The sequence below is a fragment of the Streptomyces sp. NPDC031365 genome, from assembly GCF_055569765.1.
This window is the reverse complement of the sequence record NZ_JBVIIM010000003.1, coordinates 320,715-361,522: the sequence shown is the minus strand read 5'-3', so window position 1 is coordinate 361,522 and position 40,808 is coordinate 320,715. Positions and strand designations below refer to the sequence as shown.

The following is a 40,808-nucleotide window of genomic DNA, read 5'->3' as shown; positions in this document are numbered from 1 at the left end:
TCCGGCCCCAAAAAGGAAGGCCGCCCCCCCCGCCCCCCCCCCCCTCCCCCCTCCTCCCCCCCCCCCCCCCCCCCCCCCCCCCCCCCCCCCCCCACGTGGGGCGTCAGCCGAACTGCTGCTCCAGGTCCTTGAGTTTGCGCTCCAGGGAGTCAAGGCGCGGCAGCGCCTGGGTGTTGTCCTCGGCGGTGAGGTCGACCGTCACCGGGTCAGCGCCGGTGCGTACCGGCTGGAGGGAGGGACGCGCGCGGACGGGCAGGGCCTCCGTCGCCGATATGGCAGGCTCCGCGGAGACCATGTCGGGCTCGCGTTCCACGGTCGCCGTCTCCAGCTCGCGCCCGCCGCCCCGGCCCACGACACCGCGGTGGCCACGGCTGATCGCCCTCAGACGGGCCCGCTCCACCCGCTGCTGGTCCCGTCGGCGCCGCTTCGTCTCGTCCTTGCGGAGCTTGTCCTCGCGGACCTCCTCGACCGCCTCGTCGAGGCTGCGCACGTTCTCCAGCAGCATCAGCGACCAGGCGCCGTAGGTCTCCCGGGGAGCGCGCAGCCAGCGCACGATACGGATCTGGGGGAGTGGACGCGGGACCAGGCCCTGTTCACGCAGGGCGGCCCGGCGGGTCTGCTTCAGCGCGCGGTCGAACAGCACGGCCGCCGACAGGGACATGCCCGCGAAGAAGTGCGGTGCGCCCGCGTGGCCGAGGCCCCGGGGAGCGTGGACCCAGTTGAACCAGGCCGCGGCGAAGGCGAACGTCCATACGAGTATCCGCGAGCCGAGGGCCGCGTCACCGTGGCTGGCCTCGCGCACGGCGAGCACCGAGCAGAACATCGCCGCGCCGTCCAGACCGAACGGGACGAGGTACTGCCAGCCGTCGGACAGGCCGAGATTCTGCTCACCGAAGCCGACCAGGCCGTGGAAGGAGAGTGCGGCGGCCACCGCCGCGCAGCAGAACAACAGGACATAGGAGACGGTGCCGTAGAGGGCCTCCTTGCGCCGACGGCGCTCCTCGCTGCGCTCCCACGAGTCGTCCGCGCTCGTGTCCTTGACCGAGGAGCGCTTCCCGCGCGCCAGCACCGCCACCGCCGCCAGCATGCCCAGGAGCAGCACGGCGCCCGGAAGCAGCCAGTTCAGCGATATGTCGGTCAGTCTCATCTAGGGGTCCCTTGCATTGGGATAGGGCGTAACGCCCGCCATAGTGGCCCAATCCCAGCAGCCCTCAGGGGTATTCACGGCAAGAGGCCGCCAAGGAGGTGCGAGGGGGGTACCCAGGGCAGCGTTCTGCTCGAACTGACGCATGAGGGGCGGGAGTTGAGTGCGAATAACACTACCCGTACGGGTGGTTCCACGGAAAGTTCCCGTGACGGGTGAGGGAATCGTGAATCACCTGTGACCTCTGCGGAGTGACGACCGGACGATCTTACGGTCCAGGCGGGGCAGGCGTCGTGTGGTGCGGTGTCAACTCGCCTGCGAAGCAACGACGGTGGTCCGCTCGGCGGTCCGCTCCTTGGCGCATGCGCGGGGGCAGGTGGCGCAGATGTCCGCGGGGCGCACGGTGTAGAACATGCAGCAGCTGACCCGGTCCCGGGTGGGGCGCTCCGGCTCCCCGTCGGGTCCGGCCGGCCGGCGGAAGGCCGCCGCGCCGACGTACGGCCGGGTCGCGCCCGGCAGTAGCCGCTCCAGCTCGCGCAGCCCTCGCTCCTCCTCGTCGAGCAGCTGGGCGACGTACCACAGGCTCTCGACGATCTCGTCGGTCGCCATGCCCCACAGGGCGCGGCCGCGCCGCCGCATCCGCGGGCCGAAGCCGGCCAGGACGGGCTCGAGGTGCTGGGCGACCGCCGCGCGCACCTCCGCCCGCAACGCGGCCTCGTCGGGCACCACCCGGGCGCCCGGCAGGCCGGCGGCGGGGTCGTCGGGCAGACAGGCGAATCCGTCCGGGCGCACGGCCATGCGGCCGACGGCGAGACCGGCGGCCGTACGGTCGAACGAGACATGCGTCACGGGGTAGCGCGGCACCCGACGGTGCAGGAACCATGGCACGGTGATCAGCAGGCAGGCCGGCCAGGCGTAGCGGTGCAGTCCGAAGCTGGCGATCACGTCGGGGCGGGCCTGCCGGCCGTAGTCCCGCAGTATCTGGGTGTCGTCCCAGGTCAGGAATGCCTCCAGGCCGGAACCGCCCTCCGCGAGCTCCGACGCGGTGATCCAGCCGCCGCCCCGGGGTGCCTCCTCGCCGGCGCCGAGTTCGGTGACGGCCAGCGCGGGGAAGGCCTCCGCCAGGCGGGCGTACGCGTCCGCGACGGCCGAACCGGGCACAGGCATGGGACCACCCATTCACGTCTCGTGGAGCCGACCAGTAAAGGTAAGCCTCACCTTACCCAAGATCTCCGGGATGTGAACTGACGTCCGGTGCGCCTATGGTGCTTGACGCAGAGGTGACAACCCGCCGTAATGACCGCAAGTACCGACACGTCCACAGGGAGGACCTTGTGAAGCAGGGCATGCAGGGCTCCGTGGGGGCGGAGAGGATGGCGGAGACGGGGGCCGGGGAGGCGCCGGCCGCCGGACGGGCCGGTGCGGGCCGCTACCGGGTGCCCGCACAGCCCGTGGCGCAGGACGCGGACCGGGGGCGCGACGGTGGGCGGGGCCGGCTTCGCGGCCGGGCGGGCGGTACCGAGGGCGGCGCCGAGCGCGGCGCCGCGCGGGGCGAGCACACGCACAGCGAGCCGGTCCTTCCCCGGCCCCGGTCCGTCATCCAGCGGTCCTCCGTGCGCGGACAGATCCTCGCCGCGCTGCGCACCGCGCTGGTGACGGGTGACCTGCGCCCCGGCGAGGTGTATTCCGCGCCCGTGCTGGCCGAGCGGTTCGGCGTCTCCGCGACTCCCGTGCGGGAGGCCATGCAGCAGCTCACACTGGAGGGCGCGGTCGAGGTCGTGCCCAATCGGGGGTTCCGGGTCGTCGAGCGGGGAGTGCGGGAACTGGCCGAGCTCGCCGAGGTGCGGGCGCTGATCGAGGGCCCGGTGATGCTGCGGCTGGCCCGGACCGTGGCCGCCGAGCGGTGGGCCGAGCTGCGGCCGCTCGCGGAGGCGACGGTGCGTGCGGCTTCCTCCGGGTGCCGGGCCACGTACGCGGAGTCCGATCGTGCCTTTCACTGTGCGGTGCTGGGGCTTGCCGGGAACGAGCAGCTGGTGCGGATCGCCGAGGACCTTCATCGGCGGGCTCAGTGGCCGCTGGTCGGGAGCGCTCCCGGTGTCCGGGGGCGGGCGGAACTGGTTGCCGATGCCCATGAGCACACGGCGCTGCTGGACGCGTTGATCGCGGGGGATCTTGAAGTGGTGCGGTCGCTGGTGGGGGAGCACTTCGCCGGGGCGGTCTGAGGGAAGCGCGTTCGCATGTGCTCCGGGGGCGGCTCGGGGTGGGGGAGCGGGTGCGCGGCGGTCGTCGCCGTCGTCGGGTCGTCCCGCCCCGCCGCCGCTTCCCGTCCCTGGGGGCGGTGCCCCCAGACCCCCCCTGCGGCCCAGACCCCCCTGCGGCCCAGACCCCCCTGCGGCCCAGACCCCCCTGCGGCCCCTGAACGGGCCTCGTCCTCACACGCCGGACGGGAGGGGGGCTGGGCGGACCCTGTTACGCCGTGGCCGCTCCCGGGGTGGGTGGGGCGAGTTGGTGGGACAGCCAGGTGGGGACGCCGCCCAGGAGGCGGAAGAGACGGCGGGCCTCCTCACGGAGGTGGGAGGCCTCCGGCTCGGTCTCCGTGTCGGCGAGGGAGACCAGGGCCGGGGCCGTGCCGACCAGGTAGCCCAACTCCTCGCGGATGCGGAGTGATTCGGCGAAGCCGTGCCGGGCCTCTGCCAACTCGCCGTCCCGCAGGGCGAGTCCGGCGAGGTGGCGCCATGTGCCGGACAGCAGCAGCGGGTCGGCGTGCGCGGTGGCGCCCGCGTGGGCGCGGCGGTACGCGGCCCGCGCCGCCTGCGGGGACCGGGTGAGGTTCTCCGCGATCAGCCCTCGCCGGAAGTCCAGCAGCGCCCGCCCCGCCGCCCCCGGGGCGATCAGCGCCGCCGCCCGCCCGAGCGCGGCCCGTGCCTCGTCAGCCCGGTCGCGCACCCGGAACAGAGTGGCCGCGTAGGCCAAGTACCCGCGTTCACAAGCGGCCGCCCCCCGCTCCTCGTCACTGTGCGCCAGTGCCTCGGCCGTACGCAGCGCGTCCTCGGCCTCCTCCCACCCGGCCTCGGTGTACAGACACCGCTCCACCAGCAGGGACGCCCGCTGCAGGGCCGTCCCCGGGGTGGTGGGTGTGAGCAGCGCGGCGGCGTCGGCCCAGCAGGCACGGGAGCGCAATCGCCACACCGCCGTCTGGAGAGGATCGTCATCGGCGGTCATTCCGTCACCGGACATGGCGGTATGCGCCACGTTGCCCTCCCCGAGCACGCCATCGAGCTGTTGAGTGGTGGCCGCATCTCAGCACGAACCACAAGGCCCGGCCAAGAGGGTGGGTGAAGGATTTCACAAAGTCATGGGTTGCGGGACCGAACCGACCGGAAAGATCCTCTTCGGCTCAACTCATGCGCAGGGCCAGGAAGAAGTCCAGCTTGTCCTCCAGCCGGGACAGGTCACGGCCCGTCAGCTGTTCGATGCGGCCGACGCGGTAGCGCAGCGTGTTGACGTGCAGATGGAGACGGGAGGCGCAGCGGGTCCAGGAGCCGTCGCAGTCGAGGAACGCCGCCAGGGTGGGGATCAGCTCGGCGCGGTGCCGGCCGTCGTACTCCCGCAGGGGGTCCAGGAGGCGGGCGGTGAAGGCACGTCGCACGTCGTCGGGGACGAAGGGGAGCAGCAGGACGTGCGAGGCGAGTTCCTGGTGGCCGGCCGCGCAGACCCGGCCCTGGCGGGCCGCGGCCACGCGCCTGGCGTGCCGTGCCTCCTCCAGGGCCCCGTGCAGCCCCTCCGCGGAGTGCACGGGGGCGGAGACACCGAGGGTGAGCCGGCCGTCGCCGTCGAGGCCGGCCGTGAGCGGGTCGCGCACGGATTCCAGAAGGGCGTCGGCGAGGACTCCCGCGGAGGAGTGCGCGTCCTCGCCCGTCACCGGGGGCAGCGGCACCAGCGCGATGGCCTCGTCCCCGGTGTGTGCCACGGCGATGCGGTCGGACTGCTCGGGCCCGGTCGACGCCGGGTCCACCAGGATCTCCTCCAGCAGCGTCTGCGCCACCGGCCCGCCGTCGACCTCTCCGCCGTCCCAGTCGACATGCGCCACCACGACCTGCCAGTGCGGCGCGGTCCCGAGCCCGGGCAGCAGCACCGGCGCGGCCACCCGCAGCCGCGCCGCGATCTCGGCGGGCGCGGCGCCCGTCTGGACCAGTTCCAGCACCTCCTGCGCGAGCCGACGTCGGACCGTGCGCGCCGCGTCCCGGCGGTCCCGTTCGACGGCGATCAGCTGGGTGACCCCCCGCAGCAGGTCCAGCCGCTCCTCGGCCCACTCCCCGGCATCGGCCTCCACGGCCAGCAGCCAGTCGGACAGCACGGTCTCGCGCACGTCCGGTCCACCCTGCGCGGAGCGCCCGCTGCCACGCACGGGAAAGAGGCTGTACGTCGTCTGCCCCAGCGTCACCCGGTGCGGTCCGAGCCGGCCGGTGCGGGCGGCCGCCAGTTGCCCCGCGGCGAGCCGCGCGCCCACGTCGGCGGGCAGCGTCGGTTGCGCCCCCAGCGACCCGTTGACCTTCGATCCCGCGATCAGCCGGCCGGTGGGCGACAGCACCCAGGCCCGCAGGTCCAGGTCGGAGCCGAGCAGGTCGAGCACGACGTCGGGGCCGCCGCCCGCCGGACCCGACGTCATCATGCGACGGTGCCGGTCCACGACGGCCGCGAGATCCCCGGCGCGCTCGCCGGAGACCTGCCGTACGACGTGCTCGGTGATGGTCGCGAAGGCCACCGACTCGTGCACCGCGAACAACGGCAGCCGGTGCCGCGCACAGGCCACGAGCAGATCGTCCGGCACCTCGCCCAGCTCCGCCTCACCGGCCGCGAGCGCGGCCACCCCGGCCTGCACCAGCAGCCGTACGAAGGGCTCGGAGTCGGCGGCGTCCCGGCGCCAGGCAAGGCCCGTGAGGACCAGTTCCCCGCCCGAGAGATAGCGGCTGGGGTCCCGCAGATCGGTGGTCATCACGCCCCGCACACCGCGGTCCAGCTCGCCCTCGCCACCGAGCAGCTTCAGGCCCAGCGCGTCGGTGTCCAGCAGTGCGCGCAGCCGCATGGTCGTCGCCGCCGTTCTCTGTCTCGATATCTACGATGAACCGTGAAGGGATGGTCCGGTGAGGGCCCTCTGGGTGGCTGATCAACGGTGTCGGCCGGGTCCTGGACCGTGCCCTCCGCTTTCCGGGGGAAGGTGGGGAAGTCACTGATGACCTTCGTTCATATGAATCTACAAGATGCCCTCATTGGCCAGCCAACTCCTTCATGCTTTCCGTGACTGACCCGGGTGGAGCACGCGGCGGTGTACTGGGCCCACTCCGCGTGAACACCGCACGACCGAGCCGGGCCCGCCGTACACGGATTGGCTCAATCCGCACGCCTCACGAGACGAAAAAGAGAGCCGGTCATGGAATTCCTTCGCCCCGCCAGCTGGCAGGAGGCGCTCGCCGCGAAGGCCGAGCACCCCGCCGCCGTGCCGATCGCGGGTGGCACCGACGTCATGGTCGAGATCAACTTCGACCACCGACGGCCCGAACACCTCATGGACCTGAACCGCGTCGGGGACCTGTACGAGTGGGAGGTCGGCGAGGACAGCGTACGGCTCGGCGCCTCCGTCCCGTACTCGAAGATCATGGAGCATCTGCGCGCCGAGCTGCCCGGTCTCGCCCTCGCCTCCCACACGGTCGCCTCCCCGCAGATCCGCAACCGCGGCGGCGTCGGCGGCAACCTCGGCACCGCCTCCCCGGCCGGCGACGCCCACCCGGCGCTGCTCGCCGCCGGCGCCGAGGTCGAGGCGGAGTCGGTACGCGGATCCCGCCGCATCCCGATCGACGCGTTCTACACCGGCGTGAAGCGCAACGCGCTGGCGCCCGACGAGCTGATCCGCGCCGTCCACATCAAGAAGGCCGACGGACCGCAGCAGTTCTCCAAGGTCGGCACCCGCAACGCCATGGTCATCGCCGTGTGCGCCTTCGGTCTCGCGCTGCACCCGGAGACACGGACGGTACGCACGGGCATCGGTTCGGCCGCACCGACACCCATTCGGGCGCAGACCGCCGAGGAGTTCCTGAACGCGGCCCTGGAGGAGGGCGGCTTCTGGGACAGCGGCAAGATCGTCACCCCCTCCGTCGCCCAGCGGTTCGCGGACCTGTGCGCCGGGGCCTGCAACCCCATCGACGACGTCCGGGGCACCGCGAGCTACCGCCGCCACGCGGTCGCCGTCATGGCCCGCCGCACCCTGACCTGGACCTGGGAGTCGTACCGCGGCGCCCACCGCATCACGGAGGGAGCCGCGTAATGCGCCTCGACCTCACCGTCAACGGACGCCCCCAGGAAGCCGACGACGTCTGGGAGGGCGAGTCCCTGCTGTACGTGCTGCGCGAGCGGCTCGGCCTGCCCGGTTCCAAGAACGCCTGCGAGCAGGGCGAGTGCGGCTCGTGCACGGTCCGCCTGGACGGCGTGCCCGTGTGCTCCTGTCTGGTCGCCGCAGGCCAGGCCCAGGGCCGCGACGTCGTCACCGTGGAGGGCCTGGCGGACTTCGCCGCGCAGCGCTCCCGCGGGACCGGCGGCGCGGGTGGCACCTCGCTCGACGAGGCCAAGGGGTGGCAGGCTCAGGGCACCGGCTCGGGGACCGGCGAGGGCACCGAGCTCTCCCCGGTCCAGCAGGCGTTCGTCGACGCGGGCGCCGTCCAGTGCGGCTTCTGCACCCCCGGCCTGCTGGTCGCCGCCGACGAGATGCTGGAGCGCAACCCCGACCCGACGGACGCGGACATCCGCGAGGCCCTGTCCGGCAACCTGTGCCGCTGCACGGGCTACGAGAAGATCATGGACGCGGTCCGGCTGGCCGCCGCCCGTCAGTCGGAGGGGGTCTGATCATGCCGACGAACGGCGTTCCCACCAGGATCACCCAGGGTTCGGGGACCGAGGGCGGCATCGGCGCGTCCACCCTCCGCCCGGACGGAACCCTCAAGGTCACCGGCGAGTTCGCCTACTCCTCGGACATGTGGCACGAGGACATGCTCTGGGGCCAGATCCTGCGCTCCACCGTCGCGCACGCCGAGATCGTGTCGATCGACACCAGCGAGGCCCTCGCGCTCCCGGGCGTGTACGCCGTCATGACGTACGACGACCTGCCGACCGAGGTGAGGAACTACGGCCTGGAGATCCAGGACACTCCGGTCCTCGCCCACGGCAAGGTCCGTCACCACGGCGAACCCGTCGCGATCGTCGCCGCCGACCACCCGGAGACCGCCCGCCGCGCCGCCGCCAAGATCAAGGTCGACTACCGCGAACTGCCCGTCATCACCGACGAGGCCTCCGCCACCGCTCCCGACGCGGTCCTCCTCCACGAGAACCGCACGGACCACCACAGCGGCCACGCCCCCCACCCGAACGTCGTCCACCGCCAGCCCATCGTGCGCGGTGACGTGGCGGCGGCACGGGAGCGCGCGGACGTGATCGTCGAGGGCGAGTACACCTTCGGCATGCAGGACCAGGCCTTCCTCGGCCCCGAGTCCGGTCTCGCCGTGCCCGAGGAGGACGGCGGCGTCCACCTGTACATCGCCACCCAGTGGCTCCACTCCGACCTGCGCCAGATCGCGCCCGTGCTCGGCCTGCCCGAGGACAAGGTACGGATGACCCTGGCCGGCGTGGGCGGCGCGTTCGGCGGCCGCGAGGACCTGTCCATGCAGATCCACGCCTGTCTGCTCGCCCTGCGCACCGGCAAACCCGTCAAGATCGTCTACAACCGCTTCGAGTCCTTCTTCGGCCACGTCCACCGCCACCCGGCCAAGCTGACCTACGAGCACGGCGCCACGGCGGACGGCAGGCTGACCCACGTCAGATGCCGCATCGTCCTCGACGGCGGCGCGTACGCCTCCGCCTCCCCGGCCGTGGTCGGCAACGCCTCCTCGCTCGGCGTCGGCCCGTACGTCGTGGACGACGTGGAGATCGAGGCCATCGCCCTCTACACCAACAACCCGCCGTGCGGCGCGATGCGCGGCTTCGGCGCGGTCCAGGCATGTTTCGCCTACGAGGCCCAGATGGACAAGCTGGCGGCGAGGCTCGGCATGGACCCGGTGGAGCTGAGGCAGCTCAACGCCATGGAGCAGGGCACGCTCCTGCCCACCGGCCAGCGGGTCGACTCCCCGGCACCGGTCGCCGAACTCCTGCGCCGCGTCAAGGCGATGCCCATGCCGCCGGAGCGCCAGTGGGAGTCCAGCGAAGGCGCCGACGTGCGCCAACTGCCGGGCGGTCTGTCCAACACCACGCACGGCGAGGGCGTCGTCCGCGGGGTCGGCTACGCGGTCGGCATCAAGAACGTCGGTTTCTCCGAGGGCTTCGACGACTACTCCACCGCACGGGTCCGCATGGAGGTGGTCGGCGGTGAGGCGGTCGCCACCGTGCACACCGCGATGGCGGAGGTCGGCCAGGGCGGGGTCACCGTCCACGCGCAGATCGCGCGCACCGAACTGGGCGTCGGCCAGGTGACCATCCACCCCGCCAACACCGAGGTGGGGTCGGCCGGTTCCACCTCCGCGTCCCGGCAGACGTATGTCACCGGCGGAGCGATCAGACACGCCTGCGAGCGGGTCCGCGAGCAGGTCCTGGAACTCGGCCGGCGCAGGCTCGGCTCCCACCACCCGGCCTGGGCGACCGCCGAACTCCTGCTGGAGGGCGGCAAGGTCGTCACCGACGGCGGCGAGGAGCTCGCCGATCTGGCGGACGTCCTCGGCGACGAGGCCGTGGAGGTGGAGGAGGAGTGGCGGCACCGCCCGACCGAGCCCTTCGACCTGCGCACCGGCCAGGGCAACGGCCACGTCCAGTACTCCTTCGCCGCGCACCGCGCCGTCGTCGAGGTCGACACCGAACTCGGCCTGGTGAAGGTCATCGAACTGGCCTGCGCGCAGGACGTCGGCAAGGCGCTCAACCCGCTGTCCGTGATCGGCCAGATCCAGGGTGGCACCACCCAGGGCCTGGGCGTCGCGGTGATGGAGGAGATCGTCGTCGACCCGAAGACCGCGAAGGTACGCAACCCGTCCTTCACGGACTACCTCATCCCCACCATCCTCGACACGCCGACCATCCCCGTGGACGTGCTCGAACTCGCCGACGACCACGCCCCGTACGGCCTGCGCGGAGTCGGCGAGGCACCCACCCTGTCATCGACTCCGGCCGTCCTGGCAGCCATCCGCGACGCCACGGGCCTGGAGCTGAACAGAACCCCGGTCCGGCCGGAGCACCTCACCGGGACGGTGTGACCCCTGTGCCGCTGCGGGCAGTCGTGCCTCACCCCGTGCCTTACGCCCCGGGAGGTGCCCCCCGGGGCGGCACGGGTGGGCGAGGGGGTCCCCCGCTCGAGCGAAGTCGAGAGTGGGGGAGGCATCCCGACGCCGGGCAGGCGACGGGTGACGCCGGGGGAGAGGCCGGTACCTCCGACGCCGGTCGCCGGAAGACCGGCGCCTTCACGCGGGGGCGCTGACGCTGGTCTTCCTCGTCTGCTCCGCCCTCGCCCCGACCGAGGGCCGGCCGGGCGTGCACTGACCGGGCCCCGGGATTCACCCGCACCTTCCGCGCAACCGCAGTCGAGGGGACCGAGACATGCTGGACATCGCAGAGGAACTGAACCGGTGGGTCGGGCAGGGCCGTGACTTCGCGGTCGCCACCGTGGTGGCGGTCGGCGGCAGCGCGCCCCGCCGGCCGGGTGCCGCGCTCGCGGTCGACGCCGACGGCACGGCCATCGGCTCGGTCTCCGGCGGTTGCGTGGAGGGCGCGGTGTACGAGCTGTGCCGGCAGGCGCTGAGGGACGGCGAAACCGTCCATGCGCGTTTCGGCCAGAGCGACGAGGACGCCTTCGCCGTCGGTCTGACCTGCGGCGGCGTCATCGACATCCTGGTCGCACCGGTACGGGCGGCGGACCCCGCCCGTCCGGTGCTCGCGTCCGCGCTCGACGCCGCCGCACGGGGGGAGGCGGCGGCGGTGGCGCGGATCGTGAGCGGTCCGGCGGAGCTGCTGGGCCGGGCGCTGACGGTTCGCCCGGACGGCTCGTCCGAGGGCGGATTCGGTGCCCACCCGGAACTGGACCGCACGGCAGCCGCCGAGGCCGGCGCCTTCCTGGACGCCGGCCGCACCGGCACCCTGGAGATCGGTGAGCAGGGCTCGCGTTGCGGAGCACCGCTCACCCTTCTGATCGAGTCCTCGGTTCCCCCGCCCCGCATGATCGTCTTCGGCGCGATCGACTTCGCCTCGGCCCTGGTACGGGTCGGCAAGTTCCTCGGCCACCATGTCACGGTGTGCGACGCGCGCCCCGTCTTCGCCACGAAGGCCCGCTTCCCCGAGGCCGACGAGATCGTCGTGGAGTGGCCCCACACCTACCTGGAACGCACGCCCGTCGACGCCCGTACGGTCCTGTGCGTCCTGACCCACGACGCCAAGTTCGACGTACCCCTGCTGAAGCTCGCCCTGCGCCTCCCGGTGGCCTACGTCGGCGCGATGGGCTCCCGCCGCACCCACCTCGACCGCAACGCCCGCCTGCGCGAAGTCGGCGTGACCGACCTGGAACTCGCCCGCCTCAGGTCCCCCATCGGCCTGGACCTGGGCGCCCGTACGCCGGAGGAGACGGCCCTGTCCATCGCCGCGGAGATCGTCGCCAACCGGCGCGGCGGCAGCGGCGTGTCCCTCGCCGGCGCCCACACCCCGATCCACCACGATGACGCGGCCGGGCCCGCGGGCCGGATCGGTTCGGTGGCGTGAGGGACGGTCACGCAGGGCGGGGAGCCGACAGGACGGCGGAGGCGCGCCGGACCTCGTCGAGGAGGTCCCGGAGGGACTTCACCAGCGCACGGAGGCCCGGGGTGCCCGAAACGGTCGACGAGGGAGTGTCGGGGGCAGCCGCCGCCCCGCGAGGCGTGTCCGTCCGCAGCCGGCCGGGTCACGCCTGCCGGAGCAGGCGGTTCACCGCCCGTCCGAACACCTGGCGTCCCGCACGGGCCAGTGCTGCTTCGCCGGAGGCGGGTAGGAACCGGACCCGGATCTCCTCCCGCCACACCACCCGTGCCCGGCCCCCTGGACCCGGCCGCACCTCGATCTCCGCCCAGCCGGTGACGACGCGGCCCCGCTTCTCCAGGCGGCAGAACCCCGGGGAGTCGTCCGCCGGGGGCCGCCACACCGTCACCTCCATCGGGTCGTCGAAGGACAGGGGGCCCAGGCCCGTGCGGGCGACGAACACGGTGCCTTCGCCGACGGGCGGGGGAGTGGTCACGGTGACGCGGGTCAGCGGGACCACGTCGCCGTGGCGGGGCCATGTCGTGAGCCGCCGCCAGGCCTCGTCGAGGGGGAGGGGCGCTGTGCGCTGGAGCTGGAAGGTGGCCACGGAGGCATCCTAGGAAACCCGGGCCGTCCGGCGGCATGCCCGGGTACGGCTCACCCGTCCGGCCCAGTCGCCGCGGGTGCGCTCGCCGCTCACCGGTACACCTCGCCGGGCTCCGCCTTCCCCGGGGCGAGGAGTTGCGGCACCGTCACGAACACATAGCCCCGCTTCTTCAGCGCGTCGATGATGCCGGGCACGGCGGGGACGGTCCCGTCGTAGATGTCGTGGAGCAGGATGATGCCGTCGCGGGAGGACTGGGCGAGGACGCGGCGGGTGATCAGGCCGGAGTCGGTGGTCCTGTAGTCCTTCGCCGTCACACTCCAGAGGACCTCCGACAGGCCCAGCTCGCGGCTGATCCCGTGCACCGTGTCGTTCGTGCGGCCCTGGGGTGGACGCATCAGGGTGGGGCGGCGGCCGGTGAGGCGCTCTATCTCCTCGCACTTGGCCTCGCGGCAGTCGACGGTGCCGAGGCGGGCCTGGACATCGGTGGTCCGGACGGCGCTGGGAGCCGTCGTCTCCAGCCGCGTGCAGCCGCTCGGCGCGAGCGTCAGTGCCGCCCGCCGCGGCCAGGGTTGCCGCCGTCCGGAACGCGGCCCCCGAGCTTTTCATCTTCCTGGTCAGAGAAGGAGAGAAGGCATGGCCGGACTGTACGTATTGTCTATACGCATTATGTATAGTCCGTTTCGTGTGCCCTCGTTCGGGTCGCCGCGAACGTGTGAGGGTCGTCACCCGGCATGAACGGCCGGGCCTGCAACGGTGAGCAAAACATGCCCAGGTTGACCACTGTGGGACAAGCTGTGTCCAAGTGTTTGAGACAACCGCGAACGCGGCACCCGCGTCCCGGTAGCACCTCACGCCTCTCAGGGACGGAGCACAGCCCCGATGCGCATGCTTGGTACCAGAGCCCGAGCCGGGGGGAGGGCGTTCGGATGACCTCGTACGCCGTCGTGATCCCCACCCTGGTGCGGGACACCCTCGCCGACTGCCTCGCCGCTCTGGCCGCGGCGCGCGGGCCCCGCCCCGACGAGATCGTCCTCGTCGACGACCGGCCCGACCCCGCGCCCGCAGCCGATGCGATGGGCCACGCGCTGAGCGTCCTGGGAGACCTGCGCGAACGCACCACCGTCCTGAACGGCGGCGGCCGCGGACCCGCCGCCGCACGCAACACCGGGCTGCGCGCCGTCACCGCGCCCTGGGTCGCCTTCCTCGACGACGACGTCCAGGTCGGGCCGCACTGGTGCGCGCAGCTCCTGCGGGACCTCGACGAGGCGTCCCCCGACACCGCCGGCGTCCAGGGCGCCATCACCGTGCCGCTGCCCGGCGGCCGCCGCCCCACCGACTGGGAACGCGGCACCGCCGGGCTCGCCCGGGCCCGCTGGAACACCGCCGACATGGCCTACCGCACCGAGGCCCTCAAACAGGCCGGCGGTTTCGACGAACGCTTCCCGCGGCCCTTCCGAGAGGACGCCGACCTCGCGCTGCGCCTGCTCGACGCGGGCTGGCGCATCCGCCGGGGCCGCCGCACCACCCTGCACCCCGTGCGCCCGGCCTCCCGCTGGGCGTCGCTGACCCAGCAGCGCGGCAACGCCGACGACGCCCTGATGCGCAGGCTGCACGGCCCCGACTGGTGGGACAAGGCGGTCGCGCCGCGCGGCCGGATCCGCCGGCACGCCACGATCACCGCCGCCGGCGCCGCCGCCTGCGTTCTCGGGGCCACCGGGCACCGCGGGGCGGCCACGGCCTGCGCGCTCGGCTGGGCCGCCGGAACCGCCGAGTTCGCCCGCGCCCGCATCGTCCCCGGACCGCGCACCCGGCACGAGGTGACGACCGTGCTGGCCACCAGCGTGGCCATACCGCCCGCCGCGACCTGGCACCGGCTGGCCGGGGCCTGGCGCCACCGCAACGCCCCGGCGTGGCCGGAGGCGGCCCGATGAGCCCGGTGAAGGCGGTGCTCTTCGACCGCGACGGCACACTGGTCCACGACGTCCCCTACAACGCCGACCCCGCACGGGTACGGCCCGTCGAGGGTGCCCGCGAGGCACTCGACGAGCTGCGCGCACGCGGAATCCGCACCGGAGTCGTCACCAACCAGTCCGGTATCGCGCGCGGGCTGCTCACCGAGGCCGACGCCCGCCGTGTCAACCGGCGCGTCGACGAACTCCTCGGCCCCTTCGACGTATGGGCCCTGTGCCCGCACGGCCCCGACGACGGGTGCCACTGCCGCAAACCCCGCCCGGGGATGGTGCTGTGGGCGGCCGGCAGGATGTGCACGGACCCCGCGGACTGCGTCGTCATCGGTGACATCGGCGCCGACCTGGAGGCCGCCCGCCGGGCCGGTGCCCACGGCATCCTCGTCCCCACGCCGCAGACCCGCCCCGAGGAGACATCGGCGGCCCCCTGCGTGGCCCCGGACCTCCCGACAGCGGTACGCCTGCTCCTCGACACCCCACCACCCTGGGACCAGGCCCCGGGCTCCCCGCCCCCTACGCGGAGCGGTCCCGGCACCTCGGACGCGGGCGGCCCCGGGAGCGGGCCGTCGCGGGCCGCCCCGGCGACCGACACGTCCGTCCGCCGGACGCGGCCGCGCCCGGCCGGTGACCCGAGCGCCCCGACGTCCCCCGCGGTCGGCCGCGGGGCAGGCCCGGAGCACAGCGACCCGGCGCCGGGCTCCACGGCGCCGGATGAGGCCGGCTCCACCGCGCCCCGGGCACCGGGGGGCCGCACCGCGTCCGGGCCTGCGCCCCGGGCGGGCGGGCCGCCCGGCCGTGTGTCCTGGGGCCGGCGGTCGGGTGGTGTGCCTGGGGCGGGCCAGGCGACCGGTCCGGCGCACGGTGCCGTTTCCTGGGTGGCTGCGCCGCCGGGCCGTGTGTCCCGGCCGGGCGGGCCGACGGGCAGCGTGTCCTGGGCGGGCGGGCCGACGGGCAGCGTGTCCTGGGCGGGCGGGCCGTCCGGCCGTGTGTCCTGGGGGCGGCCGTCCGGTGGCGTGCCCCGGGCGGGCCAGGCGATCGGCCCGGTGTCGTACGCCGGAGACCGTCCGGCGTACGACACCGGCCGGTCTCCGCGGAGGAGGGGCGTGTGAAGGCCCTCGTCACCCGGCTCGACAGCTTCGGCGACGTACTGCTCGCCGGACCCGCCGTGCGTGCCGTCGCCGCCCGCGCCGGCCACGTCACCGTGCTGTGCGGCCCGCACGGAGCACCCGCCGCCCGGCTGCTGCCCGGCGTCGACGACGTGCTCGTCTGGGACTCGCCGTGGACCGGATTCCAGCCACCCGGGGTCAGCCGTGAGCAGGTCGACGCACTCGTCGCCGCCGTCGACGCCGACACCGCGCTGATCCTCACCTCCTTCCACCAGTCCCCCCTGCCCACCGCCCTGCTGCTGCGCCTGGCCGGGGTCCGCTTCCTCGCGGCCGACAGCGAGGACTACCCGGGCTCCCTCCTCGACGTACGCCACCACCGCGCCCCGCACGCCCACGAGGCCGAGGCCGCGCTCGACCTCGCCGAGGCCGCCGGTTTCCCCCGGCCCGACGACACACGGCTGCGGGTGCTCCCGCCGCCCTCCGCCGAGGCACTGACCGGTTCCGGCGGATACGTCGTCGTCCACCCGGGCGCCAGTGTGCCCGCCCGCGCCTGGAGCCCCGGGCGCTGCGCGCAGGCGGTGCGCGAACTCGCCGCCGCCGGGCGTCGGGTGGTGGTCACCGGCGGTGCGGGGGAGCGGGACCTGACCGCGTACGTCGCGGGCGGCCACGCCGTCGACCTCGGCGGCCGTACGGGCGCCGCCGAACTCTCCGGAGTGCTCGCCGGAGCCGACTGCGTGGTCACCGGCAACACCGGCCCCGCCCACCTCGCCGCCGCCGTGGGCACCCCGGTGGTGTCCCTGTTCTCGCCGGTCGTCCCCGCCGAGCGCTGGCGTCCGTACGGCGTGCCGTACGTACTCCTCGGCGACCAGCAGGCACCGTGCGCGGGCTCCAGGGCCCGGCAGTGCCCCGTACCGGGCCACCCGTGTCTGGAGGAGGTCACCGCGTACGACGTCGTCGCCGCCGTCGACAAACTCGTCGATGAGGTCATCCGGTGAGCAGCCGCACGGCGTCCGGAGCGGGTTCCGCGCGGGCCGGTTCCGGTGACGTGACGCCCGTGCCGCACGACGCGGCCGCCTCCCCGGCGGAACTCCACGTGCCGACAGCAGACCGTGACGTCGCCCAGGAAGTACCGCGGGCACGTCTCCTCGTCCTGCGCGCCCTCGGCCTGGGGGACCTGCTGGCCGGGGTTCCCGCGCTGAGGGCGCTGCGGCGGGAGTACCCCGGCCACGAGCTCGTCCTGGCCGCGCCCGCAGAACTCGCGCCGGCCGCCGAAGCCACCGGAGCCGTCGACCGTCTGCTGCCCGCCTCCGCGCCCTCCCGCGCCGTACCGCGCACCCTCGACTGGACCGGCCCGCCCCCCGACGTCGCCGTGGACCTGCACGGCAACGGACCGCCCAGCCACCGCCTGCTGCGGAACCTGCGCCCCCTGCGCCTGCTGGCCTTCGCGCCCCCCGCGACCCCGGAGATCGAGGGCCCGCCCTGGTATGCCGAGGAACACGAGCGTGACCGCTGGTGCCGGCTGCTCCACTGGTACGGCGTCCACGCCGACCCCACGGACCTCCTGCTGCCCCGCCCGCACACCGCGTCTCCCGCCCCCGGTGCCGTCGTGCTGCACCCCGGCGCCGGAGCCCCCGCCCGGTGCTGGCCGGTCGAACGGTACGCGGCCGTCGCCACCACCCTGCGGACACGCGGCCGGCGGGTGGTGGTCACGGGCGGAGCGGACGAGGGGGACCTGGTGGCGCGGCTCGCCAAACAGGCCGGCCTGCCCGACGCCGACGTCTTCGCGGGCGGCCTGCCCTTCGACCGGCTGTCCGCCCTCGTCGCGGGAGCACGGGCCCTCGTCAGCGGCGACACCGGTCTGGCCCACCTGGCGGTGGCCCACGCCACCCCCACCGTCACACTCTTCGGCCCGGTCCCGCCCAGCCAATGGGGCCCACCCGCCCGGCCGCGCCACATCGCCCTGTGGCACGGCCCGCGAGGCGACCCCCACGCCGACCGCCCCGACCCGGCGCTCCTGCGCATCACCTCCGACGAGGTCCTCCACGCCCTGGACCGCCTGCCCGTCCCGCTGGGAGGCCCGAACCCGCGATGACCCCATCCACCTCCACCTCCACCTCGACACCCCAGGGCTTCCGCACGGGGGCCATCGCCCCGCCCCCGACGCCGGCGCGGCCCTCCCCCGACGAGGTTCGGCGGGCGGGGAGTGGCGAGCGCACGGAGCCCGTACGGCCTGCCGCCCGCGGGTGCCCTGCCGCCCGCGGGCGGTGCCGTCGCCACCGATGTCGGTCCGTCCTCGACCACGCCCCGCGCCCCGGAAGGGAATACGCCTCGTGACGGACCACCGGCCTCTCGGCGTCGTCATCGCCACCCGGGACCGTTGTGACGGGCTCGCCGTCACTCTCCGGCACCTGCTCGAGCTGCCCGAGCGGCCCGAGATCCTCGTCGCCGACAACGCCTCGGCCGACGGCACCCGTGCCATGGTCGCCCGCGACTTCCCCGAGGTGCGTCTGCTGGCGCTCCCGGTGAATCACGGTGCCCTCGCCCGCAACCACGGGGCCCGCGCCCTCGGCACCCCGTACGTGGCGTTCAGTGACGACGACTCCTGGTGGGCGCCCGGCGCCCTCGGCCGGGCGACCGAGCTGTTCGACGCGCACCCCCGGCTCGGCCTGATCGCCGCCCGTATGCTCGTCGGTCCGGCCGCGGACCCCGACCCGCTCAACGACGTCCTCGCCGGTTCCCCCCTCGGCCCGGCCGCCGATCTCCCCGGCACCCAGGTGCTCGGCTTCCTCGCCTGCGGCGCCGTCGTCCGCCGCAGCGCCTACCTCGACGCCGGCGGATTCCACCGGCTGCTGTTCTTCGGCGGCGAGGAGACCCTGCTCGCCTACGACCTCGCCGCGCGCGGCTGGGGCGTCAGCCACTGCCCCGACGTCGTCGCCCACCACCATCCGGCCCCCGCGGCCCGCTCCGGCCGCCCGGCGCTCCAGAGCCGCAACGCCCTCCTGACGGCATGGCTGCGCCGCCCCGTCCCGTACGCCCTCGCCCGCACCCGGGCCCTTGCCGCCGAGGCCCGCCGCGACCACCACGCACGGCGCGCCCTGCGCGAGGCCCTCGTCCGGCTGCCGGCCGCCCTGCGCGACCGCAGACGCCTGCCCCCGCAGGTGGAAAGGGCCGCCCGCCTTCTGGAGGGGACGACCACATGACCGACCCCCGCACCACCGTCGTCGTCATCACCCACAACCGGCGCCCCGAACTGCTGCGCACCCTCGGCCACCTCGCCGGACTCCCCGAGCAGCCTCAGGTGATCGTCACCGACAACGGCTCCGCCGACGGCACCGCCGAAGCCGTCGCCCGCCACCACCCCGACATCCGGCTGCTGTGCCCCGGGCGCAACCTCGGCGCCGTCGGCCGCAATCTGGCCGTACGCGAGGTCCGTACGCCCTACGTCGCGTTCTGCGACGACGACTCCTGGTGGTCGCCCGGATCGCTGGCCGGCGCCGCCGACCTGCTGGACCGGCACCCGGCGCTCGGTTCGGTCACCGCGCGGATCATCGTCGAGCCCGACGGCACCGAGGACCCGATCGTCCGCGAACTGCGCGACTCGCCGGTGCCCGGCCCGCGCTGGCTGCCCGGACCGGCCCTGGGCTCGTTCCTGGCCGCCGCGACCGTCCTGCGCACCGACGCCTTCCGCACCGCGGGCGGCTTCCATCCGCGGCTCTGGCTCGGCGGTGAGGAGGAACTCCTGGCCGCCGACCTGGCGGCCGACGGCTGGTGGCTCACCTACGCCGACCACCTGACGATCCACCACCAGGCCTCGACCGCGCGGGACCCGACCCTGCGCCGCAGGCACGGCATCCGCAACACCTTGTGGTTCACCTGGCTGCGCCGCCCGGCCGGACCCGCGCTGCGCCGCACCCTGAACCTGGCGCGTACGGTCCCGCGCGACACCGCCTCCCTGCTCGCCTTCGCGGAGGCGGCGGCCGCCCTGCCCTGGGTACTGCGCGAACGCCGCGTCCTGCCCCACGAGGTGGAGTCCCGGCTGCGTCTGCTGGAACCCGCCCAGCGCGGCTCCACGGCCCGCCGCTACACCGGCTGAGCCGGCCGAGGACTCCGTCTCTCCTCCAGGGACCGCGACGACTGGAGCGGCCGGGAGGATCCCGGATGTCCGGTCGGCACGGGGCTAACCGGCGGCGGCGCGGGGCGCCAGCACCTCCATCAGCCGGTCCGCCCCGTCCGGCACCCGGCTGTCCCGGAACGTGTCGCGGACCTGCCGCGCGGCCACCCGGCCCGAGGTCAGGCACCAGTCCCACCAGCGCTCCAGCCGGCGCTCGTCCAGCTGCTCGGCGGACAGCAGCGCGGGCCAGCCGCACGCGCGGGCCTGCGCGGTCACCTTGGCGCCGCCCGCCACCGGGTCCACCGCCAGCACCGGCGTGCCGACCCGCAGCGCGAGCACCAGCCCGTGCAGCCGGTCGGTGACGACGAGATCGAGGCGGGCCAGCACGGACTGGACCTGCGCGGGGGTGGCGCTCAGATGCCAGTCACGCGTGTCCAGCCGGGTCTCCAGTTCCAGCCGGGCACAGTCCTTGCCGACCAGCCAGCGCGTCACCCGGTCGGCGACCTGTCCGTGCCGCCGCTGTTCCCCGTACTCCTGCTGCCCGTGGGTGAGGATCACCCCGACCACGGGCCGCGCGGGCACCGCCGGGGCACGGGCCGCGAGGTCCTCGGACGGCGTGCTGCCCGGGGCGTCCCGCGCCAGCACCCGGTGGAAGCCCGTCGCGGCGGCGTCGCCGGGGTCGATCACCGACGTCCCCACGGCGATCCGGACACAGTGCGCGAAACGCCGGTGCAGCTCCTCGACCTGCGGTCCGTGCAGGGGGCCGCACACGAACACCAGGTGGGTGTAGTCGCCTGGCCGGGCGTTGTCGAGGTGCAGGGCGTCCGGAAGGAAGCCGGGGCTCCACGCGACGTCGTACGACGTCCCGGACCCCCGCAGCACCTCCTCCACCCGGCGCAGCGCCAGCACGTCACCCGCGGTCGCCTCGCCGTCGCGGAAGCTGAACCAGCCGGTCAGCAGGACCTTTCCCGGCCCCGCGCGCTCTCGTTCGTCCACGGGGCCCCGAGTGCCCCGCTCCGGCGCAACGCAATCGGCCCGGCCACGGCGGTGCGGGACTCACACGGCGGTACGGGTCTCAGCGGGAAGTCCGCTCCTGCCGGGCACCGGGGTCGCCGGCCAGTCCCCGCCGGGCCTGGTCCAGGGTTCGCTCGGCCACCTCGCGCACTTCGGCCACGACGTCACCGCGTTCGCGCACCAGGCCGTCGTAGACCGGCAGATGATCGTTGGCGGGGGAATGGGATGTCACGGAGTGCTGTCCTTCGGTGTGCGCGGAATCGTTCCGGGCGCCGCGGATCCGCCCTCCCACCGGGACGACGGACGTACGGGCCCGTGGAGAACAGCGCCGTCGGGCCGCCGCGGCGTTACTCCCCAGCGCGGGATGTCCCGAATGTGCGCAGGTGCGCACCCTTGCGGACAGATCCTGGCCGCAAGGGCCGTTAGCGTGCCGGTATGACGAAGACGAAGCGGAGCGTCCCCCGGCCGCCGGTCGCCGTACTCGGCACCCGGGCCCTCAACCGGGCCACGCTCGAGCGGCAGCTGCTGCTGCGCCGCTCGCCGATGTCCGCCCAGGACGCGGTCGGGCATCTGCTCGGTCTGCAGGCGCAGAACGTCAAGCCGCCCTACTACGCGCTCGCCGCCCGCCTCGACGGCTTCACCCCCGAGGCGCTGTCCCGGCCGATGGCCGCCCGCGAGGTCGTCCGTATCGTCACCATGCGCTCGACCATCCACACCCACACCGCCCGCGACTGCCTCACCCTGCGGCCCCTGGTGCAGCCCGCCCGCGACCGTGAGGTGAACCAGTTCCGCAAGGGGCTCACCGGCGTCGACCTGGACCGGCTCGCCGCACTCGCCCGCACACTCGTCGAAACCGAGCCGCGCACGATGAAGCAGCTGCGGGAGGCGCTGCTGGCCGAGTGGCCCGACGCCGACCCACAGGCCCTCGCCGTCGCCGCCCGCTGCAAGCTGCCGCTGGTGCAGGTCACCCCGCGCGGACTGTGGGGCCGCAGCGGACAGGTCGCGCTCACCACCGCCGAGCACTGGCTGGGCCGCCCCGCCGAGCCGTCCCCCGCGACACCGGACGACACGGTGCTGCGCTACCTCGCCGCCTTCGGTCCGGCCTCTGTGAAGGACATGCAGACCTGGGCCGGACTGACCCGGCTGCGCGAGTCATTCGAACGCCTGCGGCCCCGGCTCGTGACCTTCCGGGACGAAGCCGGCACCGAGCTCTTCGACCTCCCGGACGCACCCCGCCCCGACCCCGGTACCCCGGTCCCGCCGCGCTTCCTGCCCGAGTTCGACAACCTGCTGCTCTCCCACGCCGACCGCACCCGCGTCGTACCCCCCGAGTTCCGGGGCCGCAGCTGGAGCGGCAACGTCGCCCACCGGACGCTCCTCGTCGACGGATTCCTCGCGGGCCTGTGGCGACTGGGCGAACAGGTCCTCGTCATCGAGCCGTTCGGGCGGCTGGGCAAGGACCGGTGGGCAGAGGTCACCGAGGAGGGCGAGCGCATGCTCCGGGTGATGCACCCGGGCACGGCGTACGACATCCGCGTCGGGCCGGTGCGCGGCTGAACCCGGCCATGGATAGGGGGCGTTGCGGGCTGCTCGTGGAAGCTCGCAACGCCCCCTGGCTTGCTGCCTGAGGGGTACTCAGGAACTCATGGGTCCGCTCACCGGCCGACCTGGGCCGTCACCTCGTCGGAGAACGTGGTCAGCCGGGTGTAGACGCCGGGGTATCCGGCCGCCGCGCAGCCGTCGCCCCAGGAGGTGATCCCGGCCAGACGCCCGCCGATCAGCAGCGGTCCGCCGCTGTCGCCCTGACAGGTGTCCACGCCGCCGGAGGAGTAGCCGGCGCACACCATGTCGCTCTGCACGAACCTGGTCCGGTACGAGCTCGCGCAGCTCGGGTCGGAGACGGTCGGTACGGTCGCGGTGCGCAGCTGGTTGGAGGAGCTGCCACCGGAGGAGGTGGTGCCCCAGCCGAGCACGCGGGCGGTGCTGCCGGCCGCGTACACCGCGGTGTCCGACGAGGAGACGTACGGTGCTGCGGCGTAGGGCATCGACGTCGACAGGGTCAGCACCGCCACGTCGTCGCCCCGGGTGACGCTCCGGTAGTCGGGGTGGATCCAGATGCGGCTGACCCGGGCGACCGTACCGTTGGTGCCGTTGAGGTAGGTGCGTCCGCCGACCACGCGCACGCTGCCCGTCGTCTCGCCGGTCATGCAGTGCGCGGCCGTGACCACCTTGGTGGGGGAGACCAGGGTGCCGCCGCAGAACTGGTCCTGCGAGGCGTCGGTGATCTGCATCATGAACGGGTACGCGGACGTCGTGGTCGTCGTACCGCCGACGATCGGCTGCGGTGCGGCGACGGCGGAGGGGGCGGCGAGCAGCGCGGTCGCGGCTGCGGCGGCGGTCGCCGCGGCGACGGCGGCGGCCTTTCTTGCGCGGGTGAGCCCGGACATGGGTCTCCTCACGGGGTTGCCGGTGGGGGGTCGCACGGGGGTGGGGGCCGAGCCCGAGGGCTTCGGCCTCCGTGTGCCCGGCGAGCGGCACGGCGTTCACGCTACGACCCGGGGCGCGACCCTCCCAATGAGGGAACCCCCTAAGGGAGTTGGGCAGGGAAAACCCTCGGTCCCCCGGGGAGGGAGCCGTGCGCGGCCGGGAGACGGCCTCGCTCGGTCGGGAGGGGGTCCTGCGCGGTCAGGAGGGGGTCCTGCGCGGTACTACGGCGTGCGGCGGCCCGCCGCCAGCCGGACGATGTCGACCCGGGACCGGATGCCCAGCTTGCGGTACACCCGGGTGAGTGTCGCTTCCACGGTCTTCACGCTGATGAACAGCCGGCCCGCGATCTCCCGGTTGGTGGCGCCCTCCATCACCAGCGCGGCGACCTGGCGTTCCATCGCGGCGAGCCCTTCCAGAACGGCCGGAGTGGCGGCCGGTACGGGCTCCGCCTCCGCGGGACCCGCTGCCACAGCCTGGTCCACCTGACGCAGCCATGGCAGCGCGCGGCAGCGCCGGAACAGCCGGGCGGCCTCCTCGTACCCGCCCGCCCCCGGGTTCCGGGAACGCAGCCGCGCCAGTGCGAACGCGGCCCGGGCCTCCTCCAGGCCGTATCCGAGCTTGGCGAGCCGCTCCTGTGCCGACATCAACTGTGCCTGGGCGGCCTGGTGTTCACCGCGCGCGGCGCGCACCAGTGCCTCCGCGCGGTCGAGTACCGCCAGCACACTCGCCCGGTTCAGCCGCAGCGCGTGCACCCGGGTGACGTTGATCAGCTCCTGTGCCTCGCCGGGCTCACCGACCCGCACCAGCGCCTCGGCCAGGTCGCCCTGCCAGCGGCCCCGCGCCGGGTCGTTGATGCCCATGCCGTGCTCCAGCTCCCGCACCCGGCGCAGCGAGTCGACAGCGGTCTGCGCGTCCCCGGCCACCAACTGGGCGTAGCCGAGGGCGGCCAGGGCCAGCGAGAGGTACAACTGGTCGCCGTCCACCTCGGCGTGGTCCGCGGACTCGCGGGCCAGCGCCAGCGCCCGGTCCACGTCCCCGCCCGACGCCTCCGTGAGCGAGGCGAGCATGGCGGAGGCGCTCTCGCCGATCCCGGAGTCCCGGGCCAGCCGAAGACTCTCCCCGGCCAGGTCCAGGGCCCGGCCGCAGTGCCCGAAGCGCAGTTCGGTGTCGGCGAGCAGCCGCGAGAAGTGCACCTCGCTCTCGACCATGCCGCGCCGCCGCGCCTCCCGCAGCAGCGCGGTGATGGCCGTGCGGGCCTCAGGCAGCTGGTCGCTCATGAGCAGCCAGCGGAAGCGCGCCATGGCGGCGCCGTTGTGGTGGCTGGCCACATCGGGGTCCTGCGGCTCCTGGAGTGCCCGCTGGATCGTCCGGGGAGCGTCGGGGTGGCCCATCAGGGTCTCGGTGGACGACTGGAAGGCGAGCGCCATGAGCTCGGTGCGCCGGTCCCCGCCCCGGGCGGCAAGTTCCGCCGCGTGCGCGGCCTCCTGGCGGGACTTGGCGAAGTCGCCGTCCACCACGACCTCGCGCCAGGCCAGCTGGTAATGCACCAGCGCGAGCAGCCGGGGGTCGTCACCGGCGTCGGCCAGCACCTGCGGGAAGACGGCGTCGACCTCGCCGAGCGCCTGCCCGGCCGCTTCTATGACCACCATCCAGGCACGCACCCGCTCGGCGGGCACCGTAGCCCGGGTCAGCACCTCCCTGGCTATGTCCCGGGCCAGGTCGGCCTCGCCCGCGGTGATCGCGTCCTCGGCGGCCTGGAGCCGCCGCTCGTCCGGGCCCGGCTCGTTGTCAGCCGGGGTGTGCCGGGCGGCGAGCAGCCCGAGCGAGGCGGCGACCGACGGCGCCCCGCGGTCCCGGGCCAGCGCGGCGGCTTCGGCGAGCCGGGCCGCCACCTCCGGGTCGGCGCCCGTTGCGGCCAGCGCCAGGTGCCGGGCCCGCTCGATGGGATCCGACGCCGCCGTGGACAGCGCGGTGTGCACCGCCCGCCGCTCCCGCGCCGGGGCCTCCGCGTACAGGGCGGCCGAGATCAGGGGATGCGCGAAACGCAGCGCAGGCTCCTCAGGGTCCGTCGCCAGCAGTCCCAGAGCGGCGGCCTGGGCCGTCTCCGCCTCGGCGTTGTCGCGGCCGGCCGCGTGCAGCAGCGCCAGGGTGGGGCGGGCCCCCGCGCTGGCCACCAGAAGGGTGCGGCGCGCCTCGTCCGACAGCATCTCCAGACGGCTGAGCACCAGCGCCCGCAGCGATGTCGGCACCGGCAGCGGATCGCCAGGACGGGGACGGGCGGGGCTCTCCGCGAGGGCGCGGCCCAGTTCCAGCGCGAACAGCGGGTTGCCCCCGCTGGTGCGGTGGATGTCACGGACCGTGGAGCGGGACAGACCGGTGTAGCCGCGGTGGTCCAGCAGCGCGGACACCTGCGTGCGGGAGAACGGGCCGAGCCGCACCTCGAGCGTGTCCGGTGGGCAGGCGCGCAGATGACGGTCGTACTCCTCGTCGTCCGTGCGCACCGCGCACAGCATCCGCACCGGGCTGTCGTCGAGCCGCCGGGCGGCGAATCCCAGAAGCTCGGCGCTGGCCGGGTCCAGCCACTGCAGATCGTCGGCGACGACCAGGACCGGCCCCTCGGCGGCCAGCGCGCGCAGCGTGGACAGCACCGCGAGGCGCAGCGCGAGCCCGTCCCGCTGGAGCGTGGACTCGCCGCGCCCGGTGAGCGCCGACTCCAGGGCGGTGCGCTGGGCGGCGGGCAGCCGGGGAGCGACCTCGTCGAGGACCAGACCGAACAAATCGGCCAGCGCCAGGAACGGCAGATGCGATTCGGACTCCGTGGCCGAGCAGCGCAACACCGTCCGTGCCGCGCCGGCGTTTTCCGCCGCCAGTGCCCGCAGCATGGTCGACTTTCCTATTCCGGCGGGCCCGTGCAGCAGCACGCTGCCCCCGCGGGCGAGCTGCTCCCGTGCGTCGGAGAACAGCTCCTCCCTGCCGATGACCAGGTCGGGGCGGTTCCTGGCAGGCTCCTTGAAGTCCCGTCGCACGGTCACCGCTCCCCTCCGTGTGGCGTGTCCTGGCCAATATTAGGCAACAGGCTCCTTAATTCCGGGCGGACGGTGTAGTGAGGCAAATTACAGCGAGCGCGGCAACGGTAAATCCAAAGTTGTACCAGTGGTAATGCCCGGTGGGGGCAATCATCGCAAACCTACGGCAACCACCCCGCCCTCCGGGCCGCGACCACCGCCTGCCCCCGGGTCCGCACCCCCAGCTTCCGCATCGCGGAGCGCAGATACGCCTTGACCGTCTCGGCCGTCACGCCCAGCCGCTGCGCGGTCACGCCGTTGGTCGCCCCCGCCGCCACCCATGCGAGGACGTCCACCTCCCGGGGTGCCAGCCGCACCGCCGGGGACGGGCCGGTGTCGGCAGTGAGCAGCGCACACGCCTGAAGCAGCTCGGCCCGGAGCCCGGGATCGGCGATCCGCGGGGCGAGCGCCCGCAGCGCCGCGTGCGCCTCCCGTACCTGCTCCCGGGTCGCTGCGGCGCCCTGCCCGGACTCCGGCCGCGGGCAGGACGCCGCCAGCAGCTCCGCCGCCTCCTCCCGGACCACCAGTACGTGCTCCACGTCCCGTGCCGCCTGCACCGCCTCGTCGAGCGTACGGTCACCCAGGGGCTGGGCGGTGCGCAGGGCGCCGTACAGCACCGCCCGTACCCGCCGCCGCACGACCACCGGTACCGCGACGACGGCGCGCAGACCCTCGGCGGCGACCGGCACGTCGTACTCGTGGCTGATCTGCCGGGACACGGAGTAGTCCGTCACCGCGCACGGCCGGGCGAGCGCCACGGCCCTGCCTCCCAGACCGTTGCCCGGCGTCACCGCGAGCGCGCTCAGCGCGGGTGTCGCGGTGCCGCTCAGCTCGCTGATGCGCACCTGCCGCCGCCCCGGCTCCACCAGCCCGCCGAAGGCGACCGGCAGCCCGGTCGCGCGCCGCAGGCGGGCCAGCGCGCCGCGGATCTCCACCGCGTCCCCCGATCTCATCGGGTCAGCGTTCACCTGTTCGCCCCTTCGCCGCGGCCCCTGTGCGGACGCACACCCCCGTTCGGGGGTAGTGAGATGTGCATCACGGATTACACGATGACGGAGAGCCGCCCGGCAATGGTCCGGCACGAGGAGGAGACATGACAACGGGGACGGACGCGTTCCGCAGGGCCAGGGACTTCCTGCTGGAACACCGTGAGGACTACGCCACCGCCTACCGGGACTTCGCCTGGCCCCGGCCGGAGCGCTTCAACTGGGCCCTCGACTGGTTCGACGTCATCGCGGACCGCAACGACCGCACCGCGCTCCACCTCGTCGAGGAGGACGGGGACGGGGCGAGGCTGTCCTTCGCCGCGCTCGCCCGCCGCTCCGACCAGGTCGCGAACTGGCTGCGGCAGCGGGGCGTGCGACCCGAGGACCGGGTGCTGGTCATGCTCGGCAACCAGGCCGAACTGTGGGAGACGGCCCTGGCCGCGATGAAACTGCGCGCCGTGGTCATCCCCGCCACCCCGCTGCTCGGCCCCGCCGATCTGCGTGACCGCGTCGAGCGGGGCCGTGTGACGCATGTGATCGTGCGCGCCGCGGACACCGCGAAGTTCGACGAGGTGCCCGGCGACTACACCCGGATCGCGGTGGGGGAGGAGGCGGGCGGAAGCTGGCTGCCGTACGCCGACGCGTACGGCGCCGCCGAGCGGTTCACGCCCGACGGGCCCACCCTCTCCGACGACCCGCTGATGCTGTACTTCACCTCGGGCACCACCGCCCGGCCCAAGCTGGTCGAGCACACCCACACCTCGTACCCGATCGGCCACCTGGCGACGATGTACTGGATCGGCCTGAAGCCCGGCGACGTGCACCTCAACATCTCCTCGCCGGGCTGGGCCAAGCACGCCTGGTCCAACCTCTTCGCCCCGTGGAACGCCGAGGCGACCGTCTTCCTGCACAACTACACCCGCTTCGACGCGCCCCGTCTGATGACCGAGATGGACAAGGCCGGCGTCACCACCTTCTGCGCCCCGCCGACCGTGTGGCGCATGCTCATCCAGGCCGACCTCACCCAGCTGCGCACGCCGCCCCGCGAGGTCGTCGCCGCCGGTGAGCCGCTCAACCCCGAAGTCATCGAGCAGGTACGGCGGGCTTGGGGCGTCACCATCCGGGACGGCTTCGGGCAGACCGAGACCGCCGTACAGGTCTCCAACAGTCCCGGTCAGGTGCTCAAGACCGGCTCCATGGGCCGACCCAGCCCCGGCTACCGCGTCGAACTCCTCGACCCGGTCTCCGGAGCGCCCGGCGCCGCCGAGGGCGAGATCGCGCTCGACCTCTCCGGCCGCCCGGTGGGCCTGATGGCCGGCTACCACGGCGACCCGGACCGCACCGCCGAGGCGATGGCCGGCGGCTACTACCGGACGGGCGACATCGGCGCCTGGGACGGCGACGGCTATCTGACGTATGTCGGCCGGAGCGACGACGTCTTCAAAGCGAGTGACTACAAGATCAGCCCGTTCGAGCTGGAGAGCGCCCTGCTGGAGCACGAAGCGGTCGCCGAGGCGGCGGTCGTACCCGCTCCGGACGAGCTGCGGCTGGCCGTGCCCAAGGCGTACATCGTGCTCGCGGAGGGCTGGGAGCCCGGGCCGGACACGGCGAAGGTCCTCTTCGAGCACTCCCGCGAGACACTCGCCCCGTACAAGCGGATCCGCCGGCTGGAGTTCGGCGAGCTGCCCAAGACCGTCTCCGGCAAGATCCGCCGCATCGCCCTGCGCGAGGCCACGGCGGCCGGCTCCGCCGACGAGTACCGCGAGGGGGACTTCCGGTGACCGCACCCCCGTCGTACACCCACGGCACCAGTACGACCCCACTGCTCGGCGACACCATCGGCACCAACCTCGCCCGTGCCGTCGCCGCGTGGCCCGACCGCGAGGCCCTGGTCGACGTGCCCAGCGGACGACGCTGGACCTACGCCGAGTTCGGCGCCGCCGTCGACGAGGTGGCGCGCGGACTGCTGGCGAAGGGCATCGCGACGGGTGACCGGGTGGGGATCTGGGCGGTCAACTGCCCGGAGTGGGTGCTCGTGCAGCACGCCACCGCCCGCATCGGCGCCGTCATGGTGAACATCAACCCCGCCTACCGCGCGCACGAGCTGGAGTACGTGCTCAAGCAGTCCGGTGTCGCGCTGCTGGTCGCCTCACTCGCCCACAAGGGCAGTGACTACCGGGCACTGGTGAACCAAGTGCGCGGGTCGTGTCCGCGGTTGCGGGAGACCGTGTACATCGGTGACCCGTCCTGGGACGCGCTGACCGAGGGCGCGACCGGCGTGCCCGCCGGGCGACTCGAGGACGTCGCCGCGAGGCTGAGCTGCGACGACCCGGTCAACATCCAGTACACCTCGGGTACGACGGGCTTCCCCAAGGGCGCCACGCTCTCCCATCACAACATCCTCAACAACGGTTACTGGGTGGGCCGCACCATCGGTTACACCGAGCGGGACCGGGTCTGTCTGCCGGTGCCGTTCTACCACTGCTTCGGCATGGTCATGGGAAATCTGGCGGCCACCGCGCACGGCGCCTGCATCGTCATCCCGGCTCCTTCCTTCGAACCGGGGGCCACGCTGGAGGCCGTCCAGCGGGAGCGCTGCACCTCGCTCTACGGCGTGCCCACCATGTTCATCGCCGAGCTGAACCTGTCCGGCTTCGCCTCGTACGACCTCACCTCGCTGCGCACCGGCATCATGGCGGGGTCGCCGTGCCCGGTGGAGGTGATGAAGCGGGTGGTCGCCGAGATGCACATGGAGCAGGTCTCCATCTGCTACGGCATGACCGAGACCTCCCCGGTCTCCCTGCAGACGCGGATGGACGACGACCTGGAGCACCGCACCGGCACCGTCGGGCGCGTGCTGCCGCACATCGAGGTCAAGATCGTCGACCCGGCCACCGGCGCGACCCGGCCGCGCGGCACCTCCGGTGAACTGTGCACCCGGGGGTACAGCGTGATGCTCGGCTACTGGGACGAGCCCGGGAAGACCGCCGAGGCCGTCGACGCGGGCCGCTGGATGCACACCGGGGACCTCGCGGTGATGAGGGACGACGGGTACGTGGAGATCGTCGGCCGCATCAAGGACATGATCATCAGGGGCGGCGAGAACGTCTACCCGCGCGAGATCGAGGAGTTCCTCCACGCCCATCCGAAGATCGCGGACGTCCAGGTCGTCGGGGTGGCGCACGAGCGGTACGGCGAGGAGGTGCTCGCCTGTGTCATCCCGCGCGATCCGGCGGACCCGCTCACCCTGGAGGAACTGCGCGCCTACTGCGACGGCCGGCTGGCCCACTACAAGGTCCCGAGCCGGCTCCAGCTCCTGGACACCTTCCCGATGACGGTGTCCGGGAAGGTGCGCAAGGTGGAGCTGCGGGAGCGGTACGCGGCGGGCTGACCCGCGCGGTCAGGCGACCGCCCGCCGGAAGACCTGACGGGAGCCGCCCTCCGGACCCGGAGCGGCGGTCTCGGCGGGGGTGAACCCGAGCCGCTCGTAGAAGACGCGGGCCCCGCTGTCGACGGCGCCGGGGTGGTCGGTCCCGAAGGTGATTACCTCGATCTCCCCGGGGCCGCGCACCCATCGGCGCACCGCCTCCGCCATCAGCGCACGGCCGACGCCGGTGCCCCGGGCCCGGTGCGAGACGACGAGCCAGTGCACGTGATACGTCGGCGGAGCGGCGCCGAACAGCAGTCCTCCCAGGAGATCCGGCCCAAAGGACGGCGCGACGAGTGCCAGGGAGCCTGCGATGTGCTGACGCACCGCGTCGTGGAAACCGGGCTCACCGGCCATCGGGCCGAACCACTGCTCGACCTGGGCCGCCAGGCCGAGGAAACCCGGAAGGTCGGGCTCGCGTGCCGGTCGGATCACCACCGGGACGGTCCCGAGGGCGAAGGTTCCCCCGCTCGTTCCTCCGGTGCGGGGGATGTCGGCGCGCATGCACACGCGCGGCCACCGGTCGAGTCCGTGCGCGGCCTCCTCGGCGCGGATCCGCCGCAGCCCGGAGGTGAGCTCCGGCTCGTCCAGCGTGCGGAAGCCGAGGCGTGCGTAGTACGGGGCGTTCCACGGGACGTCGGTGAACGTGGTCAGCGTCAGGGCGGCCAGCCCTTCCTCGCGGGCGTGACGGGCGGCATGGGCGAGCAGGGCACGGCCCACGCCGCGGCGGGCCGCGTCCGGGTGGACGGAGACCTGCTCGACATGGAGGGCGCCGTCCACCGGTTCGGCGATCAGATAGCCGACGGGCCGGCCGCCGCCCTGGCCGTTGCCGCCCTCACCGCCCTCGCCGTCGTCGTGGGCCGCGCCGTCGTGGGCCGCGCCGTCGTCGGCCGCGACCCAGCAGAGGCCCGCCCGCCGGTAGCGCTCCAGCAGGTCCAGGGCGGGTGGTTCGTCCTCGGCGATGTCCCGCATGCCGACATCGCGGAACGGGGCGCCGGCCGCCCGTTCGAGGTCCTGGAGAGCGGGGAGTTCGCCGGGGGTGGCGGGACGGATGCGCATCCGTCGAGTATCGGGCGCCCGCCGCGGGCGCGTCGCCGGATTTTCAGGCCCCGTCGGCGTGCAGTGCGTCGGCGGGGCCGTTCACGGGCTGCGGGGCGCCGGTCGGGCCGAGCAGGAACAGCGGGACACCCAGGGTGTCGGCGCGGGCCCGGGCCTCCTCCGCGTACCCGGTGAGGGAGAAGTACAGGCACACCGACGACTCCGTCATCGCCGTCAGCCACAGGCACTCCACGTCGCGCGGGGTCGCCGGCCGCGCCGACGGATCGACCTGGGCCAGGACACCCCGGCCGACCAGGCCGACGCCGGACGGGGGCCGCCGGTCCGCGCGCCGGATGTCCTCGTGGCCGAGCCGGCGCAGATACGACACGGTGGCCGTGACGGCGTCCCGCGTGGTGCGGATCGGCATCGGGCGGAAGGCCGGGCGCCCGGGCCGGCCGGCCGGGACGGACGCCCCGGAGCCCGCCACGGGGATGCGCAGCACCGTTCCGCACGGGCAGCCCAGCTCCGGCCGGGGCCACTCACCGCGCAGACCGCAGCACCCGCAGCGCAGGGTGATCCATTCCTCCCGCCAGGCGCGGTGGTCGACGGTGCCGGGCACTTTGTCGAGGTCCAGCGGCGGGGTGACGGGCGCGCCGCAGGCGCAGGGGTACGACGGTGCCGTGAAACGGTGCGGGCGCCGACAGGCGGGACAGTGCACCGGCACGCTCTCGGGCATGACCCCACTCCCATGTTCTCGAGGCGCCGCCCATCGTCCTCCATCGGTCCGCCCGTGTCCGGCACTTGCCCCTCTCTTGACGCGCTTCGACCGCCTGACCTGCATTCATTCCAGATAGCAGAAAGGAAATTCCATAAAGTGGAATTTCATATGACGGAGGAGCTCACCGCAGGGCGCGACGGGAGTGCGAATCCGGCAGTCGGAGCAGGAGTACTCGATGGCTCGAATGACCGCTTTCCGCGCGGCAGTTGAGGTCCTCGGGCACGAGGGCGTCACCGACGTGTTCGGTGTCCCCGGCGCGGCGATCAACCCCTTCTGCGCGGCCCTCAAGGCATCCGGTGGCATCACCCACACCCTCGCCCGTCATGTCGAGGGCGCCTCGCACATGGCCGAGGGCTACACCCGCACCCGCCCCGGCAACATCGGCGTCTGCGTCGGCACGTCCGGACCGGCCGGCACCGACATGATCACCGGTCTGTACTCCGCCTTCGGCGACTCCGTCCCGATCCTGTGCGTCACCGGCCAGGCACCGACCGCTGTGCTCCACAAGGAGGACTTCCACCAGGCCGTCGACATCACCTCCGTCGCGGGGCCGGTCACCAAGATGGCGATGACCGTGCTGGAGGCGGCCCAGGTCCCCGGCGTCTTCCAGCAGGCCTTCCACCTGATGCGCTCCGGGCGGCCCGGACCGGCACAGCCGCCAGGGACGGGAAAGGGGCGGCGAGGGCGAGAAACCGCTCGTGCGTGCGGGCTCTGCCGCCCGCGGAACCCGACGCGGGCTTCAGTCCGAGCCGCCGCCTCCGCAGCCGCCCCCACCGCCACCGCACCCTTCTCCACGGCTTGCGCAGTAGAGATGCCCGGCGCTGCCGTACGTGCCGCCACGCGGCGAGTGCCGCAGCAGACGCTGCTCCCGCAGCGTCACCCGCTCGGTCAGCCCGGCCCGCAGGGCGAAGCGCGGCACGAGGACGCGCAACGCGTCCACTTCGTGCAGGGCGACGGCGAGGAGCACGGTGTGGTCCGGAAGACCGCGTCGGGCCGCGGGAATCGGAAACGCCTTCCGGAGCACCTGCAACCGCCGCCGGGCCGCTCTGGTCCGGCCCGGCAGCGGATACCGCAGCATCCCCGCCTCCGCGAGCCCGACCCGCACCTCGGCCACCGCCCAGCGCACGGTGAGATCCCGGACCAACTCCCGTACCTCGGAAGGTTCCTCCAGGCAGTGGTACACGGCACTCTCCAGATACGCCGCCCGCATCGCACCCGTGAGGGCCTCTCCCCGCCCCGGGACGTCCTCGGCCGGCATCCCCGGCGGCGGCAGCGGCGGCAGAGCCTGCCCCGCCTCCCCGTCGACCGCCCATATCGTGCCCGGCGCGCCCGCCTCGACCGCGCCCCGCAGATGCAGGGCGACGACGGCGACGGTGACCGCCGCGCGCGGGCCGCCGGCCAGCAGGGCGATCTCGTGCGGCGTCCCCCGGACGCCCGCGCCGCCGTTCATGGCATGCCACCCCCTGAGCCGGGGCCCGCCGCCCCCGTGCCGGCGGGCCCCGTGTGGGAGGAGTGTGCCCGTGAACAGAGGTGGCCGAAGCCTTCCGCGGCCGCCTTCAGAGCTAGATTTGAGGGTTCCGTAGCCGGTGTACGCCCGATGCTGTACCGGCGTTCACGACTCGTGCTGCTCCGACAGTCCCGGCCAGTCGTCGGGGCCGCCGCCCTGCCACTCGATGAGATCGGTTTCCTCGACGTCGGTGACGTACAGGTCGGCCAGCCGCAGGATCTCGCTCACGTCGTCGACGTGTGTGGCGATGCCCAGCGGCTCGTCGTCGGAGGTGACCCGCCTCGACCCGTCCAGGCCGGGGGAGTGCACCACGATGTGCGGATGCTCCGTCGGTTGCGACATGCCTCCAGGCTGGTGCTCCCCGCCCGTGTCCGCACCCGGAAGGGGTGGGCGCCGGAACGCCGTGAGCGCCCGGACGCGGAGGGCGTGCCGTCCGCACCCGGGCGCGGGCAGGGAATCCGGGCTCGGGACCGCGGCGGCCGCGACGGCCGGCGGGCTCCTCCCCTCAGGTCGAAGAAGGAGTCACGTCGATGTTGGCGCGGAACCGCTCCGACTCCTCACCGGGGACGGACAGGGCGCCGCGGTCGGGACCGGGCAGCCGTCCGGCGTAGAAGTCAGGCCCGTGAGCCGTACGCCCGCGTCGTGGACCGCCCTCCGCAGGGCGTCCGTCTCGGACCGCTCGGGAGTGGGGGAGTCCGCCCAGGGCCACCACAGCTCGACCGCGGTGAAGCCGGCCGCGGCGGCGGCCGAGGGGCGCTCCAGGAGCGGGAGTTCCGCGAAGAGGATCGAGAGGTTGACGGTGAAGCGCTGCTCCGCGAATCCCATCGGGTCGCGCCCCTTCCTGATGGACTCCTTGAATTCCGTATAGTGGAATTTAATTTCTACTAAATGGAAAGGTTGCCCCTGGCGAAGAGAGGCCGTCAAGAGGGTGGCGACCCCACGTCATTTGTGACGTGTTTGACATCACAATTCTGGGAAGGCGACCGCCAGGCTGGTCACGAGAGGTGGGGGACGACGATGATCAGATCCGGGGCGGTGCCCACGAACGGGCTCTCACCGGTCTACGACGAGACAGGTGCCGCGTCCGGGCGGTTCCTGCTGTGGCTTCGCGAGGAGACCGGGGGAGTCGAGGGGCGCCGCGTGGCCGGCTCCGCCTACGCCCACCACGAACGCTGCACCCTGGAGCTGGTGGAGGGCGTCGTGGAACGCCTCTCCGCGCTCGGCTGGATAGCCGTCCACAACGACTCCGGCGCCGTGCCACCTTTGGTCAGCCCCACGCCCACGGGGCTCGCCGAGGCCCGCGTCTGGGACGAGGCGTACGCCGACCGTGAAACCCGGCGCCGCTACGCCAAGGCGGCCCTGTTCGCCTGGTGGGACCGGTCCGGTAAGTACCACGAGGGCGGGTCCGGCGCGGAGGACTTCCTCTGGTCGCGCGAGGCCTACTACTGCGGACGGCAACTCCCCCTGGAGGACCTGGAGTACGCCAAGGACCACCTGGACCTGCCCGCCCCCGTGCACGTCGGCGTCATGGAACACGGCGCCGGGGTGTTCCTCTCCTTCGACCAACTGGCCAGGCTGGTACAGGCGTCCCGCCCCGACCTGTCGGAGAGCGACAGCGAGGTGCGGCAGGTGCGGGAACTCGCCGCGGCACTCACCGAGGCCTCACACGGCGGCGCCCCGCCCGACGCGAGCACCGTGGAGCGCTTCCTGCGGCACAGCCGGGATCTCGCACAGGCCGGCTCCAGGTCCGTGGGCTCCATGAGCCGGGACATGGCCTCCGGCATCGTCTCGGACATTGTCAGCTCCCTGCTGAGGCTCGGATGACCGGTTCCTCCGGCCCCGCCCCGACGGCGGACAACCAGATCCCGGAGGTGTACGCGCGCCAGCCCGTGCTGCGCCGGCTGGTGCCGCGACTGGTCGGCCTCAGCCGCGACCACCACCGCAGGGTCCCGCACCACGAGTTCGCCGACGACCTGCCCGTGGTGCTGCTCAGCGGACGGCACGGCACCGGCAAGAGCGCCATGCTCGACGACCTCCAGCAGGCCTACGCGCCCGACACCGGCCCCTGGCCCGGCCCACGCGTGCCGTTCGCCCGGATCAACTGCGCGGAGCTCCAGGAGCGGGCCGGCGTCGGACCGGAGACGTCCAACAACTCCCACGCGGTGGAGATGCTCGTCGAACTCGTCGCCCAGCTCTCCCGCCCCGTCGCCGGGTTCGGGCGGCTCCGCTTCCCCCGCACCACCGCCGGACTGCTCGCCGTGGTGTCCGCCCGGCGCCCCGGCAACGACGGCGAACTGCGGGTGGCCGACCGGCACGCGGCCACCCTGATGGGCGTCCCGCCGGACGCCCGCCCCCGCCCCACCTGGGACGCCCTCTTCCGCCACGCACTGCCGGCGTCACCCGACGGCGGCTCCCCCGACCCCGCGTGGTTCCCCGAAGCGGCCGTACGCGCCTTCCTTGGCGGCCGGCGCCGCCGGCCCGCCGCCCGTCGGCTGACGGCCTGGTACGAGACCTACCGCAGCGAGGCCGACAACCGGCTGCGCGGCCTGCCGCCGGGCGCCTCCGGACAGCCGCGACCGGTGCCGGCCGCCGAGCGCGCACCGTTCGTGGCCCGGCTGTGCCAGGAGTTCCACCAGGGCCGCGGCTTCCGGCGCGGCGTGGAGCGCATGCTGGCGGCCGCCTTCCTCGAGGACGTGCGCTACGGCCCCTTCCGCCGCGCCAACCGGACCCCGCGCCCCCTGGTGCTCCTCGACAACGCGCACACCGACGCCGGACGCGACCTGCTCGAACTGCTCCTCGACCAGCGGGCGGACAGGGGTGCCCGTGACCGGATGGTCGTGATCGCCACCGAACTGCACGGCGACGACAGCCCGGACCCCCGGGGCGACGCCCCCGACGGCGAGGACGCCCCCTACCCGGAGGCGGCACGACGCTCCCTCCCCGACATCGGCACCGACTCCGGCTGGACCCGTGAGTCCACCGCGCCCTCCGCCGGTGTGCTGCTCCTGCCGCTGCCGCCGCTGGAGTGCGAGCACCTGGAGAGGATGCTCCGACGCGACGACCACGCCTCCTTCGACCCGTACATCGCGAGCGCCCTGCACGACCTGACCCGGGGACATCCCATGGGGGCCCGCCGACTGTGCGAGGCGGTGGTGGATCGGGCCAGCGCCGGGGAGTGGGTGGCGGCCGGGGAACTGCTCGACCTGGTCCACCCCGGAGGGGCCGGCGAGTCCGTCGTCTGGCGACTGCTCGACACCCTCGTCGGCAGTGAGAACCACGACGAACTGTGCCTGTTCTCCCTGGCCTGGGACCGGGAGGCCGCCGAGCGGCTGGCCGAGCGGTGGGTGCCCCGCCGGATCGGCGGACTGCCCGCGGCCGACGGTGCCGCCGACCGGCTGGAGCGGGAGCGGTGGTCGCGTGGGCCGGGCAGCCGGCCCTTCATCACGGACCGCTTCCTGCGCGCCCTGCTGGTGCACCAGATGCGCAGTGGCCGCGGCGGCCGCGGCGTCGACTGGTCCGGCGCGCACGCCCTGCTCGCCGAGCACCACCGGCGGCGCGCCGAGGGCCGGACGGGGCGTGCCGCGCGCGACGAACGGGCCCGCTTCCTGTGGCACCGGCTGGCCGCGGGGGAGGCGCAGGAGGTCGTCGACCGGCTGTACGCGGAGTTCGTCCGCCCGGACGGCGACGCGCTCGACTGGCTGCACGCCCTGCGCACCGTCGCCCATGCGCCACGCCCTCCGGGAGACGCCTGGTTCGCGCGGTGCCAGGAGGTCGCGCGGGGCAGCCGGGACCTGGCCCATCTGCGCGCCGACCCGGGCGCGGGCCTGGAGAAGCAGGCGATCAACCGGCTGCTGCACGCCCTGTGGTACGCGGCGGACGAACTGGCCGAGGCCGACCGGCCCCTGGTCGACCGGATCGGACAGGACCTGTCCTTCCTGTCCGCCCAGCACCTGACCGGCCGGGCGGTCCTCGCCCAGGCCGCCATCCGCTGGCCCCGCTCGGTCAGGAACGGCGAGGACTGGCCCCTGGACCGCCGCTGGCAGGACGGCCGCCCGGACGCGGGAGCGGCACGGTGAGGCCGCGGGACCGGCGGACCTGGAGCTGGCTGCCGGGACGGCTCCGCTTCCGCGTACTCGGCCTGGTCGACGTGGTGGCCCTGTGGACGCTGGTCGCCGCCCTGATCACGACGGGGGCGTGGTGGGGCCTGGACAGCTACCGGCAGCACCGCGACTACTGCACCGCCGACCGGGAGCTGCGGCGGACCGGACCCGGGCGGGAGTGCGTCGGCGTCACCTCGCAGGCGTACGGCTTCACCCCCGGCCTCACGGACGTACTCGGCCGGATCGAAGCCGAGAACCGGGCCGCGCGCGGCTCGGGCAAGCCGGTGGTGAGCGTCGCCGTCGTCATGCCGTACACCTCGCGAGAGCCGGGCGCGGCCATGTCGAAGGAGCTGATCCGGCACTCCCTCCAAGGCGCCTACGTCGCGCAGCACGCCCACAACCACGGCCCCGCCACCGGCGACACCGCCGTCCAGCTGCTCTTCGCCAACGTCGGCGAGGACCTGAGCCACTGGCCTCCCGTGACCGGCGCGCTGACCGCACGGCGCGGCGGCGAGGCCCCGGTCGTCGCCGCCATCGGCTTCCCCAACAGCGACGACGCCACGCTCGCCGCCGTCCGGGAGGGTCTGGGACCCGCGCGGATCCCGGCAGTCAGCGCCGTGCTCAGCTCCCGCGACATGGAGGACCCCTACCTGTTCAAGGTCTCGCCCTCCACCGACCAGTTCGTCGACGCGCTCCAGCGCTATGTGAGCGCGAACCGGGTGGACCGGAAGAACACGTTCATGATCGCCGACGACCGGGACGACAACTACGTCGCCAACCTGCGCCGCGTCTTCCGCCGCGAGTTCGGCGCGCGCTACGGGATCACACCCGACGAGGTGGAGCGGCGGACCGAGACCTACCAGGGCATCAAGGGACCGGCGCGGGGCACTCCGCAGATCTTCCGGCGGGCGGTGTCCGCGATGTGCGCGGTCGACGCCCGCACCGTGTTCCTGGCCGGCCGCGACGCCGATCTGCCGCCCTTCCTGGAGACCATCGACCGCACCAGCTCCTGCGACCGCGGCCCGGACGACGAACCGCTGCGCATCCTGCGCGTCAGCACCGGCCGTGACCCCGTCACCGAGACCGACGCGATGCGCCGGATCGCCGAACGCAACAACATCGAGATCGTCACCGCCGCCGCAGTGGACGCACCCCGCTGGCGGGCGGGCGACGACGGCGACGAACGGATCCCGAAGGCCTTCGCCCGCTTCACCGACTCCTACGACGGCTTCTTCACCGAGGAAGGTCCCGACGCCCTCAACGACGGCTACGCGGTCATGTACCACGATGCGCTCACCGCCGTGGGCACCGCCGTGGCGGCGGCCCGGGACAGCGACATCGACGCCGTGACCCACAACGACGTCTACGACGAGCTGCGCCGCGGCAGCCCTCTCGAGACCTGCGCCGCGGGCTGCGTACCGGGCGCGAGCGGTGTCTTCACGTTCGCGGACGAGAGTCTCGGCGCGAAGGGGGGCGCCGGGAGGGAGCGTGCGGCGGGCCTGTGGCCGGTCTGCAAGCCCGCTCCCGTGGTGACCTTCCCGAAGGAACGCCGCGACAGGTCACCGCTCTACCGCACCTACCAGCAACCGGGGGAGAACACCTGCCCGCGGCCCTGAGTACGGCGTCCGGCCTCGCCGGTTCCCAGGTGGGGCGGAGGGTCTCCGGGTCGGTTAGGGTCGCCTCGTGGCGGGCGAACCGGCTCCGCCGCGGTGCGACGATCTGGGTGAAAGCACAGGCCAGGAAGGTAATGGGGGGCACCGTGCGACTGAGAGTGGAGTTCACGACCGAGCCCTTCGACCTCGACGAGGCGCCCGCGCACGCCGTGGTGGCCCGGGAGGTCGTCGAGGCGGCGGAACTGGACGCGGTGGACGTCGGGCCGTTCGGCAACACCGCCGAGGGCGGTGCCGACGCGGTGCTCACCGCCGTGGAGGCGCTGCTGCGCCGGAGCCTGACGGCCGGCGCCACCCGTGTCTCGTTCCAGATCAACGTGGTCGAGGAGGACCACCGGTGACCGGTACCGGCGAGGAGGCGTTCATCGCGGCGGTGAAACCGCTGGTCGACGCGATGGGCGGCGAACTCCTCCCGCCGGACGAGGCCGGGCCCGACGACGTCGTGCTCTCCTGGGAGGGCACCGCCGCCGTCGCCGTACGCCTGCCGCAGCTCGCGGACTCCCTCGACCACATTCTCGCGGCCCTGGAACGCCGTAGGGGCATGCCGCTGGCGGATCTGGACCGCAAGGCGAAGCAGGAGATCGTACGCGGCCTGGAGGCGCGCGGCGCCTTCGCCGTACGGCACGGCGTGGAGACCGTGGCGGGCGCGCTCGGAGTCAGCCGCTTCACCGTCTACAACTACCTGAACCGCGAGAAGGGCGCCTGACACCCTCTCTCGGCCGGCCTTTCTCCACCGGAATATTTCAACAAACTGTTGACGCATGGTCCGTGACGGCGTTCACTGTCGGCACGCCCGTTCGCAGCACACGGCCGCCCGCGGCCACGGAGGCTCACGTGACGTCGACATCCACGCCGCCGGGCCTGGCCCGGTTCAACGCCCTGGAGGAGCACGCGGCACTCGCCGCACTCCACGAGGTCTGCGCGGCCCCGGGCTGGGCCCGGCGACTGCTCACCGCCCGCCCCTACGCCACCGCCGAAGCCCTGTACGCCGCCAGTGACGCCGCCATGGCGGA

General features: G+C 73.7%; 34 protein-coding genes and 4 pseudogenes (1 of these 38 only partly in view). 21 read left to right on the top strand and 17 right to left on the bottom strand.

Annotated elements, in window-relative coordinates:
* Nucleotides 1–103: 103 nt before the first annotated feature.
* Together ACZ5C2_RS06940 and ACZ5C2_RS06935 are read right to left on the bottom strand one after the other, a co-directional pair.
* Complete coding sequence (locus ACZ5C2_RS06940; protein WP_468787369.1) at nt 104–1,147, bottom strand: DUF2637 domain-containing protein; 1,044 nt, start codon at nt 1,145–1,147, stop codon at nt 104–106.
* Nucleotides 1,148–1,450: 303 nt separating this feature from the next.
* Nucleotides 1,451–2,311: a (2Fe-2S)-binding protein gene (locus ACZ5C2_RS06935; RefSeq protein WP_468787367.1), complete on the bottom strand. Its 861-nt coding sequence runs from the start codon at nt 2,309–2,311 to the stop codon at nt 1,451–1,453.
* A 167-nt stretch (nt 2,312–2,478) separates the two neighbouring features.
* Between ACZ5C2_RS06935 and ACZ5C2_RS06930 the strand changes: the two genes are divergently transcribed.
* Nucleotides 2,479–3,366, top strand: a complete 888-nt coding sequence (locus tag ACZ5C2_RS06930; protein ID WP_468787365.1) for a GntR family transcriptional regulator — start codon at nt 2,479–2,481, stop codon at nt 3,364–3,366.
* A 247-nt stretch (nt 3,367–3,613) separates the two neighbouring features.
* On the opposite strand, the gene ACZ5C2_RS06925 is transcribed toward ACZ5C2_RS06930, so the two are convergent.
* Both ACZ5C2_RS06925 and ACZ5C2_RS06920 read right to left on the bottom strand, forming a co-directional pair.
* A complete protein-coding gene (locus tag ACZ5C2_RS06925) occupies nt 3,614–4,381 on the bottom strand; it encodes a hypothetical protein (RefSeq protein WP_468787690.1) in 768 nt (255 codons plus the stop codon).
* A gap of 160 nt (nt 4,382–4,541) precedes the next feature.
* Nucleotides 4,542–6,230, bottom strand: a complete 1,689-nt coding sequence (locus ACZ5C2_RS06920; RefSeq protein WP_468787363.1) for a PucR family transcriptional regulator — start codon at nt 6,228–6,230, stop codon at nt 4,542–4,544.
* Between the two features lie 345 nt (nt 6,231–6,575).
* Between ACZ5C2_RS06920 and ACZ5C2_RS06915 the strand changes: the two genes are divergently transcribed.
* The 4 genes from ACZ5C2_RS06915 to ACZ5C2_RS06900 all read left to right on the top strand — a co-directional run bounded on the left by ACZ5C2_RS06915 (nt 6,576) and on the right by ACZ5C2_RS06900 (nt 11,920).
* Complete coding sequence (locus ACZ5C2_RS06915) at nt 6,576–7,466, top strand: FAD binding domain-containing protein (protein WP_468787361.1); 891 nt, start codon at nt 6,576–6,578, stop codon at nt 7,464–7,466.
* Nucleotides 7,466–8,041 (top strand): (2Fe-2S)-binding protein, encoded by a 576-nt coding sequence (locus ACZ5C2_RS06910; RefSeq protein ID WP_468787359.1) that lies wholly within the window; start codon nt 7,466–7,468, stop codon nt 8,039–8,041. Before ACZ5C2_RS06915 ends, ACZ5C2_RS06910 begins: the two co-directional genes overlap by 1 nt.
* 2 nt (nt 8,042–8,043) lie before the next feature.
* Nucleotides 8,044–10,428, top strand: a complete 2,385-nt coding sequence (pucD, locus tag ACZ5C2_RS06905) for a xanthine dehydrogenase subunit D (protein WP_468787357.1) — start codon at nt 8,044–8,046, stop codon at nt 10,426–10,428.
* 340 nt (nt 10,429–10,768) lie between these two features.
* Nucleotides 10,769–11,920 (top strand): XdhC family protein, encoded by a 1,152-nt coding sequence (locus ACZ5C2_RS06900; protein WP_468787355.1) that lies wholly within the window; start codon nt 10,769–10,771, stop codon nt 11,918–11,920.
* A 178-nt stretch (nt 11,921–12,098) separates the two neighbouring features.
* On the opposite strand, the gene ACZ5C2_RS06895 is transcribed toward ACZ5C2_RS06900, so the two are convergent.
* Nucleotides 12,099–12,539 (bottom strand): SRPBCC family protein, encoded by a 441-nt coding sequence (locus tag ACZ5C2_RS06895; RefSeq protein WP_468787353.1) that lies wholly within the window; start codon nt 12,537–12,539, stop codon nt 12,099–12,101.
* A gap of 89 nt (nt 12,540–12,628) precedes the next feature.
* Nucleotides 12,629–13,145: pseudogene (locus tag ACZ5C2_RS06890) on the bottom strand (polysaccharide deacetylase family protein).
* 320 nt (nt 13,146–13,465) lie between these two features.
* On the opposite strand from ACZ5C2_RS06890, the gene ACZ5C2_RS06885 reads away from it, so the two are divergent.
* The 6 genes from ACZ5C2_RS06885 to ACZ5C2_RS06860 all read left to right on the top strand — a co-directional run bounded on the left by ACZ5C2_RS06885 (nt 13,466) and on the right by ACZ5C2_RS06860 (nt 19,705).
* Nucleotides 13,466–14,470 carry a glycosyltransferase family 2 protein gene (locus ACZ5C2_RS06885; protein ID WP_468787351.1) on the top strand — a complete coding sequence of 335 codons (1,005 nt, stop codon included), beginning with the start codon at nt 13,466–13,468 and terminating at the stop codon, nt 14,468–14,470.
* Nucleotides 14,467–15,615: a D-glycero-alpha-D-manno-heptose-1,7-bisphosphate 7-phosphatase gene (locus ACZ5C2_RS06880; protein ID WP_468787349.1), complete on the top strand. Its 1,149-nt coding sequence runs from the start codon at nt 14,467–14,469 to the stop codon at nt 15,613–15,615. The genes ACZ5C2_RS06885 and ACZ5C2_RS06880 overlap by 4 nt, the downstream gene beginning before the upstream one ends.
* The gene (locus ACZ5C2_RS06875; RefSeq protein WP_468787347.1) at nt 15,612–16,607 is read left to right on the top strand and encodes a glycosyltransferase family 9 protein; all 996 of its coding nucleotides are present in this window, start codon (nt 15,612–15,614) and stop codon (nt 16,605–16,607) included. Before ACZ5C2_RS06880 ends, ACZ5C2_RS06875 begins: the two co-directional genes overlap by 4 nt.
* Nucleotides 16,608–16,705: 98 nt before the next feature.
* Nucleotides 16,706–17,704 (top strand): glycosyltransferase family 9 protein, encoded by a 999-nt coding sequence (locus ACZ5C2_RS06870; protein WP_468787688.1) that lies wholly within the window; start codon nt 16,706–16,708, stop codon nt 17,702–17,704.
* 238 nt (nt 17,705–17,942) lie between these two features.
* Nucleotides 17,943–18,812, top strand: coding sequence for a glycosyltransferase family 2 protein (locus tag ACZ5C2_RS06865; protein WP_468787345.1), 870 nt, complete (start codon nt 17,943–17,945; stop codon nt 18,810–18,812).
* On the top strand, nt 18,809–19,705 hold the full coding sequence (locus tag ACZ5C2_RS06860; protein ID WP_468787343.1) for a glycosyltransferase family 2 protein: 897 nt from the start codon (nt 18,809–18,811) through the stop codon (nt 19,703–19,705). Before ACZ5C2_RS06865 ends, ACZ5C2_RS06860 begins: the two co-directional genes overlap by 4 nt.
* 84 nt (nt 19,706–19,789) lie before the next feature.
* Here the strand turns inward: ACZ5C2_RS06860 and ACZ5C2_RS06855 are convergent, their stop codons facing one another.
* Both ACZ5C2_RS06855 and ACZ5C2_RS06850 read right to left on the bottom strand, forming a co-directional pair.
* A complete protein-coding gene (locus ACZ5C2_RS06855; RefSeq protein WP_468787341.1) occupies nt 19,790–20,719 on the bottom strand; it encodes a polysaccharide pyruvyl transferase family protein in 930 nt (309 codons plus the stop codon).
* A gap of 79 nt (nt 20,720–20,798) precedes the next feature.
* Nucleotides 20,799–20,969, bottom strand: a complete 171-nt coding sequence (locus tag ACZ5C2_RS06850; protein WP_181007625.1) for a hypothetical protein — start codon at nt 20,967–20,969, stop codon at nt 20,799–20,801.
* A 203-nt stretch (nt 20,970–21,172) separates the two neighbouring features.
* Here ACZ5C2_RS06850 and ACZ5C2_RS06845 point away from each other — a divergent pair, with 203 nt between their 5' ends.
* Nucleotides 21,173–22,294: a winged helix DNA-binding domain-containing protein gene (locus ACZ5C2_RS06845; RefSeq protein WP_468787339.1), complete on the top strand. Its 1,122-nt coding sequence runs from the start codon at nt 21,173–21,175 to the stop codon at nt 22,292–22,294.
* A gap of 98 nt (nt 22,295–22,392) precedes the next feature.
* Here ACZ5C2_RS06845 and ACZ5C2_RS06840 read toward each other — a convergent pair whose 3' ends face one another.
* From ACZ5C2_RS06840 to ACZ5C2_RS06830, 3 genes are all read right to left on the bottom strand, one after another.
* A complete protein-coding gene (locus ACZ5C2_RS06840; RefSeq protein WP_468787337.1) occupies nt 22,393–23,184 on the bottom strand; it encodes a S1 family peptidase in 792 nt (263 codons plus the stop codon).
* A gap of 261 nt (nt 23,185–23,445) precedes the next feature.
* The gene (locus ACZ5C2_RS06835; protein ID WP_468787335.1) at nt 23,446–26,256 is read right to left on the bottom strand and encodes an ATP-binding protein; all 2,811 of its coding nucleotides are present in this window, start codon (nt 26,254–26,256) and stop codon (nt 23,446–23,448) included.
* Nucleotides 26,257–26,411: 155 nt separating this feature from the next.
* Nucleotides 26,412–27,242 carry a helix-turn-helix transcriptional regulator gene (locus ACZ5C2_RS06830; RefSeq protein ID WP_468787333.1) on the bottom strand — a complete coding sequence of 277 codons (831 nt, stop codon included), beginning with the start codon at nt 27,240–27,242 and terminating at the stop codon, nt 26,412–26,414.
* Between the two features lie 140 nt (nt 27,243–27,382).
* Between ACZ5C2_RS06830 and ACZ5C2_RS06825 the strand changes: the two genes are divergently transcribed.
* Nucleotides 27,383–29,056 carry an AMP-binding protein gene (locus ACZ5C2_RS06825; protein ID WP_468787331.1) on the top strand — a complete coding sequence of 558 codons (1,674 nt, stop codon included), beginning with the start codon at nt 27,383–27,385 and terminating at the stop codon, nt 29,054–29,056.
* Nucleotides 29,053–30,666: an AMP-binding protein gene (locus ACZ5C2_RS06820; RefSeq protein ID WP_468787329.1), complete on the top strand. Its 1,614-nt coding sequence runs from the start codon at nt 29,053–29,055 to the stop codon at nt 30,664–30,666. Before ACZ5C2_RS06825 ends, ACZ5C2_RS06820 begins: the two co-directional genes overlap by 4 nt.
* Nucleotides 30,667–30,675: 9 nt before the next feature.
* Here the strand turns inward: ACZ5C2_RS06820 and ACZ5C2_RS06815 are convergent, their stop codons facing one another.
* From ACZ5C2_RS06815 to ACZ5C2_RS06805, 3 genes and pseudogenes are all read right to left on the bottom strand, one after another.
* Complete coding sequence (locus ACZ5C2_RS06815) at nt 30,676–31,140, bottom strand: GNAT family N-acetyltransferase (protein WP_468787686.1); 465 nt, start codon at nt 31,138–31,140, stop codon at nt 30,676–30,678.
* Nucleotides 31,141–31,272: 132 nt separating this feature from the next.
* Nucleotides 31,273–31,674: pseudogene (locus ACZ5C2_RS06810) on the bottom strand (GNAT family N-acetyltransferase); the annotation flags it as partial.
* A gap of 130 nt (nt 31,675–31,804) precedes the next feature.
* Nucleotides 31,805–32,476 (bottom strand): hypothetical protein, encoded by a 672-nt coding sequence (locus ACZ5C2_RS06805; RefSeq protein WP_468787327.1) that lies wholly within the window; start codon nt 32,474–32,476, stop codon nt 31,805–31,807.
* A gap of 217 nt (nt 32,477–32,693) precedes the next feature.
* Between ACZ5C2_RS06805 and ACZ5C2_RS06800 the strand changes: the two are divergent.
* Nucleotides 32,694–33,167: pseudogene (locus ACZ5C2_RS06800) on the top strand (thiamine pyrophosphate-binding protein); the annotation flags it as partial.
* Between the two features lie 90 nt (nt 33,168–33,257).
* Here the strand turns inward: ACZ5C2_RS06800 and ACZ5C2_RS06795 are convergent.
* The 3 genes and pseudogenes from ACZ5C2_RS06795 to ACZ5C2_RS06785 all read right to left on the bottom strand — a co-directional run.
* Nucleotides 33,258–33,968, bottom strand: coding sequence for a TIGR04222 domain-containing membrane protein (locus tag ACZ5C2_RS06795; protein WP_468787325.1), 711 nt, complete (start codon nt 33,966–33,968; stop codon nt 33,258–33,260).
* A 162-nt stretch (nt 33,969–34,130) separates the two neighbouring features.
* Nucleotides 34,131–34,367, bottom strand: coding sequence for a hypothetical protein (locus ACZ5C2_RS06790; RefSeq protein ID WP_468787323.1), 237 nt, complete (start codon nt 34,365–34,367; stop codon nt 34,131–34,133).
* Between the two features lie 181 nt (nt 34,368–34,548).
* Nucleotides 34,549–34,850, bottom strand: a pseudogene (locus ACZ5C2_RS06785) (hydroxypyruvate isomerase); the annotation flags it as partial.
* Between the two features lie 192 nt (nt 34,851–35,042).
* Here ACZ5C2_RS06785 and ACZ5C2_RS06780 point away from each other — a divergent pair.
* The 6 genes from ACZ5C2_RS06780 to uraD form a co-directional block, all read left to right on the top strand.
* On the top strand, nt 35,043–35,849 hold the full coding sequence (locus tag ACZ5C2_RS06780; protein WP_468787321.1) for a hypothetical protein: 807 nt from the start codon (nt 35,043–35,045) through the stop codon (nt 35,847–35,849).
* Nucleotides 35,846–38,101, top strand: a complete 2,256-nt coding sequence (locus ACZ5C2_RS06775) for a hypothetical protein (RefSeq protein ID WP_468787319.1) — start codon at nt 35,846–35,848, stop codon at nt 38,099–38,101. The genes ACZ5C2_RS06780 and ACZ5C2_RS06775 overlap by 4 nt, the downstream gene beginning before the upstream one ends.
* Entirely contained in the window at nt 38,098–39,741 is a 1,644-nt protein-coding gene (locus tag ACZ5C2_RS06770) for a hypothetical protein (RefSeq protein WP_468787317.1), read from the top strand. The genes ACZ5C2_RS06775 and ACZ5C2_RS06770 overlap by 4 nt, the downstream gene beginning before the upstream one ends.
* 143 nt (nt 39,742–39,884) lie before the next feature.
* Nucleotides 39,885–40,136, top strand: a complete 252-nt coding sequence (locus tag ACZ5C2_RS06765) for a YkoF family thiamine-binding protein (protein WP_468787315.1) — start codon at nt 39,885–39,887, stop codon at nt 40,134–40,136.
* Nucleotides 40,133–40,501, top strand: a complete 369-nt coding sequence (locus tag ACZ5C2_RS06760; RefSeq protein ID WP_468787313.1) for a helix-turn-helix domain-containing protein — start codon at nt 40,133–40,135, stop codon at nt 40,499–40,501. The genes ACZ5C2_RS06765 and ACZ5C2_RS06760 overlap by 4 nt, the downstream gene beginning before the upstream one ends.
* Before the next feature lie 128 nt (nt 40,502–40,629).
* Nucleotides 40,630–40,808 carry the 5' end (the start) of a 2-oxo-4-hydroxy-4-carboxy-5-ureidoimidazoline decarboxylase gene (gene uraD, locus ACZ5C2_RS06755; protein ID WP_468787311.1) on the top strand. The gene runs 397 nt beyond the window's last position, so the window shows 179 of its 576 coding nt (coding positions 1–179); its start codon is at nt 40,630–40,632; its stop codon lies off the right edge, out of view.

Bases quoted from the DNA above. Each gene is read 5' to 3' on its own strand.
- ACZ5C2_RS06940 (WP_468787369.1), bottom strand. From the start codon at position 1,147: ATGAGACTGACCGACATATCGCTGAACTGGCTGCTTCCGGGCGCCGTG.
- ACZ5C2_RS06935 (WP_468787367.1), bottom strand. From the start codon at position 2,311: ATGCCTGTGCCCGGTTCGGCCGTCGCGGACGCGTACGCCCGCCTGGCG.
- ACZ5C2_RS06925 (WP_468787690.1), bottom strand. From the start codon at position 4,381: ATGTCCGGTGACGGAATGACCGCCGATGACGATCCTCTCCAGACGGCG.
- ACZ5C2_RS06920 (WP_468787363.1), bottom strand. From the start codon at position 6,230: ATGCGGCTGCGCGCACTGCTGGACACCGACGCGCTGGGCCTGAAGCTG.
- ACZ5C2_RS06915 (WP_468787361.1), top strand. From the start codon at position 6,576: ATGGAATTCCTTCGCCCCGCCAGCTGGCAGGAGGCGCTCGCCGCGAAG.
- ACZ5C2_RS06910 (WP_468787359.1), top strand. From the start codon at position 7,466: ATGCGCCTCGACCTCACCGTCAACGGACGCCCCCAGGAAGCCGACGAC.
- pucD (WP_468787357.1), top strand. From the start codon at position 8,044: ATGCCGACGAACGGCGTTCCCACCAGGATCACCCAGGGTTCGGGGACC.
- ACZ5C2_RS06900 (WP_468787355.1), top strand. From the start codon at position 10,769: ATGCTGGACATCGCAGAGGAACTGAACCGGTGGGTCGGGCAGGGCCGT.
- ACZ5C2_RS06885 (WP_468787351.1), top strand. From the start codon at position 13,466: ATGACCTCGTACGCCGTCGTGATCCCCACCCTGGTGCGGGACACCCTC.
- ACZ5C2_RS06880 (WP_468787349.1), top strand. From the start codon at position 14,467: ATGAGCCCGGTGAAGGCGGTGCTCTTCGACCGCGACGGCACACTGGTC.
- ACZ5C2_RS06860 (WP_468787343.1), top strand. From the start codon at position 18,809: ATGACCGACCCCCGCACCACCGTCGTCGTCATCACCCACAACCGGCGC.
- ACZ5C2_RS06845 (WP_468787339.1), top strand. From the start codon at position 21,173: ATGACGAAGACGAAGCGGAGCGTCCCCCGGCCGCCGGTCGCCGTACTC.
- ACZ5C2_RS06840 (WP_468787337.1), bottom strand. From the start codon at position 23,184: ATGTCCGGGCTCACCCGCGCAAGAAAGGCCGCCGCCGTCGCCGCGGCG.
- ACZ5C2_RS06830 (WP_468787333.1), bottom strand. From the start codon at position 27,242: ATGAGATCGGGGGACGCGGTGGAGATCCGCGGCGCGCTGGCCCGCCTG.
- ACZ5C2_RS06825 (WP_468787331.1), top strand. From the start codon at position 27,383: ATGACAACGGGGACGGACGCGTTCCGCAGGGCCAGGGACTTCCTGCTG.
- ACZ5C2_RS06805 (WP_468787327.1), bottom strand. From the start codon at position 32,476: ATGCCCGAGAGCGTGCCGGTGCACTGTCCCGCCTGTCGGCGCCCGCAC.
- ACZ5C2_RS06795 (WP_468787325.1), bottom strand. From the start codon at position 33,968: ATGAACGGCGGCGCGGGCGTCCGGGGGACGCCGCACGAGATCGCCCTG.
- ACZ5C2_RS06790 (WP_468787323.1), bottom strand. From the start codon at position 34,367: ATGTCGCAACCGACGGAGCATCCGCACATCGTGGTGCACTCCCCCGGC.
- ACZ5C2_RS06780 (WP_468787321.1), top strand. From the start codon at position 35,043: ATGATCAGATCCGGGGCGGTGCCCACGAACGGGCTCTCACCGGTCTAC.
- ACZ5C2_RS06775 (WP_468787319.1), top strand. From the start codon at position 35,846: ATGACCGGTTCCTCCGGCCCCGCCCCGACGGCGGACAACCAGATCCCG.